Annotated in this window: 56 protein-coding genes (2 of these 56 cut by a window edge); 33 read left to right on the top strand and 23 right to left on the bottom strand. The window is 72.9% G+C overall.

The genetic code is table 11. The features are described 5' to 3' along the window. The 3 genes in view from IE290_RS09030 to IE290_RS09020 are tightly spaced (at most 25 nt apart) and all read left to right on the top strand, a layout consistent with a single transcriptional unit that may run on beyond the window. Positions 1 to 92, top strand: the final stretch of a protein-coding gene (locus IE290_RS09030) for a glycosyltransferase family 9 protein (protein WP_191244103.1). The gene continues 853 nt to the left of window position 1, outside the view; only the last 92 of its 945 coding nucleotides appear in the window; the start codon falls outside the window, past its left edge; it ends in the stop codon at positions 90 to 92. Between the two features lies 1 nt (position 93). Then, positions 94 to 1,359, top strand: coding sequence for a UDP-glucose dehydrogenase family protein (locus tag IE290_RS09025; RefSeq protein WP_191244102.1), 1,266 nt, complete (start codon positions 94 to 96; stop codon positions 1,357 to 1,359). Between the two features lie 25 nt (positions 1,360 to 1,384). Further along, positions 1,385 to 2,176, top strand: coding sequence for a PhzF family phenazine biosynthesis protein (locus tag IE290_RS09020; RefSeq protein WP_191244101.1), 792 nt, complete (start codon positions 1,385 to 1,387; stop codon positions 2,174 to 2,176). Here the strand turns inward: IE290_RS09020 and IE290_RS09015 are convergent. Beyond that, entirely contained in the window at positions 2,161 to 2,535 is a 375-nt protein-coding gene (locus IE290_RS09015) for an STAS domain-containing protein (protein ID WP_191244100.1), read from the bottom strand. The genes IE290_RS09020 and IE290_RS09015 overlap by 16 nt on opposite strands. 320 nt (positions 2,536 to 2,855) lie before the next feature. Continuing rightward, positions 2,856 to 3,236, bottom strand: a complete 381-nt coding sequence (locus tag IE290_RS09010; RefSeq protein WP_191244099.1) for an ATP-binding protein — start codon at positions 3,234 to 3,236, stop codon at positions 2,856 to 2,858. A gap of 106 nt (positions 3,237 to 3,342) precedes the next feature. Here IE290_RS09010 and IE290_RS09005 point away from each other — a divergent pair, with 106 nt between their 5' ends. From IE290_RS09005 to IE290_RS08970, 8 genes are read left to right on the top strand one after another with little or no spacing between them, the layout of a single operon-like run. Continuing rightward, the gene (locus IE290_RS09005) at positions 3,343 to 3,903 is read left to right on the top strand and encodes a nucleotidyltransferase family protein (RefSeq protein ID WP_191244098.1); all 561 of its coding nucleotides are present in this window, start codon (positions 3,343 to 3,345) and stop codon (positions 3,901 to 3,903) included. Continuing rightward, complete coding sequence (locus tag IE290_RS09000; RefSeq protein WP_191244097.1) at positions 3,900 to 4,160, top strand: BON domain-containing protein; 261 nt, start codon at positions 3,900 to 3,902, stop codon at positions 4,158 to 4,160. Before IE290_RS09005 ends, IE290_RS09000 begins: the two co-directional genes overlap by 4 nt. Continuing rightward, a complete protein-coding gene (locus IE290_RS08995; protein ID WP_191244096.1) occupies positions 4,157 to 4,873 on the top strand; it encodes a metallophosphoesterase family protein in 717 nt (238 codons plus the stop codon). Before IE290_RS09000 ends, IE290_RS08995 begins: the two co-directional genes overlap by 4 nt. A gap of 58 nt (positions 4,874 to 4,931) precedes the next feature. Beyond that, positions 4,932 to 6,713, top strand: coding sequence for an aa3-type cytochrome oxidase subunit I (gene ctaD, locus IE290_RS08990; protein WP_191244095.1), 1,782 nt, complete (start codon positions 4,932 to 4,934; stop codon positions 6,711 to 6,713). Between the two features lie 53 nt (positions 6,714 to 6,766). Continuing rightward, a complete protein-coding gene (locus IE290_RS08985; protein ID WP_191244094.1) occupies positions 6,767 to 7,186 on the top strand; it encodes a phage holin family protein in 420 nt (139 codons plus the stop codon). Then, positions 7,183 to 7,401 (top strand): DUF3618 domain-containing protein, encoded by a 219-nt coding sequence (locus IE290_RS08980; RefSeq protein WP_191244093.1) that lies wholly within the window; start codon positions 7,183 to 7,185, stop codon positions 7,399 to 7,401. Before IE290_RS08985 ends, IE290_RS08980 begins: the two co-directional genes overlap by 4 nt. Before the next feature lie 5 nt (positions 7,402 to 7,406). After that, positions 7,407 to 7,748 carry a DUF3140 domain-containing protein gene (locus IE290_RS08975; protein ID WP_191244092.1) on the top strand — a complete coding sequence of 114 codons (342 nt, stop codon included), beginning with the start codon at positions 7,407 to 7,409 and terminating at the stop codon, positions 7,746 to 7,748. Beyond that, positions 7,748 to 7,924 carry a hypothetical protein gene (locus IE290_RS08970; RefSeq protein ID WP_191244091.1) on the top strand — a complete coding sequence of 59 codons (177 nt, stop codon included), beginning with the start codon at positions 7,748 to 7,750 and terminating at the stop codon, positions 7,922 to 7,924. Before IE290_RS08975 ends, IE290_RS08970 begins: the two co-directional genes overlap by 1 nt. 115 nt (positions 7,925 to 8,039) lie before the next feature. Here the strand turns inward: IE290_RS08970 and IE290_RS08965 are convergent, their stop codons facing one another. The 6 genes from IE290_RS08965 to IE290_RS08940 all read right to left on the bottom strand — a co-directional run bounded on the left by IE290_RS08965 (position 8,040) and on the right by IE290_RS08940 (position 15,078). After that, positions 8,040 to 8,672, bottom strand: coding sequence for a pyridoxamine 5'-phosphate oxidase family protein (locus tag IE290_RS08965; protein WP_191244090.1), 633 nt, complete (start codon positions 8,670 to 8,672; stop codon positions 8,040 to 8,042). 16 nt (positions 8,673 to 8,688) lie between these two features. Beyond that, positions 8,689 to 9,786 (bottom strand): flavodoxin-dependent (E)-4-hydroxy-3-methylbut-2-enyl-diphosphate synthase, encoded by a 1,098-nt coding sequence (ispG, locus tag IE290_RS08960; protein ID WP_191244089.1) that lies wholly within the window; start codon positions 9,784 to 9,786, stop codon positions 8,689 to 8,691. Further along, positions 9,783 to 11,060, bottom strand: a complete 1,278-nt coding sequence (locus tag IE290_RS08955; protein WP_191244088.1) for a 4-hydroxy-3-methylbut-2-enyl diphosphate reductase — start codon at positions 11,058 to 11,060, stop codon at positions 9,783 to 9,785. The genes ispG and IE290_RS08955 overlap by 4 nt, the downstream gene beginning before the upstream one ends. 137 nt (positions 11,061 to 11,197) lie before the next feature. Then, a complete protein-coding gene (locus IE290_RS08950) occupies positions 11,198 to 12,229 on the bottom strand; it encodes a family 2 encapsulin nanocompartment cargo protein polyprenyl transferase (protein WP_191244087.1) in 1,032 nt (343 codons plus the stop codon). Beyond that, positions 12,226 to 13,623 (bottom strand): family 2B encapsulin nanocompartment shell protein, encoded by a 1,398-nt coding sequence (locus IE290_RS08945; protein WP_373300422.1) that lies wholly within the window; start codon positions 13,621 to 13,623, stop codon positions 12,226 to 12,228. The genes IE290_RS08950 and IE290_RS08945 overlap by 4 nt, the downstream gene beginning before the upstream one ends. Positions 13,624 to 13,662: 39 nt before the next feature. Further along, complete coding sequence (locus IE290_RS08940; RefSeq protein ID WP_229874348.1) at positions 13,663 to 15,078, bottom strand: family 2B encapsulin nanocompartment shell protein; 1,416 nt, start codon at positions 15,076 to 15,078, stop codon at positions 13,663 to 13,665. Between the two features lie 612 nt (positions 15,079 to 15,690). On the opposite strand from IE290_RS08940, the gene IE290_RS08935 reads away from it, so the two are divergent. Together IE290_RS08935 and IE290_RS08930 are read left to right on the top strand one after the other, a co-directional pair. Further along, positions 15,691 to 16,458: a bestrophin-like domain gene (locus IE290_RS08935; protein WP_191244085.1), complete on the top strand. Its 768-nt coding sequence runs from the start codon at positions 15,691 to 15,693 to the stop codon at positions 16,456 to 16,458. Continuing rightward, positions 16,455 to 17,606 (top strand): DUF6923 family protein, encoded by a 1,152-nt coding sequence (locus IE290_RS08930; protein ID WP_191244084.1) that lies wholly within the window; start codon positions 16,455 to 16,457, stop codon positions 17,604 to 17,606. The genes IE290_RS08935 and IE290_RS08930 overlap by 4 nt, the downstream gene beginning before the upstream one ends. An 86-nt stretch (positions 17,607 to 17,692) precedes the next feature. On the opposite strand, the gene IE290_RS08925 is transcribed toward IE290_RS08930, so the two are convergent. After that, positions 17,693 to 18,448: a class I SAM-dependent methyltransferase gene (locus IE290_RS08925; protein ID WP_229874486.1), complete on the bottom strand. Its 756-nt coding sequence runs from the start codon at positions 18,446 to 18,448 to the stop codon at positions 17,693 to 17,695. 80 nt (positions 18,449 to 18,528) lie between these two features. Here IE290_RS08925 and IE290_RS08920 point away from each other — a divergent pair, with 80 nt between their 5' ends. Then, positions 18,529 to 19,113, top strand: a complete 585-nt coding sequence (locus IE290_RS08920) for a TetR/AcrR family transcriptional regulator (protein ID WP_191244082.1) — start codon at positions 18,529 to 18,531, stop codon at positions 19,111 to 19,113. A 35-nt stretch (positions 19,114 to 19,148) separates the two neighbouring features. On the opposite strand, the gene IE290_RS08915 is transcribed toward IE290_RS08920, so the two are convergent. After that, positions 19,149 to 19,517, bottom strand: a complete 369-nt coding sequence (locus IE290_RS08915; RefSeq protein WP_191244081.1) for a nuclear transport factor 2 family protein — start codon at positions 19,515 to 19,517, stop codon at positions 19,149 to 19,151. 67 nt (positions 19,518 to 19,584) lie between these two features. Between IE290_RS08915 and IE290_RS08910 the strand changes: the two genes are divergently transcribed. The 8 genes from IE290_RS08910 (at position 19,585) to IE290_RS08875 (ending at position 27,928) form a co-directional block, all read left to right on the top strand. Then, the gene (locus IE290_RS08910) at positions 19,585 to 20,322 is read left to right on the top strand and encodes a FadR/GntR family transcriptional regulator (protein ID WP_191244080.1); all 738 of its coding nucleotides are present in this window, start codon (positions 19,585 to 19,587) and stop codon (positions 20,320 to 20,322) included. A 7-nt stretch (positions 20,323 to 20,329) separates the two neighbouring features. After that, on the top strand, positions 20,330 to 21,184 hold the full coding sequence (locus IE290_RS08905) for an SMP-30/gluconolactonase/LRE family protein (RefSeq protein ID WP_191244079.1): 855 nt from the start codon (positions 20,330 to 20,332) through the stop codon (positions 21,182 to 21,184). A gap of 95 nt (positions 21,185 to 21,279) precedes the next feature. Beyond that, the gene (locus IE290_RS08900; protein WP_191244078.1) at positions 21,280 to 22,293 is read left to right on the top strand and encodes an alpha/beta fold hydrolase; all 1,014 of its coding nucleotides are present in this window, start codon (positions 21,280 to 21,282) and stop codon (positions 22,291 to 22,293) included. A 31-nt stretch (positions 22,294 to 22,324) separates the two neighbouring features. Then, on the top strand, positions 22,325 to 24,643 hold the full coding sequence (locus IE290_RS08895; protein ID WP_191244077.1) for an ATP-binding protein: 2,319 nt from the start codon (positions 22,325 to 22,327) through the stop codon (positions 24,641 to 24,643). A gap of 104 nt (positions 24,644 to 24,747) precedes the next feature. Next, the gene (locus IE290_RS08890) at positions 24,748 to 24,918 is read left to right on the top strand and encodes a hypothetical protein (protein WP_191244076.1); all 171 of its coding nucleotides are present in this window, start codon (positions 24,748 to 24,750) and stop codon (positions 24,916 to 24,918) included. A 291-nt stretch (positions 24,919 to 25,209) separates the two neighbouring features. Further along, on the top strand, positions 25,210 to 26,421 hold the full coding sequence (locus IE290_RS08885; RefSeq protein ID WP_191244075.1) for an LCP family protein: 1,212 nt from the start codon (positions 25,210 to 25,212) through the stop codon (positions 26,419 to 26,421). A 98-nt stretch (positions 26,422 to 26,519) separates the two neighbouring features. Continuing rightward, positions 26,520 to 26,693 carry a hypothetical protein gene (locus IE290_RS37760; protein ID WP_229874347.1) on the top strand — a complete coding sequence of 58 codons (174 nt, stop codon included), beginning with the start codon at positions 26,520 to 26,522 and terminating at the stop codon, positions 26,691 to 26,693. Positions 26,694 to 26,812: 119 nt separating this feature from the next. Beyond that, positions 26,813 to 27,928: a S1 family peptidase gene (locus IE290_RS08875; protein WP_191244074.1), complete on the top strand. Its 1,116-nt coding sequence runs from the start codon at positions 26,813 to 26,815 to the stop codon at positions 27,926 to 27,928. A gap of 56 nt (positions 27,929 to 27,984) precedes the next feature. On the opposite strand, the gene IE290_RS08870 is transcribed toward IE290_RS08875, so the two are convergent. Continuing rightward, entirely contained in the window at positions 27,985 to 28,197 is a 213-nt protein-coding gene (locus IE290_RS08870; protein ID WP_191244073.1) for a hypothetical protein, read from the bottom strand. Between the two features lie 155 nt (positions 28,198 to 28,352). On the opposite strand from IE290_RS08870, the gene coaE reads away from it, so the two are divergent. Then, positions 28,353 to 29,534 (top strand): dephospho-CoA kinase, encoded by a 1,182-nt coding sequence (gene coaE / locus IE290_RS08865; RefSeq protein ID WP_191244072.1) that lies wholly within the window; start codon positions 28,353 to 28,355, stop codon positions 29,532 to 29,534. 206 nt (positions 29,535 to 29,740) lie between these two features. Next, complete coding sequence (locus IE290_RS08860; RefSeq protein ID WP_191244071.1) at positions 29,741 to 30,568, top strand: DUF4097 family beta strand repeat-containing protein; 828 nt, start codon at positions 29,741 to 29,743, stop codon at positions 30,566 to 30,568. A gap of 37 nt (positions 30,569 to 30,605) precedes the next feature. Here IE290_RS08860 and IE290_RS08855 read toward each other — a convergent pair whose 3' ends face one another. From IE290_RS08855 to IE290_RS08835, 5 genes are all read right to left on the bottom strand, one after another. Continuing rightward, positions 30,606 to 31,232: a response regulator gene (locus IE290_RS08855; RefSeq protein WP_191244070.1), complete on the bottom strand. Its 627-nt coding sequence runs from the start codon at positions 31,230 to 31,232 to the stop codon at positions 30,606 to 30,608. After that, positions 31,229 to 32,455 carry a sensor histidine kinase gene (locus IE290_RS08850; protein WP_191244069.1) on the bottom strand — a complete coding sequence of 409 codons (1,227 nt, stop codon included), beginning with the start codon at positions 32,453 to 32,455 and terminating at the stop codon, positions 31,229 to 31,231. Before IE290_RS08850 ends, IE290_RS08855 begins: the two co-directional genes overlap by 4 nt. A 172-nt stretch (positions 32,456 to 32,627) precedes the next feature. After that, the gene (locus tag IE290_RS08845; protein ID WP_308431336.1) at positions 32,628 to 33,371 is read right to left on the bottom strand and encodes an ABC transporter permease; all 744 of its coding nucleotides are present in this window, start codon (positions 33,369 to 33,371) and stop codon (positions 32,628 to 32,630) included. Next, positions 33,368 to 34,282, bottom strand: a complete 915-nt coding sequence (locus tag IE290_RS08840) for an ABC transporter ATP-binding protein (RefSeq protein WP_191244068.1) — start codon at positions 34,280 to 34,282, stop codon at positions 33,368 to 33,370. The genes IE290_RS08845 and IE290_RS08840 overlap by 4 nt, the downstream gene beginning before the upstream one ends. A gap of 99 nt (positions 34,283 to 34,381) precedes the next feature. Continuing rightward, positions 34,382 to 34,909: a ribonuclease FAU-1 family protein gene (locus IE290_RS08835; protein WP_191244067.1), complete on the bottom strand. Its 528-nt coding sequence runs from the start codon at positions 34,907 to 34,909 to the stop codon at positions 34,382 to 34,384. 58 nt (positions 34,910 to 34,967) lie between these two features. On the opposite strand from IE290_RS08835, the gene IE290_RS08830 reads away from it, so the two are divergent. The 3 genes from IE290_RS08830 to uvrB all read left to right on the top strand — a co-directional run bounded on the left by IE290_RS08830 (position 34,968) and on the right by uvrB (position 38,832). Continuing rightward, positions 34,968 to 36,221 (top strand): PucR family transcriptional regulator, encoded by a 1,254-nt coding sequence (locus IE290_RS08830; RefSeq protein ID WP_229874346.1) that lies wholly within the window; start codon positions 34,968 to 34,970, stop codon positions 36,219 to 36,221. A 153-nt stretch (positions 36,222 to 36,374) separates the two neighbouring features. Continuing rightward, a complete protein-coding gene (locus IE290_RS08825; protein WP_094006010.1) occupies positions 36,375 to 36,629 on the top strand; it encodes a hypothetical protein in 255 nt (84 codons plus the stop codon). 49 nt (positions 36,630 to 36,678) lie between these two features. Continuing rightward, complete coding sequence (uvrB, locus tag IE290_RS08820) at positions 36,679 to 38,832, top strand: excinuclease ABC subunit UvrB (protein ID WP_308431335.1); 2,154 nt, start codon at positions 36,679 to 36,681, stop codon at positions 38,830 to 38,832. Between the two features lie 331 nt (positions 38,833 to 39,163). Here the strand turns inward: uvrB and IE290_RS08815 are convergent, their stop codons facing one another. From IE290_RS08815 to IE290_RS08800, 4 genes are read right to left on the bottom strand one after another with little or no spacing between them, the layout of a single operon-like run. Continuing rightward, positions 39,164 to 39,544: a VOC family protein gene (locus tag IE290_RS08815; protein WP_191244066.1), complete on the bottom strand. Its 381-nt coding sequence runs from the start codon at positions 39,542 to 39,544 to the stop codon at positions 39,164 to 39,166. Positions 39,545 to 39,579: 35 nt separating this feature from the next. Further along, positions 39,580 to 40,338, bottom strand: coding sequence for an enoyl-CoA hydratase/isomerase family protein (locus IE290_RS08810; RefSeq protein ID WP_191244065.1), 759 nt, complete (start codon positions 40,336 to 40,338; stop codon positions 39,580 to 39,582). Positions 40,339 to 40,358: 20 nt separating this feature from the next. Next, complete coding sequence (locus IE290_RS08805) at positions 40,359 to 41,285, bottom strand: ABC transporter permease (protein WP_191244064.1); 927 nt, start codon at positions 41,283 to 41,285, stop codon at positions 40,359 to 40,361. Then, a complete protein-coding gene (locus tag IE290_RS08800) occupies positions 41,282 to 44,113 on the bottom strand; it encodes an alpha/beta fold hydrolase (RefSeq protein ID WP_191244063.1) in 2,832 nt (943 codons plus the stop codon). The genes IE290_RS08805 and IE290_RS08800 overlap by 4 nt, the downstream gene beginning before the upstream one ends. Positions 44,114 to 44,373: 260 nt before the next feature. Between IE290_RS08800 and IE290_RS08795 the strand changes: the two genes are divergently transcribed. Together IE290_RS08795 and IE290_RS08790 are read left to right on the top strand one after the other, a co-directional pair. Continuing rightward, positions 44,374 to 45,363 carry a TerC family protein gene (locus IE290_RS08795; protein WP_191244062.1) on the top strand — a complete coding sequence of 330 codons (990 nt, stop codon included), beginning with the start codon at positions 44,374 to 44,376 and terminating at the stop codon, positions 45,361 to 45,363. Positions 45,364 to 45,373: 10 nt separating this feature from the next. Beyond that, positions 45,374 to 47,302, top strand: a complete 1,929-nt coding sequence (locus tag IE290_RS08790) for a S9 family peptidase (RefSeq protein WP_191244061.1) — start codon at positions 45,374 to 45,376, stop codon at positions 47,300 to 47,302. Between the two features lie 46 nt (positions 47,303 to 47,348). Here IE290_RS08790 and IE290_RS08785 read toward each other — a convergent pair whose 3' ends face one another. Continuing rightward, entirely contained in the window at positions 47,349 to 48,005 is a 657-nt protein-coding gene (locus tag IE290_RS08785) for an RES family NAD+ phosphorylase (protein WP_191244060.1), read from the bottom strand. A 16-nt stretch (positions 48,006 to 48,021) separates the two neighbouring features. Continuing rightward, positions 48,022 to 48,606 carry a helix-turn-helix domain-containing protein gene (locus IE290_RS08780; protein WP_191244059.1) on the bottom strand — a complete coding sequence of 195 codons (585 nt, stop codon included), beginning with the start codon at positions 48,604 to 48,606 and terminating at the stop codon, positions 48,022 to 48,024. 152 nt (positions 48,607 to 48,758) lie between these two features. Between IE290_RS08780 and IE290_RS08775 the strand changes: the two genes are divergently transcribed. The 3 genes from IE290_RS08775 (at position 48,759) to IE290_RS08765 (ending at position 52,324) form a co-directional block, all read left to right on the top strand. Continuing rightward, a complete protein-coding gene (locus tag IE290_RS08775) occupies positions 48,759 to 50,315 on the top strand; it encodes a sugar ABC transporter ATP-binding protein (protein ID WP_191244058.1) in 1,557 nt (518 codons plus the stop codon). 235 nt (positions 50,316 to 50,550) lie between these two features. Further along, positions 50,551 to 51,312, top strand: coding sequence for an ABC transporter permease (locus IE290_RS08770; RefSeq protein WP_444541886.1), 762 nt, complete (start codon positions 50,551 to 50,553; stop codon positions 51,310 to 51,312). Between the two features lie 16 nt (positions 51,313 to 51,328). Then, the gene (locus IE290_RS08765) at positions 51,329 to 52,324 is read left to right on the top strand and encodes a substrate-binding domain-containing protein (protein WP_191244057.1); all 996 of its coding nucleotides are present in this window, start codon (positions 51,329 to 51,331) and stop codon (positions 52,322 to 52,324) included. Positions 52,325 to 52,542: 218 nt separating this feature from the next. Here the strand turns inward: IE290_RS08765 and IE290_RS08760 are convergent, their stop codons facing one another. Continuing rightward, positions 52,543 to 53,523: a LacI family DNA-binding transcriptional regulator gene (locus IE290_RS08760; protein ID WP_191244056.1), complete on the bottom strand. Its 981-nt coding sequence runs from the start codon at positions 53,521 to 53,523 to the stop codon at positions 52,543 to 52,545. Positions 53,524 to 53,633: 110 nt separating this feature from the next. Between IE290_RS08760 and IE290_RS08755 the strand changes: the two genes are divergently transcribed. Next, positions 53,634 to 54,854: the 5' portion of an L-fucose/L-arabinose isomerase family protein gene (locus IE290_RS08755; protein ID WP_191244055.1), read on the top strand. It continues 195 nt past the right edge of the window; the window shows 1,221 of its 1,416 coding nt (coding positions 1–1,221); its start codon is at positions 53,634 to 53,636; its stop codon lies off the right edge, out of view.

Below are 54,854 nucleotides of genomic sequence, written 5' to 3'. Positions count from 1 at the left end.
CGGACGAGCCGGCGCCCGGGCTGCTGCGGATCACCGTCGACGAGGTCGTCGCCGCGGGCCGGATGGCGCTGCGGCCGGCGGTGGGGGCCTGACATGGCGGCGGTCGGGGTCGCCGGGGCCGGCTACGTCGGCCTGACCACCGCGGCCTGCCTCGCCGCGCTGGGCCACGACGTGGTGTGCGCCGAGGTGGACGAGTCCAAGGTGGCCCGGCTGTCCCGGGGCGAGGTGGCGCTGGGGGAGCCGGAGCTGGCGCCGCTGGTGCGCGAGGGCTTGGCCGCCGGCCGGCTGCTTTTCACCACGGACGTGGCCGCGCTGGACGGGCGGGAGTTCGTGTTCGCCTGCGTGCCCACGCCGACCGGCCCGGACGGCAGCGCCGATCTCAGCGCCGTCGAAGCGGTGCTCGCGGCGTTGCGCCCGGCGCCGCACACGGTGCTGGTCGTCAAGTCGACCGTGCCGGTGGGCACCTGCGCGCGCATCGCGGCGACCGCCGGGATCGCGGTGGTGAGCAACCCGGAGTTCCTGCGCGAGGGCCACGCGGTGCACGACTTCCGCCACCCGGACCGGATCGTGCTCGGTGGTGACTCCTCGGCGGTGGAGCGGGTCGCCGCGCTGTACGAGGGGCTGGACGCGCCGGTGGTGCGCACCGACCACGCCAGCGCCGAGCTGGGCAAGTACGCGAGCAACGCGTTCCTGGCGCTGAAACTGTCGTACGTGAACCTGCTGGCGCGGCTGTGCGAGCGCACCGGCGCCGACATCGACGCCGTCACCCGGACGATGAGCTTCGACGAGCGGATCGGGCCGCACTTCCTGCACCCCGGTCCCGGCTGGGGCGGGTCGTGCCTGCCGAAGGACACCCGGGCGCTGGTGGCCTCGGGCGCCGCGGCGGGGGTGGACCTGGCGGTGCTGCGGTCGGCGATCGAGGCGAACGACCGGCAGTACGACCACGTGGTCGCCCGGGTGCGGGAGGCCGCGGGCGGGCGGCTGGACGGGGTGCGGATCGGGGTGTTCGGGTTGACGTTCAAGGCGGGCACCCACGACCTGCGGGACTCGCCGGCGCTGGCCGTGGCCGACCGGCTGGCGGCCGCGGGCGCGGTGCTGACCGGCTACGACCCAGGCGTCAGCGATGCGGACCAGGCGGGGCCCGTCCAGCGCGTGGACGACCCGGTGCTGGCCGCCAAGGGCGCCCGGGTGCTGGTGGTGCTGACCGAGTGGCCCGAGTTCACGCGCCTCGACTGGCCCCAGCTGGCGGCCGTCGCCGAGGGCGACGTGGTGATCGACACGCGGGGCGTGCTGGACCCGGCGGCGTTGCGGGGCAGCGGCCTGCGCTGCGTCCGGCTCGGCCACCCCGCGGACGGGTGATCTCGCCGGAGTAGCTTCGAGCGGCGTGAACCCGCAGTTGTTCCTGGTCGACGCCTTCACTGACCGCGAGTTCGGTGGCAACCCGGCGGCGGTGTGCGTGCTGGACGAGCCGGTGGGCGAGGCGTGGATGCGCCGCGTCGCGGCCGAGCTGAACCAGCCCGCCACGGCGTTCCTGCACGAGCGGCGGTTGCGCTGGTTCACGCCGGTCACCGAGCTCCCGCTGTGCGGTCACGCCACCCTCGCCGCGGCGCACGTCCTGTACGAGACCGGGCGCGTGCCGCGAGGCGAGCGGCTGGTCTTCCAGACCGGCGCCGGCCCGCTGCCGGTGTCGAATGCGGGCGGCCTGATCCGGCTCGAGTTCGCGCCGGTCGACGTTCCCGAGACGGCGGACGCCGGGCCGGTGCTGGACGCGCTCGGACTGACCGAGGCGGTCTGGGTGGGCGGCAACGGCACCGAATTCGTGGTCGTGGTCGGCTCGCGCGGCCAGGTCGAAGCGGTGCGCCCCGACCTGGGGCGGATCCGCGACCTGCCGGTCGGCCGGGTGCTGGTGACCGCCGCGGGCGGGGACCGGGCGGACTTCACCTCCCGCAACTTCGCGCCCGCGCTCGGCCTGGGCGAGGACCACGTCACCGGCTCGGCACACGCCGTCCTCGGGCCGCTGTGGGCGCGGCGGCTGGGACGCGACCGGCTCACCGCTGTCCAAGCCTCCGCGCGCCGCGGCCGCCTCGAGGTGGAGGTCCGGGACGAGGCGGTCCGCGTCGGCGGACGGGCCGTGACCGTGGTCGCCGGGCGGTGGGTGCCTCAGCCGGCCACGTGAGCGGCTTCGGCGAGGTGCCGGGCCGCCACGGTGACGCTCGGGTAGAGCGGCAACTGGTCCTGCAGGCCGGTGACCTCCAGCGGGCGGACGACCACCCGGTGGCTGCCGGCCAGCGCCCACCGCACGTCGCGCTCCGTGGCGGCCTCGTTGGCGTCGACCAGGGCCTGCAGGCCGGCCGAGCCGAGGAAGGTGACCGCCTCGAGGTCGAGGATGAACGTCCGGCCGTCGTCGAGGCAGCCGGTCAGGAAGTCGCGCAGCGCGGGCGCGGCGACGAGGTCGAGTTCACCGGTGAGACGGGCCAGCCGGATGCCGTCGCCGAGGTCGGTGAGGTCGATGCGCAGTTCGTGAGCTTCGTACACGGGTGGTCTCCCCGGGTTGTGGTGAGCACAGCGGGGACGGTCACACACTCGCGTCCAAGATCCGAAACGGCGCACCATTCGAAAGCTCAAAGCCGGGTGTGTCCGTTCCCGGCACGGCTGGTCCCTCAACCGCTCACCACCGACGGTACGGACCTGTCGCGGCCGTTGGCAACCCGGGTCATCCGGTTGGCGACGATCGTGCCGGGTATCCGGTCCGGGCCGGCGCGGCACGGCTTCCGCCCGCGGTCGCCGCCTGGGCCGGCCGTGGTGGGTGCACCGGCGGTGCGGGACAGCGGTGGTCCCGCACCGCCGGCCGCCGCTCACCGCACGGTCGCCCACACCGTCTTGCCGCCGGTGGGCTCCCGGCGGCATCCCCACTGCTCCGACGTCTGCGCCACCAGCAGCAACCCCAGCCCGGGCGGGTAGCCGCTTTCCCGGATGACCGCCTCGCGCGGGTCGTCGTCGGTGACCTTCACCGTCAGCTCGTTCCCGTGCAGGTTGTCCCGGTGCAGCTCCAGTTCGAGCCGGGGCGCCGCGCCGGTGTGCCGCAGCGTGTTCTCCACCAGCTCGGTGACGATCACGGCCGCGTCCGGCGCCAGCCCGGGCACCCGCCACTTCGCGCACACCTCGGCGGTGAACCGGCGCGCCCGGCGGGCCGCGTCCAGTGTCCGCGGCAGCCTCAGCTCGGTACTGCGGCGCATCGCCCCGATCGCTCCCAACGTCGGCGAACGGGACGGGACATACCCGGCCACCCGGACGTGAAACGCCCGCCGTTTGCCCCGGTGGGGCCCGGGTACCCGGCGGGGCATGGACGAGCAGTCGTTGCTGCGCACGCTGACCAAGGTGGTCACCACGCTGACGGCTCGGGAAATCCCGTTCACGGTGGCCGGCGGCTGCGCCGTCTACGCCCGGGGTGGTCCGCCCTCCGACCACGACGTGGACGTGTTCCTCAAGGAGAAGGACGTCCCCGCGGCCGCTGCCGCCCTGGTCGAGGAGGGCATGCGCGCGGAGGACCCGCCGGAGGACTGGCTGAGCAAGGTCTGGGACGGCGACGTGCTGGTCGACCTGATCTTCCGGCCCAACTACCGCCCGGTCACCGACGAGACGCTGAGCCGCTCCGACGTGATGCGCATCGGCCCGACCATCGCGCCGGTGCTCAACGGCAGCGACATCATGATCGACAAGCTGCTCGTCCTCGACGCGCACCGCTGCGATTTCGCCCCGCTCCTGCACATCGCCCGCGACCTGCGGGAGCAGGTGGACTGGGAGCGGGTGGCGAAGGAGACCGCCGAGTCCCCGTACGCGCAGGCGTTCCTGACGCTGCTGGACTCGCTGGACGTCGTCGAGGTCGAAGGAACCGCGTCATGACCCCCGAGCACGAGACACCCCAATACCGCGCGGCCCACCTGCGCCGCGCGCTGGCCGAGGACCCCCGGACGGCCGAGATGGGCGTCCGGGTCAACGTCCGCGGCGACGACGTGCACCTGTCCGGGGAGGTGACCTGCGACCAGCGGCGCACCGAGCTGGAGACCGTGCTGCACGAGGTCGCGCCCGGCGTGCGGGTGCACAACGACGTGCGGGTGGCCGACACCCGCGAACCGGCCCGGAGGGAGGACCTGCGGTGATCCGCGTGGCGGCCGTCGGGGACGTGCACCTCGGCGAGGACGCGCGGGGCCTGCTGCGCCCCGCCCTGGAGCACCTGGCCGACCTGGCCGACGTGCTGCTGCTGGCCGGCGACCTGACCCGGCACGGCGCGCTGGAGGAGGCCGAGGTGGTGGCCGACGAGTTCGGCGGCCTGGACCGGCCCGTGGTGGCCGTGCTGGGCAACCACGACTACCACAGCGACCGGCAGGACGAGATCACCAAGCTGCTGTCCGACCACGGCATCCAGGTGCTGGAGGGCGCCTCCACGCGGCTGGAGATCGACGGCCAGACCCTGGGCGTGGCCGGCGTGAAGGGCTTCGGCGGCGGGTTCGCCGGCAAGTGCGCCAGCGCGTTCGGCGAGCGCGAGATGAAGGCGTTCGTCGAGCACAGCATCGACCGGTCGGACGCGCTGCGCGCCGCGATGATGGAACTCGACGACGTCGACCACCGGATCGCGCTGACCCACTATTCACCCATTCCGGAGACCCTGCGCGGGGAGCCGCCGGAGATCTACCCGTTCCTCGGGTCCTACCAGCTCGGTGAGGTGATCGACGAATGCGGCGCCGACCTGGCGATCCACGGCCACGCGCACTTCGGCTGCGAACAGGGGGTGACCCCGGGCGGGGTGCGGGTGCGCAACGTCGCCCAGCCGGTCATCCGCAGCGCCTATGCCACTTACGGGCTCGGGACTTGATTCCCCGGTGTGATCGGGAGCACTCTGGGTTCGTCCACTCGGCACCCGGGGAGGGCGCATGACGGAGCTGAAGGCACGCCCCATCGTCCTGGGCAACCGGTACGAGCTGCCGGCCAGGCACCGCAAGGGCAGCCTGCTGGTGAAGATGGCGAAGACGACCGATCACAAGCTGATCGGCCAGATGTACCTGTACACCTCGCTGGGCTTCTTCGTCATCGGCGGGGCGCTCGCGCTGCTCATGCGGGCCGAGCTGGCGCGGCCCGGCATGCAGTTCCTGTCGCCGGAGCAGTACAACCAGCTGTTCACCATGCACGGCGCGATCATGCTGCTGCTCTACGCGACGCCCAACGTGTTCGCGTTCGCCAACCTGATCCTGCCGTTGCAGATCGGCTCGCCGGACGTGGCGTTCCCGCGGTTGAACGCCTTTTCCTACTGGCTGTTCCTGTTCGGCGGGACGATGGTGCTGTCCTCGTTCCTCACCCCGGGCGGCGCCGCCGACTTCGGCTGGACCGCCTACGCGCCGCTGTCCGACGCGATGCACTCGCCCGGCATCGGCGGCAACCTGTGGATCATGGGCCTGATCGTGTCCGGTCTGGGCACGATCCTCGGCGCGGTGAACATGCTGACCACGATCGTCACCCTGCGCTGCCCGGGCATGACCATGTGGCGGATGCCGATCTTCACCTGGAACATCCTGTTCACCAGCGTGCTGGTACTCGCGGTGTTCCCGATCCTGACCGCGGCGCTGTTCGGGCTGCTGGCCGACCGGCTGATCGGTGCCCACGCGTTCGACCCCGCGAACGGGGGCGCGATCCTGTGGCAGCACCTGTTCTGGTTCTTCGGCCACCCCGAGGTCTACATCATCGCGCTGCCCTACTTCGGGATCATCACCGAGATCGTCCCGGTGTTCAGCCGGAAACCCCTGTTCGGCTACCGGCTGATGGTGTTCGCGACGATGGGCATCACGGCGTTGTCGTTCGTGGTGTGGGCGCACCACATGTTCGCCACCGGCGCGGTGCTGCTGCCGTTCTTCTCGATCATGACGTTCTTCATCGCGGTCCCGACCGGCATCAAGTTCTTCAACTGGATCGGCACGATGTGGAAGGGGCAGCTCACCTTCGAGACCCCGATGCTGTGGTCGGTCGGGTTCATGGTCACGTTCCTGCTGGGCGGGCTGACGGGGGTCATCCTGGCCTCACCGCCGCTGGACTTCCACATCACCGACAGCTACTTCGTGGTGGCGCACTTCCACTACGTGCTGTTCGGCACGATCGTGTTCGCGACCTTCGCCGGGATCTACTTCTGGTATCCCAAGATGACCGGGCGGATGCTCGACGAGAGACTCGGCAAGCTGCACTTCTGGACGACGTTCGTCGGGTTCCACACCACGTTCCTGGTGCAGCACTGGCTGGGTGACGAGGGCATGCCGCGCCGCTACGCCGACTACCTGGACAGCGACGGGTTCACCGTGCTGAACACGATCTCCACGATCGGCGCGTTCATCCTGGGCGCCTCGATGCTGCCGTTCATCTACAACGTGGTGCGCAGCTACCGGTTCGGGGATCCGGTTGAAGTGGACGATCCGTGGGGCTACGGCAACTCGCTGGAGTGGGCCACGTCGTGCCCGCCGCCGCGGCACAACTTCACCGAGCTGCCGCGGATCCGGTCCGAGCGGCCGGCGTTCGAGCTGCACTACCCGCACCTGGTGGAGAGGCTGCACGACGAAGGGCACATCACCCTCACCGGCAAGACCATCCCGCATTCGGAGGCCACGAAGACGCCGTCGGAGAAGGCCACCGAGCAGATCACCGAGGGCGGCTCGCCGACCGCGCACGATTAGCGCTTCCCGCCCGGGGGTAGCCGGACTACGAGCTACCCCGAGGGAGGCGAGGCATGACTGAGAGCACGGGCCGCGGGTCCACCGCGGTCGACGACCGGTCGATCGGTCAGCTCGTCCAGGACATGTCGCAGCAGGTCCAGCGGCTGGTCCGGGACGAGATGCGGCTGGCCGCCGAGGAGCTGCGGCGCAAGGGCAAGCGGGCCGGCACCGGCGCGGGCCTGGCCGGCGCGGCCGGGGTCCTCGCGGTGTTCGGGGCGGCGACGTTGATCGCCGCGGCCGTGCTGGCGCTGGCCCTGGTGATGCCGGCGTGGGCCGCGGCGCTGATCATCGGTGGCGCGCTGCTGGTGATCGGTGGCCTGGCCGGGCTGATCGGCAAGAAGCAGCTGTCGGGGGCCGTGCCGCCGGTGCCGCAGGAGGCGGTGTCCGGGGTGCCCAAGGACGTGGCCGCGCTGCGGGAGGGTATGCGCCGATGACGACGAAGAAGGACACTTTCCCGCACGACGCCGAACAGGCGCGGCTCGATCTGGAGCTGACGCGCCAGGAGCTGGGCGAGACCGCCGAGGCCCTGGCCGCGAAGGTCAAGGAGACCGCGCACACGACGCAACGGATCGCGCTCGGCGCCGGTGCCGGGTTCGGGATCCTGCTGCTGGTCTTCGTGATCGTGCGAAGGCTTTCCGCCCGGAGGTGACACGAATGGCGACGCGGTCGCATGTGGACGAAGCACTGTGGGACGAGTTCCACCGCGTGGTGAACATGACCTCGCGTGAGCTGGGGGACTGGCTGCGGGTCCGCTCGGCGGGGACGGACAGCGAGGAGCTGCCGGACCAGGCCGGCACGAAGACCGGGCAGCACGTCCTGGAGATCCTCGGCAAGCGCCGGACGGACCTCACCGAGGACGACGAGCGCGTCATGCGCAAGGTGGTGGAGAAGGTGCACGCCGAACGGCGGGACGACCTCGAGCCGACGGCCGGCCAGGAGAACTGGCGCCACCGCCTGATGACGATCGGGCACGACCCGCTGAAAGGGGCCGGCTGATGGAACGCGGCAGTGAGAAGCACAACCCCCGCGAGGACGACGCACTGAAGGCCGAACTGCGTGGCACGTTGCAGGGCAACCGCTCCAGCCGCGCCGAGGAGTGGCGCGACCCGGAGCCCCCCGCGGACGACGACCCGGACGTCCCCTTGGCCGGCGGCCGGCCCGAGGGGCAGTAGTTCTCGGGCGGCTCGTGGTGTCACCCGTGGGGCGGCGCCACGGGCCGTCTCGCGCGCGAGACCCCGGAGTGACCAACGCGGGGAGCGGCGAACACGCCGGACGAACTCGCGCCGCTCAGGTGTAGAGCTTCTTCGCGTACTCCTGGCCGTCGTAGTAGCGCTCCAGCTCCGCCAGCGACGCGTCCTTCCGCTCCAGCGTCTTGGCGATCACCGCGCGCGGCGCCATCTCCCCGGGCGCCCACGTCTCCGCCTGCCACAGCTTCGACCGCAGGAACGCCTTGGAGCAGTGGTGGAACACCTCCTCGATCTCCACCACGATCGCCAGCCGCGGCCGGTGCCCCCGCACCACCATCCGGTCGAAGAACGGCGCGTCCCGCACCAGCCGCGCGCGGCCGTTGATCCGCAGCGTGTCCCCGCGCCCCGGGATGAAGTACAGCAGCCCGACGTGCGGGTTGGCGAGGATGTTGCGGAACCCGTCGGCCCGCCGGTTGCCCGGCCGCTCCGGCACCGCGATCGTGCGGTCGTCCAGGACCAGCGTGAACCCGGCCGGGTCGCCCTTGGGGGACACGTCGCAGCGGCCGTCCGCGCCGGCCGTCGCGATCAGGCAGAACGGCGACAGCGCCAGCCACTGCCGGTCCAGCTCGTGCAGCGCCGCCCGCTGTTTGTGCACCGCCGCCGGCAGCGGGTGCCCGGTCAGCTCGCGCAGCTCGTCCTCGTCGGCCACCTCGGTCACCCCGGTGACTTCCATGCCCGCAGGCTAGCGCTCACCCCGGGAACCGCTCGAGCGCCACGTCCAGCAGCGTCTCCACGATCCGGCTCTCCGGCACCGTCGTCACGACCTCGCCCTGGACGAAGATCTGCCCCTTCCCGTTCCCGGAGGACACCCCGATGTCGGCCTCCCGCGCCTCGCCCGGCCCGTTCACCACGCACCCCATCACCGCGACGCGCAGCGGCACCGGGAACCCCTCGAACGCGGCGGTCACCCGTTCCGCGAGCCGGTAGACGTCCACCTGCGCCCGGCCGCACGAGGGGCACGACACGATCTCCAGCCGCCGCGGCCGCAGCCCCAGCGACTCCAGGATCTGCGTGCCGACCTTGACTTCTTCGACCGGTGGCGCGGACAGCGACACGCGGATCGTGTCGCCGATGCCCTCGTGCAGCAGCACCCCGAACGCGACCGCGGACTTGATCGTGCCCTGGAACGCCGGCCCGGCCTCGGTGACGCCCAGGTGCAGCGGGTAGTCGCAGCGCCGCGCGAGCCGCCGGTAGGCCTCGATCATCACCAGCGGGTCGTGGTGCTTCACCGAGATCTTCAGGTCGGTGAACCCGTGCTCCTCGAAGAGCGAGCACTCCCACAGCGCCGATTCGACCAGCGCCTCCGGGGTCGCCTTGCCGTGCTTGTCCAGCAGCCGCGGGTCCAGGGAGCCGGCGTTGACCCCGATGCGGATCGGGATGTCGCGGTCGGCGGCGGCGCGGGCGATCTCGCCGACCTTGTCGTCGAACTTACGGATGTTGCCCGGGTTGACGCGCACCGCGGCGCACCCGGCGTCGATCGCGGCGAAGACGTACTTCGGCTGGAAGTGGATGTCCGCCACCACCGGGATCGCCGATTTCGCCGCGATCCGGGGCAGCGCCTCGGCGTCGTCGGAGCTGGGCACCGCGACCCGGACGATCTGACAGCCGGCCGCGGTCAGCTCGGCGATCTGGCGCAGGGTGGCGTCGACGTCGGCGGTGACCGTGGTGGTCATCGACTGCACCGACACCGGCGCCCCGCCGCCCACCGGCACGTCGCCGACGTGCACCTGCCGGGATTTCCGGCGCGGCGCGGGCACTTCCGGCACGCCCAGCGCCACCGCGGTCACGACTGCCTCCGCACCGCGGCGGGGAGGGTGAAGTGGATCGACTCGCGGGTGGTCTCCCGTTCGCCCACGGTGAGAGGGCCGAGGCCGCCGAGCGCGGCGACCACCGAGTCGACCAGCCCCGGCGGCGCTGACGCGCCCGCGGTCAGCCCGATCCGTTCCACCCCGGACAGCCACTCCGGCCGGATGTCGCGCGCGTCGTCGATCAGGTGCGCGGGGGTGCCCGTGCGTTCGGCCAGCTCGACCAGGCGCAGCGAGTTCGACGAGTTCCGCGACCCCACCACCAGCACCACGTCGGTGTCCCGGGCGATGGAGCGCAGCGCGTCCTGCCGGTTGGTGGTGGCGTAGCAGATGTCGTCGGAGGCCGGGCCGCGCAGCGCGGGGAAGCGGTTGCGCAGCTCGGTGATCACCTCGGCGGTCTCGTCGACGCTGAGGGTGGTCTGGGTCAGGTAGGTGACGCGGCCGGGGTCGGGCACGCGCACCCGGCGGGCCTCCTCGACCGACTGCACCAGGATGGTGCGCTCGGGCGCCTCGCCGAGGGTGCCCTCGACCTCCTCGTGCCCGGCGTGGCCGATGAGCAGGACGGTGTCGCCCTGCCCGGCGAAGCGGCGTGCTTCGGCGTGGACCTTGGTGACCAGGGGGCAGGTGGCGTCGACGACCTTGAGCCGCCGCCGGTCCGCCTCGGCGCGCACGGCGGGGGAGACGCCGTGCGCGGAGAACACGACGGTCGCTCCCCGCGGCACGGCGTCCAGCTCGTCGACGAAGACCGCGCCCCGCGCGCGGAGGCCGTCGACGACGTGCCGGTTGTGGACGATCTCCTTGCGCACGTAGATCGGCCCGCCGCGCTGGGCGAGCAGGCGTTCGACGATCTCGATGGCCCGTTCGACGCCCGCGCAGAACGACCGCGGCGCGGCGAGCAGCACCGACCGCGGCCGCCCCGCGACGGCGAGCACGGCGGCCATGGCTGCGCTGACGGCGGCCGCGGTCGTGGAGGACGCCTGCCCGGTGGCCGCGACGCCCAGACCGGCCGGCCCGCGGGCGGCGGGAAGCACGGCCCGCAGGGCGACCGCGGCGGCGTGGTCGGTGTCGACGTAGAGGGGCCCACGGGCGGTGGCGACCCCGCGGCGGCGTAGCTCGCCCTCGAGCAGGCCCCCGCCGGGACACCGGATCGACGGACGGTCCGCCCAGAGCAACTCGTCGGCCACGAGAACCTCCCCAGGCCCCGGCCGGCCACGATGATGCGCGGCGAGGATGCTCTGCGCTGCGGTGAAGGACATGGTTTCTCCGTTCGAGGGGTTCTGGGGGTGAGGTGGGGCGGTTTGGGCACCGCCGCTACGCCGCCGCACGGCCGCGGTACCGTCGCGCCGCCACGGCACCGCCGTACGCCCGGGCCGCCACGGCAGCGCCTCCGCCGTCAGCGGTCCCGGTCCGTGAGCAGCGCCGCCAGGGCCTCCAGCTCCGCCGCGCCCCTCGGGTCCGGCACCGCCGCGTGCAGGTGGGTCAGGGCCCGCTCCCGCAGCGCCGCCGCCTCGGTGCGGGTCCACTCGCGGCCGCCGGCCTGGTCGACCAGCCGCGCGGCCCGCACCAGGTCGGCGCCGGCCAGCTCGCCGGGTCTCGCGTACAGCGACGCCAGCTCCCGGCCCGCCTCGGTGCCCGACGTCAGCGCCGCCACCACCGGCAGCGACTTCTTGCGGTTGCGCAGGTCCGAGAACACCGGCTTCCCGGTCGCCGCCGGGTCGCCCCAGATGCCGAGCAGGTCGTCGGCCATCTGGAACGCCAGCCCGGCCGCCTCCCCGAACCGCCGCAGGTGCGCGACCTGCTCGGGCGTACCCCCGCCGAGCAACGCGCCCAGTGCGCACGCGCACCCGAGCAGCGCCCCGGTCTTGCCCTCGGCCATCGTCCGGCACTCGGCCAGCCCGACGTCGGAGCGCTGCTCGAACGCCAGGTCCGCGCTCTGGCCCTCGATCAGGTCCTGCACCGCCGCGCCCAGGATCCGCAACGCCTCCCGCGCCGCCGGGTGCCCGCTCGCGGCCAGCGCCTCCGACGCCGCCGCCAGCAGGCTGTCCCCGGCCAGGATCGCCGCCCCCGTGCCGAACAGCTTCCACACCGTCGGCCGGTGCCGTCGCGTCTCGTCGCCGTCCATGACGTCGTCGTGCAGCAGCGAGAAGTTGTGCACCAGCTCGACCGCCACCGCACAGGGCAGCGCCGGCCCCCACTCGCCGACCGCCCGCGCCGACAACAGCACCAGCGCCGGCCGCACCGCCTTGCCGCTGCCCGCCGAGGCCGGCGCGCCCGTCTCGTCCGCCCACCCGAAGTGGTAGGCCGCCAGCGGGCGCATCGACTCCGGCAGCTGCGCCACCGCCGCGCGCAACGCCGGATCCACGCATCCCCGGCTCCACGCCAGGACCTCGCGCGCGGTCCGCGATCCGGCCACCGTCTCCGTCATCGCCCGACCTCCACGTGCTCCAGCACGCCGAGCGCGTCCGGCACCAGCACCGCCACCGAGAAGTAGGCGGTGACCAGGTAGGACACGATGGCGCGCGCGTCGATCCCCATGAACCGCACGGTCACCCCGGGCTCGGCCTCGTCCGGCAGACCGGTCTGGCGCAGCCCGATCACGCCCTGGCTGTCCAGGCCGGTGCGCATCGCCAGGATCGACGTCGTCCCGGTCGGCGACACCGGGATCTTGTCGCTCGGGAAGATCGGCACCCCGCGCCAGGTGGTGACCACGTGACCGTCCACTTCGGTGCTCTCCGGCGCGAGCCCGCGCGCCGAGCACTGGCGCCCGAACGCCGCGATCGCCTTCGGGTGGGCCAGGAACAGCTTCGTCTTGCGCCGGCGGCACAACAGCTCGTCCAGGTCGTCCGGTGTCGGCGGCCCGGTGCGCGTGTGCAGGCGCTGGCTCAGGTCCGCGTTGTGCAGCAGGCCGAACTCGGGGTTGTTCAGCAGTTCGGACTCCTGCCGTTCGCGCAGCGCCTCCAGCGTCACCCGCAGCTGCTGCCGCGTCTGGTCCATCGGCTGGTTGTAGAGGTCGGCCACGCGGGTGTGCACCCGCAGGATCGTCTGCGCCACCCCGAGTTCGTACTCGCGCGGACGCAGGTCGTAGTCGACGAACGTGGCCGGCAGCACCGGTTCCCCGGTGTGCCCGGAGGCCAGCTCGATGTTCGCCTCCCCGTGCTTGTTCTGCGCCAGCTGGGAACCCCGCCGCAGTTCGTCCACATGGGACCGCAGCTCCGGCGAGGTGTCCAGCAGCGCCAGCACGTCCCGCTGCGGCAGGGCGAGCACGGTCACCGGCGTCTCGGCCCGGACGCTGTAGGCCCACGGCTCCGGCGAGGCGGCGAGCACCTGCTGCCCGAGGTAGTCGCCGTCGGCGAGCACCCCGAGCGTGACCGGGTCGCCGTAGTCGCCGCGGCCGAGCTTGCTCACCTTGCCGTGCGCGACGAGCAGCGCCTCCTCGGTCGGCGCGCCCGCGGTGACGATCATCTCCCCGGCCCGGTACTCGCGCTGCTCGAGCCGGCCGGCCAGCGCGGTGAGCACGAGGTGGTCGTCGAAACCGCGGAACAGCGGCAGTTCGGTGAGGCTGGCCGGCACCACCCGGATCCGGCCCGCCTCCACGGTGAACGCCACCCGGCCCTGCCCGGCGACGCACGTCAGGCGCCGGTTGACCCGGTAGGTGCCGGCCTCGGTCTCCTCCCACGGCAGCAGGCTCAGCAGCCACCGGCTGGTGACGGCCTGGTTCTGCGGGACGGACTTGGTGGTGGTGGCCAGCTTGCGGGCCGCCGCCGTGCCCAGGCTCAGCCGGGTCTCGGTGTGCTGGAAGGTCTGCAGGGTTACGGTCAACGGACCCAACCACCCCTCGTTCGCTCGCGGGTCTCCTGGTCAGCTCTCCCGGCCGATCTCCACCTTCTCCAGCACGGCCAGCGCGTCCGGCACCAGCACCGCCGCCGAGAAGTACGCCGACACCAGGTAGGAGATGATCGCCTTCTCGTTGATGCCCATGAACCGCACCGACAGCCCGGGCTCGACCTCGTCCGGCAGCCCGGTCTGGTGCAGCCCGATCACGCCCTGGTTCTGCTCGCCCACCCGCATCAGCAGGATCGAGCTGGTGCGCGTCTCCGACACCGGGATCTTGTTGGACGGCAGGATCGGCACGCCGCGCCAGGACGGCACGTGGTGGCCGTTGAACTCCACGCCGGCCGGGTAGATGCCGCGGGTGTTGCACTCGCGCCCGAACGCCGCGATCGCCTTGGGGTGGGCCAGGAAGAACGCCGGCTCCTTCCACACCGCGCCGAGCAGCTCGTCCATGTCGTCGGGGGTGGGCGGGCCGGTGCGGGTGTGCAGCCGCTGCTTGACGTCGGCGTTGTGCAGCAGCCCGAACTCCTTGTTGTTCAGCAGTTCGGATTCCTGCCGCTCGCGCAGCGCCTCGATGGTCAGCCGCAGCTGCTGCTCGGTCTGGTTCATCGGCTGGTTGTAGAGGTCGGCGACCCGGCTGTGCACGCGCAGGACGGTCTGGGCGACGCTGAGCTCGTACTCGCGCGGGGACAGCTCGTAGTCGACGAAGGTGCCGGGCAGCTCCGGCTCACCGCTGTGCCCGGAGGACAGTTCGATGCTGGCTTCGCCGTATTCGTTGCCGTCGGCCAGTTTCCGGGCGCGGAACAGCTCGATCTGCTCGCGCAGCGCCTCGGACTGTTCCAGCAGCTCGTCGAAGCCGCGCTGTTCGAGTACCAGCACGGTGCAGGAGGTGACGGCCTTGACCGTGTACTCCCAGATGCTCGAGTCGTCCAGGAGCGAGTCGTCGCCGAAGTGGTCGCCGTTGGCGAGCACGCCGAGGTTGGTGAAGTCGCCGTACTCGCCGGGGCCGACCTTGCTTACCTTGCCGTGGGCGATGAGGAAGGCCTGGTCGGAGGCACTGCCGAACTCGACGATCACGTCGCCGGGCTCGTACTCGCGCTGCTCGAACCGGCTCGCCAGCGCGGCGAGCACCTCCTGGTCGGTGAAGCCGCGCAGGATCGGCAGCTCGCCGAGTTCGGCCGGGATCACCTCGATGTTCCCGGCGGTCGTCACGAAGGTCACGCGGCCGTCGCCGACGGCGTAGGACAGCCGGCGGTTGACCCGGTAGGCGCCACCGGAGGCCTCCACCCACGGCAGCAGGCGCAGCAGCCACCGCGAGGTGATGGCCTGCATCTGCGGGACGGATTTGGTCGTGGTCGCCAGGTTCCGCGCGGCCTGGGTGCTCAGGCTCTGTCGCGGGCTGCCGTTGTCCAGATCGGGCACGGCGGGGTCGGTCACAGTCACGGCAAATACCACCAATCGTCGAAAAGCCGATTCGCGAATTGGGAATGATGATCCGGCGAACTGGCGCCTTTTTTCTCGGCCGGCGGGAGCGACGTTAGCACCGGGTTCGCGGAGCCGTACAGTCACTCGTCCGTGGCGCGCCGTGATGACAATTCCTGGACAACCACACGTTCGGCGGTTCCGGAAAACTCACGGTAGAGCGGGTTGAACGGTGATCACCCGGGCTGCCCAATGTGGCCGGTCCCGACGGTGTGAACCGCTCGTCAGCCCGCTTCCGCCTCTTCGCCGCACTGCTCCGAACGGGCCCAATCTTCCCGTCATCCGGACACCCATGGCCTTGCACGCCAAGGAAATCCGCCTCCGGTCCGGCGTGGAGTGACCACCGGTGACCGGAACTCGCCCGGTCGGCCCAGTGCGCCGCCCGGGCGCGCGTTGGCCCGCCGGCAACAGGGTCGCGATTTCCGGAAAATGCGGCCCGGCTGCTCCGAACAAGTGACCGGGAATAATCCGTCCTATTCCGTCGGGCTGAAAGAACGGAACCGATCTTGCCGCCCGCATCGGGCGGCGCCTAGCGTGGGCGCACGTTCTTTTCCCGTTCGGGAGGCACAACCGATGAATGTCTACGTGGCCGGTTCGCTGTGGGTGGTGGGCGCCGTCGGGCTCGGCGCGCTCATCGCCTACCTGGTGCGCCGTTACGGTCTGGACGAAGGCCGACCGGACAACAACGACGCGGCCGGCCAGGCGTTCACGATCGTCGGCGGCCTGCACGCCGCGGTGATCGCGTTCGTGCTGATCTCGTTGTTCGACGCGGCGAGCACCGTGCGGGACGGGTCGTACTCCGAGGCGCAGAGCCTGGTCGCCGCGTCGTGGGCGGCCGACGCGCTGCCCGAGCCGGCGCGCACCGAGATCCGCGAGCTGGCCGCGGGCTACGCGGACACCGTGGTGAACCGGGAGTGGCCGCGCATGCGCGACGGCGGGCCGCTGCCCGAGGAGGGCTGGGACCAGCTGGACCGGATGCGCGCGGTGGTCGACGGCGCCGAGGTCCCCGGCGACGACGACTGGCTGACCAACCGCAAGACCGAGGTCGCCGACTCACTGCTGGACGTGTTCAAGGAGCGGCAGGCCCGGCTCAACGCCGTGCAGGACAACAACGTCGGCATGGTGGTGTGGTTCGTGCTGATCGGCGGCAGCGTGATCTTCGTGTTGCTGCCCAACCTCTTCGGGGGCACGAAGTCGCTGACGCACATCGTGATCGTGTCCACCCTCGCGGCGGCGACGACCCTGCTGCTGTTCGCGATCTTCCAGATGCAGAACCCGTTCGCGGGCGGGTCGAAGGTCGGGCCGGACGCGTTCAGCCAGGCGATCGAGCGGCTGCGGTGAAGCTGTGGCGGACGGCCCGGGTGCTGGCGGCCGCGGCCGTGCTGGCGGTGTCGTTGCCGGTCACGCCGGCCGCCGCGGCCCCGGCTCCCGCCTGCACGGTCCTGCGGGTCGTCAACACCACGCCGGGCGGACCCTCCACAGTGGAACTGGTGCGGCTGCCCTCCGGCGCGGTGGAGAGCCGGACCGCGCTCGAGGTGCAGGTCAACGCGCTCGGCTACGCGCGGGGCCAGGACAAGGTCTACGGCCTCACGCGCGACGGCACGGCGGTCACCGTGGGCCGGGACGGCGAGCTGACCCCGCTCGGCCCGGTCCGCACGACGGACCGCCGCGGCCTGGACCGCGCCACCGCCGGCGCGGTGTTCGGAAACCGTTGGTACGTCAAGCGGGACGAGGACCTGTACGTGATCGACGTGGACCCGGCCAGCGACGGGTACCTGTCGGCGGTGCGCGGTGTCGAGTTGTGGCCGGAGCCGTTCACCTCCGGGATCGACGACTTCGACTTCGCCGAAGGCCGGCTCTACGCGGTGACCAGCACCTGGCCGTTCACCGGACGGGTCGTCCGGATCGACCCGCTGTCCGGGTTCACGCACCCGGTGCCCGGGCCGGTGCTGCCCGCGGCAACGGCCTACGGCTCGGTCGTGGCGGCGGGGGAGACCCTGTACGTGACGGCGAACCGCAGCGGCGGCCGCAGCCGCACGTTCCGGGTGGACCGGGACGGCCCGGCCGTGCAGGTGTCCTCCGGTGCGCCACTGTCCGGATCGGACGCCGCGGGATGCCTGCGGGCCCCGGCGCCACCACCGCCCCCGCCACCACCTCCGGCGCCGTCGCCGACCCCGGTGCCGCCACCACCGCCACCACCGGTCCCCGCTCCGGCCGCGGCCGTGCCGCCACCCCCGCCATCCCCGGTGCCGCCCCCGCCACCGGTGCCGAGCCCGCCGCCGCGGCCGGTGACGACACCGGAACCGCCGCCTGAGAAGGTCACCCCGCCACCGCCGTCCACCACCGGCCCCCGGCGCCCGGTGACCACGAAGAAGCCGGTGGAGCAGGTGTCCACCCGGGAGCGCACCGAGGAGAAGCGCGGGTGGTCGTTCACCGTGCTGGTGCTGATCCTCGGCGCGGGGATCGCGGTGCGGCGGCTGAGCCGGTGAGCGCTACAACACTCAACGCCGCCACAACGAACTCGGCGGGCACCCACCCGCCGGCCGCCTGCCACCAACCTGACGGCCAAGTACACCTAGGTCCGCACGGCGGCCACCGCCAGCGTGGTGAACGTCTTCGTGAACGCGCCGCCGGACTCGTCGATCGCGGCGCCGACCGCGGTCAGGATCTCCGCCTGGCTCGCGGCCGGGAGGCGGGTCAGGCCGCCGGTGGTGGGCAGCAGGTCCAGCCACTCGTCCCGGGTGTAGGTCCGCTCCCAGTCGAACCGCCAGTGCAGCGGTTCGGCGAACGTCCCCGCCGCGCGGATGCTCTCGGCGAACCGTTCGAAGCCGGCCCGGTGCATCTCGACCGCGTCGCGCACCGGCTGCCCGGCGAACGGCGAGTCGGGCACCACCCGGCGGAAGACCTCGGCGAAGACCTCCGCCACCGCGGGCGGCGGGTCGAAGACGTGCGCGAACACCGCCAGCAGCCCGCCCGGGCGCAGCACCTGCCCCGCCTTGACCGCGCCCGCGTCCGGGTCCACCCAGTGCCACGCCTGCCCCGCGACCACCGCGTCGAACTGGCGGCCGGCCGGGTCCCACGCCTCGAACGTGGCCACCTCGACCTCGACGCCGGTGCGCCGCGCGAACTCCGCCATCCGCGCGTCCGGGTCGACGCCGAGCACCCGGCAGCCGGCCGCCTGGAACTGGCGGGCCTCGATACCGGTGCCGCAGCCCACGTCGAGCACCGCCGGCCCGGGACTGGTGGCGACGACGCGGTCGATCAGCGCGGCGGGATACGACGGCCGGGCGCGGTCGTAGCGCTCGGCGTCGACCCCGAACGACTCGGCCATCTCACGGGCCTGGTGCGAAGTGGGCATGCGCCCACCTTAGTGGGCAAGCGCCCACAACGGCAACGGGGACAATGGTCGCCATGCCAACCGGGGTGCACATCCGCGACGCGCGCCAGCAGCTGTTCGACGCCGCCGAGCGCGTCCTGCTCCGCGACGGGGCGAGCGCGCTCACCAGCCGCGCGGTCACCGCCGAGGCGGGTGTCGCCAAGGGCGTGCTGCACCGGCACTTCGCCGACTTCGACGCCTTCCTCGCCGAACTCGTCCAGGACCGGATCAAGCGCGTCGAGGACCAGAGCGTGACCCTGCGCGCGTCGGCCGGCACCGGCACCGTGACCGGCAACCTCACCGCGGCCCTGACCGAGCTGTTCGACCCGGTCGCCGTCGCGATCGTCGGCCTGGTGATCTTCCGCGACGAGCTGCGCGCCCGGCTCGGGCGCGGCATCCCGGTCCTCGCCGAGGCGACCGCCATGCTCGCCGGCTACCTCACCGAGGAGCGCGCGCAGGGTCGCATCGCCGCCGACGCCGATGTGGACTCACTCGCGCTCGCGCTGATCGGCTCCGGGCACCTGCTCTTCGCCGACCGCGCGGGTCGCCCGGCTCGCGGTGACGTCGGCCGCGTGGTGGAAACCGTCATCGCGGACGTCGTGCAGCGGCGCCTGCTCTGACTCGAGCCAGAGTGATGCAGGTCTTCACGTCACCACTAGGCGGTGGCGCCGGCCGGGTTGTCGTCGTCGCCGAGGTAGGTGCCGTGTCCCTCGCGGACCAGCGGGCCGTCGAAGTGCAGCACCTCGCTGACCAGGCCGCCCTTCTGGTTGCGGTAGTTGATGACCAGGGTGTCCACACCGGAGTAGACGCCGACCACCTCGAACCGCAGATCGGGGATCCGCCGCAGGCCTTCGCTCCAGTACGCGCGCAGGGCGTCCTTGCCGCGGATCACCGCGGAGCCGGTCAGCTGCGCCGCCACCGGCGAGGTGAACACCACGTCCTCGGTGAAGTGCGACAGCAGGGCGTCCAGGTCGTGGGCGTTCCAGGCGGTGACCCAGGCTTCGGTGAACTCGCGCGCATCCATGATCGGACACCCTATCCGGTCCGCCGGGCGCGTTGACTTTATGGATCAATGATTCGAGGATTGCTCCGTGAGCAGGAGTCAGGCCGGGCCGCTGGGGCGCCACCGCACCCTCCACGGCCAGGTCGTCGAGTGGCTGGGGCGGCGCATCGTGTCGGGCGAACTCGGCCACGGTAGCCAGCTGCCCAACGAAGCCGACCTGGCGGCCCAGCTGAACGTGAGCCGCGGCGGGGTGCGTGAGGCGGTCAAGGCGCTGGCCGCCAAGGGGCTGGTCGAACCGCGGCCCCGGCTGGGCACCCGGGTGCTGCCGCGCGAGCAGTGGAACCTGATGGACCGCGAGGTGATCAGCTGGCACGGCCAGCTCTCCGACGCGGCGTTCCTGCGCGACCTGCTCGAGCTGCGGCTCATGGTCGAGCCCGGCGCGGCGCGGCTGGCCGCCGAGCGCGCGACCGAGGAGCAGCTCGCCGTGCTGGAGGACGCCTGCGCCCGGATGGCCGAGGAGGCCGGCCGGGACGACGCGGACGCCGACGCCTTCGTCGAGGCCGACCTCACCTTCCACCTGACCCTGCTGCGCGCGAGCGGCAACCAGCTCGTCGAGCAGCTGGGCCGGCTGCTGGAGGCGAGCCTGCACCACGGACTGGCCGCCAGCTCGCACGCGCCGGGCGGGGTGGCCGCGACGCTGCCCCTGCACCAGGCGGTGCTCGTCGCGGTGCGCGCCCGCCGCCCCACCGCGGCCGCGCGGGCGATGCGGCGGCTGATCGAGACCACCACCGACGCCGTGGGGCGGATGCGGACCGAGGGGGACTGACCCAGTGGTGTCCACTCCTGACCAGGTGACCGGGCCGGTGGCCGCGCACGGCGAAGGGCCGGTGTGGGCGCCGGAGTGGCCGGGCGTGCGGTGGGTCGACATGCTCGCCGGGGACGTGCTGGAACTGGACGGCGGTGAGGTCCGCCGCCACCACGTCGGCGCGGTCGCGGCGGCCCTGCGGCCCGGCGCCGCCGGCGGAGTGGTCCTCGCGCTGGAGCGCGGGTTCGCCCTCGCTGACGCCGCGCTCACCGAGGTGCGTCCGCTGGGGGAGGTGTGGACCGATCCCGGGATCCGGATGAACGACGGCGGCTGCGATCCCGACGGCCGGTTCTACTGCGGTTCGATGGCCTACGCCGAGACCCCGGGCGCCGGCGCCCTGTACCGGCTGGACCCGGACGGCTCGGTCACCACGGTGCTCACCGGCGTCACCATCTCCAACGGCCTGGCCTGGAGCCCGGACGGGGGCACCGCCTACTACGTCGACACCCCCACCGGCCGGATCGACGCCTTCGACTACACCGCCGCGGCCGGGCTCACCCACCGCCGCCCGGTGGTCACGATCCCGGCCGAGGCGGGCTCGCCGGACGGCCTCACCGTCGACGCCGAGGGCAACTTCTGGGTCGCGCTGTGGGGCGGCGGCGCCGTGCACTGCTACACCCCGGACGGCGAGCAGGTGGCCCGCGCGCGGTTCCCGGTCACCCAGGTCACCGCGTGCGCCTTCGGCGGACCGGACTTGGCCGAGCTGTACGTGACGACCTCCCGGCAGGGCGTCGAAGAGGGCACCCAGCCCGAGGCGGGGTCGCTGTTCCGGCTGCGGCCCGGGGTGCGCGGGCTGCCCGCCCACCGCTATTCCGGCTGCTGACATCTCGGTACTGGCGTACGTACTTTCCCGGTGCCCGGGTCCGGCCACGACCGGGCAAGGTCATCGTGTCGTGGTTTGCCTACTGGAGGAGTGACATGCGCGCGGTGAAGGCGGTGGAGCTGGGCCTGACGGCCGGGCTCGTGCTGACCCGGACCGCGCTGCGCGCCGCCACCGGGGGACTGGCCGGCCCCGCGGCCCGCACCGTCCCGGTCACCCACGACCGCGGCGAGCCCCGGACTGTCGTCGCCGACGACGGCGTCCAACTGCACGCCGAGGTCTTCGGTGATCCGCACGCCCCGGTCACCGTCGTGCTGTGCCACGGCTACGCCCTGTCCAGCGCGAGCTGGTGCTTCCAGGTCCGTGAGCTCGCCCGTCACGCCCGGGTGGTGATCTGGGACCAGCGCGGGCACGGGCGCTCCCGGCGCGGCCCGGCCGCCCACGCGACCGTCGACCAGCTCGGCCGCGACCTGCGCGCGGTGCTCGACCAGACCGCGTCCCGCGGTCCGGTGATCCTGGTCGGCCACTCGATGGGCGGCATGACGATCATGGCGCTGGCCGAGCAGGAGCCGGAGCTGTTCGGCACCCGCGTCGCCGCCGCCGCGCTGCTCGCCACCAGCGCCGAGCCGGTGCTCGGCGACCTCGGCCTGCCCCGCCACGGGATGCGCGCGCTGCACTGGGTCACCCCGTGGGCGCTGGCGCTGCTGCGGCGGGCCCGCGTCCTGTCCGGCCCGGTGCGCGAGCTGACCGGCGCGGTCGTGCCCCGGCACGCGTTCGCCTCCGAGGTCCCGCCGCACGTGGCCGAGTTCCTGGTCGAGCAGATCGGGCAGACGCCGCTGGAGGTCCTGGCCGACTTCTTCCCCCAGTTCCGCGTGCACGACAAGACCGCCGCGCTGGCCGCGCTGGACCGCGTCGACTGCCTCGTGCTGGCCGGGTCGGACGACGTGGTCACGCCGCCGTCGAACAGCGAGGCGATCGCGCGGGCGGTCCCCGGCGCCGAACTGGTGGTCCTGCCCGACGCCGGGCACGCCTTCCCGCTGGAGCACCCCGAGCAGGTCAACGCCCACCTGGTGGGCCTGCTGCGGCGGCACGGCCGCCGTCGCATCGCCTGATCAGGGAGGAACCGAGGCATAGAATCGGGTGATGCCCGACGTGTCGCGGGGCGCCGGCAACCTTCCCAGCGAGCTGACCAGTTTCGTGGGACGGCGCCGCGAGCTCGCCGAAACCCGCCGCCTGCTGGCCTCGGCCCGGCTGGTGACGCTGACCGGGGTGGGTGGCGTCGGCAAGACCCGGCTGGCCCTGCGCGCGGCCGCCGACCTGCGGCGGGCGTTCCCGGACGGCGTGTGGTTCGTGCCGCTGGCCGAGCTGCGCGATCCCGCCCTGCTGGCCCACACGATCGCCACCACGCTCGGCCTGACCGACGAGGCGGGCGCCCAGGTGGGCGGGCTCGCCGAGTTCCTGGAGAACCAGCGCGTGCTGCTGGTGCTGGACAACTGCGAGCACGTGCTGGACGCGTGCGCGGTGCTGATCGCCAAGCTGCTCTCGGCCACCTCGTCGGTGCGGGTGCTGGCCACCAGCCGGCAACTGCTGCGCGCCGACGGGGAGCAGGTGCTGGTCGTGCCGCCGCTGCCGGTGCCGTCGGAGGGGGAGCCCGCGGTCGAGGCGGTGACGCTGTTCGCCGAGCGCGCCGCCGCCGTGGTGCCCGGGTTCACCGTGGACGCGTCCAACCGGGACACGGTGATCCGCATCTGCCGCCGCCTGGACGGCATCCCGCTCGCGCTGGAGCTGGCCGCGGTGCGGCTGCGGGTGCTCTCGCTCGAGCAGCTGCTGCAGCGCCTGGACGACCGGTTCCGGCTGCTCACCGACGGCAGCCGCACCGCGCCGGACCGCCAGCAGACGCTGGAAGCGGCGATCGGGTGGAGCTACGACCTGTGCAGCCGCGCCGAGCAGGCGGTGTGGTCGGCGGTGTCGGTGTTCGCCGGCGGCTTCGACCTGGAAGCCGCCGAGGCGGTGTGCGCCGCGGTCGGCATCGGCTCGGACGAGGTGCTCGACCTGATCGCCGGCATGGTGGACAAGTCGATCGTGGTCCGCCGGGACGGCACCTTCGGGCGGGCGGCGTGGTACGGGATGCTGGAGACGGTCCGCGAGTACGGGCACGTCAAGCTCGTGCTGTCCGGCCGCGCGGACGTGGTGCGGGCGCGCCTGGTGGACTACTGCGTCCGGCTGGCCCGGCGCTACCGGAACGAGAGCTTCGGCCCGCGCCAGCTGGACTGGGTCGACCGGATGCGGCGCGAGCAGCCGAACATCCGCGTCGCGCTGGAACACTGCGTCGGCGGCGGCCCGGAGGGCACCTGCCGCGCCGCCGAGATCACCGGGCCGCTGTGGGACTACTGGTTCGCCGGCGGCTACGTGCGCGAGGGCTACCGCTGGCTGCGGGCGTCGCTGGCCCAGGACACCGCGCGCGACACCCCGGCCCACGCCCGCGCGCTCCAGGGCGCGGCGTTCGTGGCGGCTCAGATCGGCGACGAGGAGCCGGCTCGCGCGATGCTCGCCGAGCTGCGCGAGCTGGCCGAGGCCTTGGACGACGACACCCTGCGCGCCGGCTGGGCCCAGTGCGCGGGGATGGGCTCGATGTTCCTCGGCGACCTGGTGCGCGGCCGCGAGCTGCTGGAACAGGCCCTGGACGGGTTCCTGCGCACCGGTGACGAGCCGCAGGCGTGCAACACGCGGATCCTGCTGGCCGCGGCGCTGTTCTTCCTGGACGACCCCGAGGGCCTGACGGTGGCCGAAGCCGCGCTGGCGCAGTGCGAGGAACGGCAGGCCGACTGGTCCAAGGCCTACGCGTTGTGGGCGGTGGCGATCAACACCTGGCGCCGGGGCGACCACCGCCGCGCGTCGGCGCTGCTGCGCGAGGCCATCGCGATGCGCCAGACCGACCGCACCCAGCTGGCGTTCACGCTGACCGCGCTGGCCTGGTGCGCGGGCGCGGCGGGGGAGCACGAACGGGCCGCCGGGCTGCTCGGCGCGTCCCGCGCGATCTGGCGGATCAGCGGCGCCGGGGTCGCCGACACCGGGCCGTACCGGCAGTTCGAAGAGGAGTGCGAGGCGCGGGCCCGGGAGGCGCTCGGCGACGCCGGCTACACCGCGGCGTTCGGCGCGACCAGCGGGTTCGGCGTCGACGAGGCGATCGCGTACGCGCTGGCGGAGAAGCCGGGCGGACCGCGCGCGCCGCGGCGGGGCCGGGAGAGCCTGCCCGGCGGGCTGACCCGCCGCGAGCGCGAGATCGCCGAACTGGTCGCCGAGGGGCTGAGCAACAAGCAGATCGCCGCCCGGCTGGTCATCGCGCAGCGCACCGCCGAGACGCACGTGGAGAACATCCTGACCAAGCTGGGGTTCACCTCGCGCGCCCAGATCGCGGCCTGGCTGACCGAGCAGCGCGCCGGCTCCGGGGACGGTACGTAGCCCGGTCTACGTACCCAGATGCGTAGGACTCCCGGTTCCCCGGCCCCCGATCCGAGGCACTCTGGTATTCGCGACCGGAGCCGAGAACACCGGAAGGGGTGGTCATGAAGGTCGATTCGCCGCCGCAGCCCTGCCCGCGGTGCCACCGCCAGGTGGTGCTCGCCGGATACAGCTGGGGACGGCAGTGGGTGCACCTGGGCACCTGGCGGCCGCAGTGCGGTCCGCCGTCCTGGGCGCTCGCGCAGTCGGCCGGGGCCACCTCGACGGCTTCCTGACCCCCGGTCCCACCACAGTCCAGCCGTCCGGCGCCGCCCTCCCCCTCGCGTGCCGGCCGGTCGAGCGCGGCGGGTCGTGCCCAGCCTGCCCGCAAACTCCGGCACCCCGCCGCGCTCACTCCAACTCCACGCGAAAGCCGCCCCGCACGCCGGGGCGGCTTTTGTCGTGGCCAGAAGTTCACCGGCCGCGGCCGGTGATTTCACAGCAAACTGTCAGATTTCTCGTGGATCCTGGTGTTAGCTGGATCGAGTGAAATCCGAAGGGAAACCGGGGTGCTGCGCAGACGGGGAGTGACCACCGCCCCCGCGCGGGGTCAACGCTGGCGCCCCGTGGCGTACACCGCGGTGGGACTGGCGTCGCTGCTCGTGCTCGGCGGCACCGGCTACGCCTGGACCCAGCTGTCCCGGCTGGACACCGGACTCGCCACCGCGGACGTGATCGCGCCGTCCGCCCAGGTGCCCAGCGGCCGGGCCAGCCTGTCGGTGGACCAGAACATCCTGCTGGTCGGCCTCGACTCGCGCACCGACGTGCAGGGCAACCCGCTGCCGCAGAACGTGCTCGACCAGTTGCACGCCGGGGACGCCGAGGACGGCGGCGACACCACCGACACGATGATCGTGGTGCACATCCAGGCCGGCGGCGGGTCCGCGACGGCCATCTCGATCCCGCGCGACTCCTACGTCCAGATCGCCGGCGGCCACGGCAAGCACAAGATCAACTCGGCGTACACCTACGGCAAGCAGGCGGCGCTGGACACGCTGCGCGAGCAGGGCCTGACCGGGGCCGCGCTGGAGCGCGCGGCGTCGGCGGCGGGCGCGCGGACGGCGATAGAGACGGTCGAGGACTTCACCGGCCTGACGATCAACCACTACGCGGCGGTGAACCTGGCCGGGTTCTTCGCGCTCAGCAACGCCGTCGGCGGGGTGCCGGTGTGCCTGAAGGAGCCGGTGCACGACAGCTACTCGGGCGCGAACTTCCCGGCGGGGGAGCAGACCCTGTCCGGGGCGCAGGCGCTGGCGTTCGTGCGGCAGCGGCACGGCCTGCCGGACGGCGACCTGGGCCGGATCGCGCGCCAGCAGGCGTTCTTGTCCGGGATGGCCCAGGTGGTGCTCGGCGCCGGGACGCTCGCCAACCCGGTCAGGCTGTCCGCGCTCATCGACGCGGTGCAGCAGTCGGTGGTGATCGACCAGGGCTGGGACGTGCTGACCTTCGCCGAGCAGATGCACAGCCTGAGCGCGGGGGCGATCACGTTCGCCACGATCCCGGTGCAGAGCCTGAGCCTGGCGACCCCCTACGACGGCGACGCGGTCAAGGTCGACCCGGTGCAGGTGCGCGACTTCATCGACGCCCTGCTCGGCCGCTCGGCGCCGTCCACCAGCACCTCGTCGACACCGACGAGCGCGGCGAAGCAGGCCGCGGAGACGGCGGGCGCCCCCACCAGGAACCCGTCGGCCACCGTGTCGCAGACGCCCAGCACGGACCTGTCTGGCTGCGTGAACTGACGCGATGGCCGCCCCGCACATCCACGTCGAACGGGGCGTCGCGCACGCCGGCCCCCGCGCAGCGCGGCCTGGTCGCCTCGGCGCGCGTGCCCCGCGCGATGACCTCCACCCGCCCGGAAAGTGTCCCCTGCCTGCCCTGCCGCGAGCACGCCCACCGCGAACACCGGCGCCTCGCCGAGCAGATCGAGCACCTCGGCGACGCGGCCGGCGCGCCGATGTCCGGCCAGGCCGCGCACCGGCTCCGGGACCTGGCGCGGCGGTATTCCGGCTAGTCCGGTCGAACTGGCCCACCAGGGGGAGAAAATTCCCAACCCTACTTCCGGCGGGTGTGAAGTGTCCGGACGGGCAGCAGACTGCGCGTGTCCCCTCCGGTAGCGAAGGAAGGCACCCCATGAAGCGATCACCCCTCCGGACGCTCGGCCTCACCGCGCTGGCCGTCGGCTCCGTGCTCGCCGGCACGATGCCCGTCGCCGCGGCCGCGCCCGCCTCGCCGCTGCTCGGGGCGATGCAGCGCGACCTCGGGCTCACCGCCGAGCAGGCCGGCACCCGGCTGACCCAGGAGGCCACCGCCGCGAGCATCGCCCCCGCCGCGCGGGCCGCGGCCGGCCCGGCGTTCGGCGGCGCCTGGTACGACGCCGCTTCCGGCAGGCTGGTCGTCGGCATCACCGACGCCGCCCGCGCGGACGCCGTCGAGGCCACCGGCGCCGACACCGCCCTGGTCGCCCACACCGAGTCGGCGCTGGACGCCACCAAGGCGAGCCTCGACAGGCTCACCGCGCCGCGCGAGGTGACCGGCTGGTACGTCGACGAGCGGGCCAACCGCGTGGTGGTGACCGTGGTGCGCGGCGCCCAGAGCCCCGAGGTGTCGGGCTTCCTCGACCGCGCCCGCGCCGCCGGCCCGGTGCAGGTCGAGGAGACCACCAGCGTGCCGCGGCTGTTCGCCGGGGACATCGTCGGCGGCGACGCCTACTACATCAACGGTTCCGCCCGCTGCTCCATCGGGTTCTCGGTGCGGGGCGGGTTCGTCTCGGCCGGGCACTGCGGCGGCGCGGGCGACTCGGTGAGCGCGCCGGACGGCTCGGCGATGGGCGCGTTCCAGGGCTCGTCGTTCCCCGGCAACGACTACAGCTACGTCCGCACCACCTCGTCCTGGACGCCTTCGCCCATTGTGGACGGTTACGGCAACGGGGACGTCACGGTCACCGGGCACACCGCGGCCCCGGTCGGCTCGTCGGTGTGCCGCTCCGGGTCGACGACCGGCTGGCACTGCGGCACCATCCAGGCCACCAACCAGACCGTCAACTACGCCGAGGGTTCGGTGTCCGGCCTGACCAAGACCAGCGCGTGCGCCGAGCCGGGCGACTCGGGCGGCTCGTGGGTCAGCGGCAGCCAGGCGCAGGGCGTGACCTCCGGCGGGTCCGGCGACTGCCGCAGCGGCGGGACCACCTATTTCCAGCCGGTGAACGAGATCCTGTCCGCCTACGGGCTCACGCTGGTCACCGGCTGACCGGCACGACGACCGGCCCCCGTCGCCTCCGGGCGGGGGCCTCGTGGTGTCCGGGGTCAGGTGGTCGCGGGCGCCCAGGCGCGTTCGAGGGCGGCCGTGCGGGCGCGGCGCTTGAGGCCGGCGAGGCTGTGCTTGGCCGGGACCAGCAGGGCGGTCAGCCAGGTGCGCCGGTACTCCTCCAGCGCCAGTGCCACGGGGCGATGCATGACGCAGTGCACCAGACCCGGCGTGCCGAGCCGGTGCCTTCCGGTGTGCTTGCTCCGCGGCATCGTTCCTCCGTGTGGGCGACCTTCCCGCCGCGCACCGTACGCAACGAGAGGCCCGAAGCGTAGTAGCGACGCGGCGTGTCACCCATCTCGTTCCGATTACAGACCGATCAGGGAGTAAAGACCACCCGATCGTGGCGTCTGGTCTAATGCCAACCATGCTGCGGGTGGGGTTGTCCGGAGGAATCGGGGCGGGGAAGTCGACCGTCGCGGCGCGGCTCGTGGAGCACGGCGCGGTGCACATCGACGCCGACGCGATCGCGCGCGAGGTGGTCGAACCGGGCACCGAGGGGCTGGCGAAGGTGGTCGAGGCCTTCGGCGCCGACGTCCTGGGCGAGGACGGCGGGCTGAACCGGCCGGCGCTGGCGGCGAAGGCGTTCGCGGACGAGGACTCCCGCCGACGGCTGAACGGGATCCTGCACCCGTTGATCGGCGCGCGCACCGCCGAGCGGATGGCGCGGGTGCCCGCGGACGGGATCGTGCTGCACGACGTGCCGCTGCTGGTCGAGGGCGGGTACGCGCCGAGCTACCACCTGGTGGTGATCGTGGACGCGCCGGTGGAGACGCGCGTGCGGCGGCTGACGGAGCTGCGCGGGATGTCCGAGGAGGACGCGCGCGCCCGGATCAAGGCGCAGGCCAGTGACGAGCAGCGCCGCGCGGTGGCGGATGTCTGGCTGGACAACTCCGGTCCGGCCGAGGCCGTGTTGTCCGAGGTGGACCGGTTGTGGCGGGAGCGGCTGGTGCCGTTCGAGGAGAACGTGCGGCTGCGCCGGTCGCGTCCGCCGATGCCGCCGGAGCTGGTGCCCTACGACGAGACGTGGCCGGCCCAGGCGGCGCGGGCGCTGGCCCGGCTGCGGTTGCTGACCGCGGGGCGGGCGTTGCGGGTGGACCACATCGGCTCGACGTCGGTGCCCGGGCTGCCCGCGAAGGACGTGCTGGACCTGCAGGTGACCGTCTCGACGCTCGAGCAGGCCGACGAGTTCGCCGACGCGCTGTCCGACGCCGGGTTCGTCCGCGCGGAGGGCGAGTGGTGGGACGACGGTGGGAGCGGTGACCGGTGGGCCAAGCGCTTCCACTACGGAGCCGACCCGGGCCGGGCGGTGAACGTGCACGTGCGCAGCACGGCCACCCCGGCCTGGCGGCTGGCGCTGTTGTTCGCCGCGTGGCTGCGGGCGAACCCCGACGAGCGCGACGCGTACGCCACGGTGAAGGCCAAGCTGGCTGACCACCACGCGACGGACCCTTCGGTGGAGGCCTACACGGGGGAGAAGCAGCACTGGGTGAACGCGGCCTTCCAGCGAGCCGAGCAGTGGGCGGAGCGCACGGGTTGGTCCACCTGAGGGAGCGCCCTGGGTTGGGGCCTCGTTGGGGCTGCGTTGCCCACTCGGGCTCGGGCGTGTGCTTGATCGCCGCCCCACCCTGACGGGTTCACTCGGCGCCGGCGCCCGCCCAGGCTGGTTCACCTCGCGGCGTGTCAGGGGCGTGACAGCCCGGTGTCAGTCCCGGCGGCGAAGGTCATCACAACGAACCGCACGAGGAGCCCCCGATGACCACCTTCGCCACCCCCGCCCCCATCACCGCCGGCCTGATCACCGCCGGCGCCCGCATCCGGATCACCACCAGCGAACAGCCGCACACTGTGGTCCGCGTCGAGCCACTCGACCCCACGAACAAGGCCCACGTCAAGGTCGCCGAGCGCACCGAAGTCGCCTTTGCCGACGGCGAACTGTCCGTCAAGACCCGCAAGCCCGGCGACAAGGACGGCTCGGTCGCCATCACCGTCGAGCTGCCCGCCGGCTCCCGCCTCGTCCTGCACACCACCTGGACCGACGTGCACACCGAGGGCCGGTTCGGCGACTGCGAACTGAACCTGGGCTCGGGGCACGTCCAGCTCGACCACGTCGCCGCCCTGCGCGGCAACCTCGCCGCCGGCTCGGTCGCCGTCGGGCACATCGCCGGACCGGCCGACATCGACGGCGGCTCGGCCGCCCTGCGCATCGGCGAAGCCGGCGGCGCCGTCCGCTACCAGGGCTCGACCGGCACGGTGTGGATCGGCCACGCCCGCTCCGACGTCGACCTCGGCAGCGCCCGCGGCAGTTTCGACATCGACCGCGCCGACGGCAGCGTCGTCGCGAAGGCGGGCGACTGCCCGATCCGGATCGGCCGCCTGACCCGCGGCGTCGCCGAGCTGGCGAACGCCTCCGGCGGAATCGAGGTCGGCATCGGCGAGCGCACCGCAGCCTTGATCGACGCCGAGAGCACGAAGGGCGCGGTGCGCAGCTCCCTGCCGCGGCAGGACGACTTCGACGACCAGGTCAGCGTCCACGCGCGCACCCGGCTCGACGACATCGTCATCCACCGGGCGGCCGCCTGACGACCTGGGGCCGCGGTGGCGCGCCCGCCACCGCGGCTCAGTCGAGGTCGATGAGCCCCCGCCGCAACGCGAGCGCCACCGCGGCGGCCCGGTCCTTCACCCCGAGCTTCGCGTACGCGTGCAGCAGGTGCGTCTTCACCGTCGCCTCGCTGATGAACAGCTTGGCGGCGGCGTCCTTGTTCGTGCCGCCGCGGGCGACGAGCGCCAGCACCTCGATCTCGCGCTGGCTCAGCTCCTCCCGCGCCGGCGCGCGCATCTGCCCCATCAGCCGGGTCGCCACGGCGGGGGAGAGCACCGCCTCGCCGCGCGCCGCCGCCCGCACCGCCCGGAACAGCTCCTCCCGCGGCGCGTCCTTGAGCAGGTAGCCGGTCGCGCCGGCCTCGATCGCCGGCAGCACGTCCGAATCGGTGTCGTAGGTGGTGAGCACGAGCACCCGCGCCGGGTTGCCCAGCCGCGCCAGCTCGCCGATCGCGTGCACCCCGTCGGTGCCCGGCATCCGCAGGTCCATCAGCACGACGTCCGGCCGCACGCGTTCGGCGAGCGCCACCACCTCCGCGCCGTCCCCGGCCTCGCCGAGCACCTCGAACCCGTGCTCGGCGGTGAAGATCCCGCGCAGCCCGTCCCGCACCACCGGGTGGTCGTCGGCCAGCACCAGGGTGATCATGCGGCCCCGATCGCGGGCAGGCTGGCCGAGATGGCCGTCCCGCCGCCGGGTTCGGACTCCACCGCGAGCGTCCCGGCCAGGCGCTGCACCCGCCGCAGCATCCCGGGCAGCCCGAACCCGTCCCCCCGCCGCGCCGGGTCGAACCCGGACCCGTCGTCCCGCACGTCGAGCGTCACCTGATCCTCCATGTAGGACAACGTGAGGCCGACCCGCCGCGCTCGGGCGTGCTTGGCCACATTGGACAGTGCCTCCTGGGCGACGCGCAGCAGCGTCGCCTCGATCTCCGGGTGCATCGGGCGCGCCGTGCCGGTCGCGGTGAACTCGACCGCCACCTCGGACCGCTGCGCCCACCGCTCCGCCACCGCCTTCAGGGCCTCGGGCAGCCGGGCCTCGTCGAGCGGGCCCGGCCGCAGCGCGTTCACCGACCGGCGCGCCTCGGCGAGGTTCTCCCGCGCCAGCGCGGTGGCCGTGGCCATGCGCCGCCGCCACTGGGCGGGGTCCTGCTCGGCGGCCTCGAGCTGGGTGATGATGCCGGTGAAGCCCTGCGCGAGCGTGTCGTGGATCTCCAGGCTGAGCCGCTGCCGCTCCTCCAGCGCCCCGGCCTCGCGGGCCTGGGCCAGCAGCTGCCGGTGCAGACCCGCGTTCTCCGCCAGCGCCGCCTCCAGCTTGTCCAGCGCCGCGCGCCGCGCCTCGTTCTGCTCGCTGAGCTTCCGCCCGACCAGGGTGCCGCCGCAGATCGCCCCGGTCTGCACGGCGACGATGGTCAGCCACAGCACCGGCTCGTCGGCCAGCGCCCGCAGCGGCCCGCCGGAGCCGATCGTGTTGATCATCAGCGAGGTCGCGGCCAGCGCCAGCACGCCCAGCGGCGCCGGCTTCAGCTTCAGCGCGCTGAAGAAACAGCTGATCATGAACAGCAGGAACAGGGTCTCGCGGAACATCAGCAGCGAGGCCAGCGTCAGCGTCCCGGCGAACGAGACGGCCAGCACGGCCCCGTGCGCCCGCCACCGCCGGGGCACCGCGAAACCGGTCACCAGCAGCCAGGCCAGGGCCGCGCCGGCCAGCGGCAGGACGTCGGCCCGGTGGCTGATCAGGGTCGCCAGCGCCAGCAGCACGTAGGCCAGGCGGTGCTCCACCCAGCGGTCCCACGCCTGCGGCAACGGCCCGCCCGGCCCGATGGCGAAGTCGAGCGAGGAGGACCAGAAGCGGCGGTTCACGCCAGGCATTATCCGGCGCTCCGCCCGGTCCGGGGCAACAATGGTGGCTGGTCGGCATACCCCCAAGCAGAATGCCGACCAGCCACCAGGATCAGCCCGCCGCCGTGGACACGAACGCGAGCGAGCTTCGCCTCTGTGACGCGGCCCGCGCCGGATCGGTTGCCCATGGCGGTCGACTTCTTCAGCTCCACCGGAACACCCGCGCCGCCACCACCGCGCAGACCAGCGCGAACACCGCCAGCGCGGCCAGCTGCAGGGGTTGCGGCGAACCCCCGGTCCAGGTCTCGCGCAGGGCGTTCAGCGTCGCGCCCAGCGGGAGCACGTCGGCCAGGCCCTGCAGCACCGGCGGCAGGTCCTCCTTCGGCACCCACACCCCGCCGAGTGCGAGCATCGGGAAGAACACCGCCGAGCCGACGCCGCCGGCGGTGCGCGCGGTCGGGGCGAGGGCGGCGATCAGCAGGCCGACGCCGAACAACGCGAGCGTGCCCAGCACCAGCACGAGCACGAACCCGCCAGCGTTGGCGGGCAGCGCGACCCCGAGCGCGAGGTGGCCGCCGGCCACGATCACGAGCACGACCACCAGCGCGGCCGCCAGGTTGACCAGCAGCTGCGCGACGAGCAGCCGGGACGGTGGCACCGGACTGGCCGACAGCCGCCGCAGCACCCCCTTCTCCCGGTGAGCGGCCATGACGGCCGGGAACAGGGTCAGCGCCAGCATCCCGAGCAGGATCGCGACCGACATCGGCGCGATGAACGCCGACAGCGGGACCTGCCCGCCGAACTCGTCGCTGGGCTGGTTCATGCCCGGCATCAGCCCGAACACCAGCAGCAGCGCGACCGGGATGCCGAGCACCGTCACCGGTGCGGCCGGATCGCGCAGGAACAGTTTCGCCTCGACGGCGGTGAGCCTGGACAGCATCGTCATTCTCCGGTTTCCATCGCGCGGCCGGTCAGCGCGACGAACGCGTCGTCCAGCCCGGCCTGTTCCACCCGCAACTCCAGCGCGACCACCCGCGCCCGCGCCAGCACCGAGGTCACGGCCTGCAGCACGGTGCCGTCCCCGGTGATCACGATCCGGCCCCCGTGCCGCTCCACGCGCCGCACCTCGGGCAGCGCGGTGAACAGCTCGTCGTCCACCGGGGACGACGGGCGGAACCGGACGCGCTGCTCGTCGGTCACCCGCGCGACGAGCCCGGCCGGGGTGTCGACCGCGACCACCCGGCCGCGGTCGATCACCGCGAGCCGGTCGCACAGCCGTTCCGCCTCCGCCATGAAGTGGGTGACCAGCAGGATCGTCACCCCGCGCGCCCGGATCCCCTCGATGACCTCCCAGGTGTCGCGCCGCGCCTGCGGGTCCAGCCCGGTGGTCAGCTCGTCGAGCACCGCCACCTCGGGCTTGCCGATCAGCGCGAGCGCGATCGACACGCGCTGCTTCTGCCCGCCGGAGAGCTTCCGGTACGCCGAGTCGCGCACCCCGGTCAGGCCCAGCTCCGCCATCAGGGCCTCCGGATCGGCGGGGTCCGGGTAGAACGACGCGTACAGCTCGAGGGCCTCACCGACCCGCAGCCGGTCCGGCAGCTCGGTCTCCTGCAGCTGCACGCCCAGGCGCCGGCGCAGTTCCGCGGTGTCCCGCCGCGGGTCCAGCCCCAGCACGCGGACCGTGCCGCCGTCCGGTCGCCGCAGCCCTTCCAGGCACTCCACCGTCGTGGTCTTCCCGGCGCCGTTCGGCCCGAGAATCCCGAAGATCTCGCCCTTCTCGACGGTGAAGGACACGTCCTCCACCGCCACCTTGGCGCCGTAGCGCTTGTGGAGGTGTTCCACCTCGATGATCCCCATGGCACCAGCATTCGCCGGAACCGGGCGGACCGGATCGACCCGGCGGCGGGACCTGGGATCAGCCGCCCGGTGCCCGGGCATCCACCGATCGGTGGAGGGTCAGTGGCGGCGCCAGGTCAGGTGGATGTCGTGGGTGGCCAGCCAGCGCCCGACGCGGTAGCCGTGCGCGGCGAGACCGTTCACCGTGTCGAAGGCGATCTCCAGGGCGCGTTCGGCCTCGCCCGCGGTGAGCAGCCCGGCGCCGGCGGCGGCGAGCAGCTCGTCGGTGTCGACCACGTCGACCCGCTCGCCCTCGCGCACCACCAGGTCCAGGTACCAGTCGGTGGTGCGCCAGGTGGCGCCGTCCCGCTCGACGGACACCACGTCGAGGTAGAAGTCCTGGTCGCGTTCGTGGCCGGGGCGGAACCAGTAGTCGGTCAGCCGCAGGCCGAGCCCGGGCAGCAGCCAGGACTCGAGGTAGTGGAACTGCGTGCGGCCCGGGGTGGGCCGGGCGAGGTAGAGGCCGAACGGCTCGACGCGGTACTCCTCGACCGCGCGGGCGATGCCCTTGGGATCGGTGTTGGTCCGGTTCGCGACGTCGAAGGTCTCGATCTTCGGGGGATGGATCGTCCCGGCGTGCGCGGTCATGGCTCCATTCTGCTGGTTTACACGAGGTTGGGAACTGTCACGACGGTAGGGTGATCACGTGGCGGACGAGGCAGACACGATGCGGGCCGTGGCGCGGGTGGCCGCCGCGCTCGCCGAACGGGCGAGCGAGCTCACCGTGAAGCTGGTGGAGTTGTACGCCCGCGAGCTGCCGCACCTGGTCAACGACGACGAGAGCGTCGTCAGCCTGATGTCGGCGAGCGTCCAGCAGAACTTGGACACCGCGCTGCGGATCTTCCAGCACGGCATCGACCCGCGCCGGGTGGAGGCCCCGGCCGCCGCGATGGAGTACGCGCGACGGCTCGCCCAGCGCGGCACCCCGGTCGTCGACCTGATCCGCGCCTACTACCTGGGCCAGACCGCGCTGCTCGATTATTCCCTGCGCGAGGCGGTCAAGTTCGTGTCCGATCCGGACCTGCTCGGCCGCCTGATGGGGCACGCGCTGACCGGCGCGTTCGCCTTCATCGACCGGGTCACGCAGCAGGCCGTGTCGGCCTACCAGGAGGAACGCGACCGCTGGCTGGTCAACCGCAGTGCGGTGCGCGCCGCCCGGGTGCGGGCCCTGCTGGAGGGCGGGGCCACCGACACCAGCGAGACCAGCCTGGGCTACCGGCTGCGCGGCACCCACCTGGCGATGATCGTGTGGCAGGCCCCGGTCCCGGCCGCCGGGCACGTGCTGAGCGGGCTGGAAGCGGTCGCGACCGAGCTCGCCGGCGGGCTGCCCAGCACGGGCGCGCCGCTGTTCGTGCCCAACGACGAGGTCTGCGCCTGGGTGTGGTTCCCGCTGGAGCGCCCGGCGATGCCGGACGAGGAGCGGGTCCGGAAGGTGCTGGACAAGGCCGAACCGGGCATCCGGTTCGTGCTGGGCGATCCGGGGGAGGGGCTGGACGGGTTCCGGCGCAGCCACCGGCAGGCGCAGCGGGTGTACAACCTGGCCTTCGCCGCGGGCGAGCACTGCGACCGGGTCCTGACCTTCCGCGAGGTCGGGGCGATGGCGCTGATGGCGGGCGACATGGCGGCCGCGCGCGGGTGGGTCGCGGACACGCTGCGCGACCTCGCCACCGACGACGAGCAGCACGCCCGGCTGCGCGAGACGCTGCGGGTGTTCCTGGCCGCGGGCGGCAGCTACACCGCGGCGGCCACGCAGCTGACGATGCACAAGAACTCGGTGCAGTACCGGGTGCGCAAGGCGGAGGAGATGCTGGGCCGGCCGGTGTCGGAGAACCGCCTGGACGTCGAACTCGCGCTGCGGCTGTGCCACCGCCTCGGGGCGGCCGTGCTGACCGCGCCGTAGCGGCACGCGGTCCGGTTTGTCTCTTTCGGGTGTTTCCTTGGCGCCCGCTTCAGTCCGCGGTCCTGCGCTTTCGTCCTTCAGGACCAGTCCTGGCCCCCAGGATTGGGCCGACGGCACGAAGATTCCACGATTATTCCGGTTTACGCTTCGCCCATGGGGAACGTCGTCCACGCCGAGCCGACCGGAGTGATGGCCCTCGTGCGCCTGCGCCGGGGCGTCGCGGGCGAACGCGACCGGGTGTGTCATCTCGTCCCCATTCCCGAGACCGGCCCCATCCCGGAGGTGCTCGTCGCCCGGTGCGGCGCGCCGATCGCGTGCGGGAGCGCCGAGCTGCTGGAGCGGATCTGCGGCATGCCGTGCGAGGCGTGCTTGGCCCGCGCCGCCCGCGACCGGCGTCTGGCCTGCTAGAACCCCCGCCGCGCGGAAACTGTCGGTGGGTCGGCCTACTCTGGTTTCCGTGGCTTTCGCAACCGAACACCCCGTGCTCGCCCAGTCCGAGTTCCGGCCCGTCTCCGAGATCCCGCGCGCGGGCGGCCGGTTCCAGGTCGTCAGCGAGTACCAGCCCGCCGGTGACCAGCCGGCGGCCATCGACGAGCTCGCCAAGCGGCTCGAGCGGGGCGAGAAGGACGTCGTGCTGCTGGGCGCCACCGGCACCGGCAAGTCGGCGACCACCGCCTGGCTGATCGAGCGGGTGCAGCGGCCGACGCTGGTCATGGCGCCCAACAAGACGCTGGCCGCGCAGCTGGCCAACGAGCTGCGCGAACTGTTCCCGCACAACGCGGTCGAGTACTTCGTCAGCTACTACGATTATTACCAGCCGGAAGCCTACGTCCCGCAGACCGACACCTACATCGAGAAGGACTCGTCGATCAACGACGACGTGGAGCGGCTGCGGCACTCGGCGACGATGAACCTGCTGTCCCGGCGAGACGTGATCGTGGTCGCGTCGGTGTCCTGCATCTACGGCCTGGGCACGCCGCAGTCCTACCTCGACCGGTCGTCCAAGCTCGAGGTCGGCATGGAGGTCGAGCGCGACACGTTCCTGCGCGCGCTGGTCGACGTCCAGTACACCCGCAACGACCTGGCGTTCTCGCGCGGCACGTTCCGGGTGCGCGGCGACACGGTCGAGATCATCCCGGCGTACGAGGAGCTGGCCGTGCGGGTCGAGTTCTTCGGCGACGAGGTGGACAAGCTGTACTACCTGCACCCGCTCACCGGCGAGATCGTGCGCGAGGTCGACGAGGTGCGCATCTTCCCGGCCACCCACTACGTGGCCGGGCCGGAGCGCATGGAGAAGGCGATCCGCGGCATCGAGGCGGAGCTGGCCGAGCAGCTGGAGCGGCTGGAGAAGCAGGGCAAGCTGCTGGAGGCGCAGCGGCTGCGCATGCGCACCAGCTACGACATCGAGATGATGCGCCAGGTCGGGTTCTGCTCCGGCATCGAGAACTACTCGCGGCACATCGACGACCGCCCGGCCGGTTCGGCGCCGGCGACGCTGATCGATTATTTCCCGGAGGACTTCCTCCTGGTCATCGACGAGTCGCACGTGACGGTGCCGCAGATCGGCGGCATGTACGAGGGTGACGCGTCGCGGAAGCGGACCCTGGTCGAGCACGGCTTCCGGCTGCCCAGCGCGCTGGACAACCGGCCGCTGACGTGGGAGGAGTTCACCGACCGCATCGGCCAGACGGTGTACCTGTCGGCGACGCCGGGCCCGTACGAGCTGGGCCAGACCGGCGGGGAGTTCGTCGAGCAGGTGATCCGCCCGACCGGCTTGATCGACCCGCAGGTGGTGGTCAAGCCGACCGAGGGCCAGATCGACGACCTGGTGCACGAGATCCGGGTGCGCGCCGAGCGGGACGAGCGGGTCCTGGTGACCACGCTGACCAAGAAGATGGCCGAGGACCTCACCGACTACCTGCTGGAGCTGGGCATCCGGGTGCGGTACCTGCACTCCGAAGTGGACACCCTGCGCCGGGTGGAGCTGCTGCGGCAGCTGCGGTCGGGTGATTTCGACGTGCTGGTCGGCATCAACCTGCTGCGCGAGGGCCTGGACCTGCCCGAGGTGTCGCTGGTGGCGATCCTGGACGCGGACAAGGAGGGTTTCCTGCGCAGCGGCACGTCGCTGATCCAGACGATCGGCCGCGCGGCGCGCAACGTCTCCGGTGAGGTCCACATGTACGCGGACAAGATCACCGATTCCATGCGCTACGCGATCGACGAGACGAACCGCCGCCGCGAGAAGCAGAAGGCCTACAACGAGGAGCGGGGCATCGACCCGCAGCCGCTGCGCAAGAAGATCGCGGACATCCTGGACCGGGTCTACACCGAGGCGGAGGATTCGGAGCAGGCGGTGCAGGTGGGCGGCTCGGGCCGCAACGCATCGCGCGGCAAGAAGCCCGAGCAGGGCGGACGCAGCTCCGGGGTGCTGGTGGACCGCGACGTGGCGGGCATGCCACGCGCCGAGCTGGCCGACCTGATCCAGCAGATGACGGACCAGATGATGCAAGCCGCGCGCGACCTGCAGTTCGAGCTGGCGGCCCGCCTCCGCGACGAAATCGCGGAGCTGAAGAAGGAACTGCGAGGCATGGACGCGGCGGGCGTTAAGTAAGACGCTCGCCCGGTGGCCAGGCTGTTGGACGGCCAGGCTGTTGGGCGGCCGGGCTGTTGGACGGCCGGGCGGCTGGGCCGTAGGCAGCCGGGCTTCCTGCGGCTTCCCGCGCTCGCTCCTGAGCTAGCTCCGCTCAGGAGCGGCGCAAGCCGGGCTCCCCGCAGCTGCCTCCTCCCGGACAGGGAGGCCGCCCGGACTTCGCGCGCCGCGCGCCCGCGCGCTCCCGCGCGCCCGCGCGCTCCCGCGCGCCCGCGCGCTCGCGCCTCGCGCGCTCTCGCGCTCCCCGCGCGCACTCGGCGCGCCTCGCGCTCCCCACCCCCACCCACTCCCGTCACTCGGCGTCGTGGGCGGGCTCCAGCATTCCGAAGATGTTCCCCTCCGTATCGACGCAGTACGCCAGCCATCCGATGCCCGGGATCGCGCTGCGGGGGACCGTCACGGCGCCGCCGGCCTGTTCCACCCGCCGCGTCGCCGCGTCCAGGTCGTCTACCTCCACCGTCAGCGGGAAGGCGTTCACCGGCGCGTCCGCGGCCGGCGCGGGGCCCTGCCGCGGCACCAGCGCGCCGTCGATGCCCGGTCCGTCGCCGGTGCTGATCAGCCAGTACGGGTTGCTGCCCCACCGCTCGAACGACCATTCGAACACCGTCGCGTAGAACGTCACGGCTCGTTCCGGGTCGGTCGCGTGGATCTCGAAGTGCACCGGACGCGGCATGGGCGGCCTCCGAGAGAGCTGGGGAAGCGGGAATCCTACCCGCCCAGCGTGGTGCGCACGTACTCCTGGATCGCCGCCAGCGACGACGGCGCCGACCACACCCGCTCGACGTGCACGTCGTCCCCGGCGCGCTGCTCGCCGATCCGCTCGTCGAACGGCCGGTGGATCTGCGCCTTCGTGTGCCGGAACGCCTCCGCCGGCACCGCCGCCAGCCGCGTCGCCACCTCGATCGCCCTGGGCAGGACCTCTTCCGGCGCGGCCAGCTCGTCCACCAGGCCCCGGGCAAGCGCTTCGGCCCCGGCGTAGGTCTCCCCGAGGAACGTCAAACCCGGCAACCGCTCCGTCCCGTACGCGCAGCGCAGGATCTCCAGCGCCACCAACGGGAACGGCACTCCGACGAGCAATTCGGTGACCCCGACCCGGCCTCGCTCCGCGTTCAGGATCCGCCGGTCGCACGCCGCCGCCAGCACCGCCCCGCCGGCGATCGCGTGCCCGGTCACCGCCGCGACCACCGGGCCGGGGAACCCGAACACGGCCAGGAACGCGTCCGACAGCGCGGGCAGGAACTCCCGGACGTACCCCGCCCCGCCGGCGGAGACCCGCTTGAGGTCCACCCCGGCGGAGAACATCCCGTCCCGCCCGGTCAGCACCACGGCCTTCGCCCCGCCGAGCTCGGCCTCCTCCAGCCGCGCCACCAGTTCCCGGCACAGCTCGGTGTCCAGCGCGTTCGCCTTGCCGTGCGCCAGTTTCAGCACGGCCACGTCGCCGGCCTTGTCCACCTCGATCGTCGTCATCGCCCCACCGTAGTGGGAAATCAGCTCGTGATGTCCTTCGTGCCGAACCGGCGCGCGGCCAGCAGCGCGAACGCGGTCGCGTAGATCACCGCGGACAGCACCCCGGCGGCCATGTTCGTCCAGTCGATGTCGGTGGCGATGAGGTCCATCCACCCGTAGGAGTAGTGCGTCGGCAGGTAGTTGCGCAGCGTGCCCAGCGCGGTGATCTGGTCGAGGATCTGTGACAGGATCGCCGCCAGCACCGCCCCGCCGACCGCGCCCAGCGGCGCGTCGGTGAGCACGGACAGCAGCAGCGCCAGCCCCGCCACCCACGCCAGCTGGATCACCACGTAGACCGCGGACAGCCCGATCGCGATCAGGCTCTGCCCGAACGGGATCGCGTCCCCGGTCGGGCTCACCGCGTCCCCGGCGCCGTAGAAGATCAGCCCCGCCACCAGCGACACCAGCGGCAGCAGCACCAGCGCCACCACCGACAGCAGCCCGGACGCGATCGCCTTCTGCCGCAGCAGCCGGTGCCGCGGCACCGGGATCGCCAGCAGGTACTTCAGGCTCGACCAGGACGCTTCGCTGGCGATCGTGTCGCCGAAGAACAACGCCACGATCGTGGGCAGCAGGAACGTCCCGGACACGAACAGCGCCAGCACCACGAAGTTCGGCGCGCTCGCGGTCGCCAGGTCGACGAACCCGCCGGAGCGCCGGTTCGGGCTGGACTCGCCGATCTCGAACGCCAGCACCAGGATGAACGGCAGCAGCACGACGAACCCGAGCACCAGCTGGGTGCGCCGCCGGCGCAGCTGGCGCCGCAGTTCGACGCCCAGCCGCAGCGTGCGGCGCGCCCGGTAGCCCTCGACCGCGCCGTCCGCGCCCACCCCGGAATGGGTGTGCGAAGCGGCGTCGGTCAGCTCGTCCAGGGCCGCGGGATCGGTGTGGACCCCGTTCTCGCTCATGACGTTTCCTCTCCCACGAGCTGGAGGAACGCGTCCTCCAGCCGTCGCCGCGGCCCGGCCTGCTCGACCGCGACCCCGGCCCGGACCAGCGCCGCGACCGCTTCGGCGCGCGGCATGCCGTCCAGGTCGGCGTGCACGAGACTGCCCTCGACGTCCACACCGGACACGCCGGGCACCCCGCGCAGGGCGTCGGCCGCCGCCTCGGGCCGGTCGACCCGGAAGGTGGCCTCGCCGCCGGCGGCCACGATGTCGCCGACCTCGCCCGCGGCCACCAGCCGGCCGCGGTGCATCACTACCACGTGCGTGCAGGTCTGCTCCACCTCGGCCAGCAGGTGGCTGGAGACCACCACGGTGCGGCCGGTCGCGGCGTAGCGCTGCAGCACCTCGCGCATCTGGTGGATCTGCGGCGGGTCGAGCCCGTTGGTCGGCTCGTCGAGCACGAGCAGCTCCGGCAGCCCGAGCATGGCCTGCGCGATCGCCAGCCGCTGCCGCATGCCCTGGCTGTAGGTGCGGACCTTGCGGTGCACGGCGTTGCCGAGCCCGGCGATCTCCAGCGCCTGCTCCAGGTGCGCCTGCTCGATGGGACGGCCGGTGGCGTCCCAGTACAGGCGCAGGTTCGCGGTGCCGGACAGGTGCGGCAGGAACCCGGAGCCCTCGACGAACGACCCGATCCGCGACAGCACCGGCGCGCCCGGCGTGACCCGGTGGCCGAACACCCTGATCTCCCCGGCGGTGGGGGTGATCAGGCCCATCAGCATGCGCAGGGTCGTGGTCTTGCCCGCGCCGTTCGGCCCGAGCAGGCCGAGCACCTGGCCCGGTTCGACGCGGAAGGACAGGTCGTTGACCGCGGTGAGCCCGCCCGGGTAGGCCTTGGTCAGCCCGTCGATCACCAACGGCACCCCGGCCAGCTCCGGATCGGCCTGGTGGGACCGCCGCCGGCGCACCGCGGCCAGCGCCGCGACCGCCGCGGCGATCGCGAGCGTGACGGCGATGCCGATGAGCGTGCCGACCGGCCACCCGCCGCCGACCGCCTTGCCCGGCACGACCGGCACCGACACCGCCGGGTCGGCCAGCGCCACCCGGTACGCGGCCGGCGTCACCGGGGTCGCGTACGCCTGGTCGGTGGTCGTGACCACCAGCTGCAGCGCGTGCCCGGCCTCGACCGGCCGCACGACCCCGGGCAGTGTCACGGTCACCTCGGCGGTGCCGGAGGCGGGGATCGCGACCCGGATCGGCGCGATCGCGTTCGCCGGCAGCGTGCGGGTGCCGTCCGGGTTGAGGTCGTAGAGCTTGACGAACAGCACCGCCTCACCGGTGCCGGACACCCGCAGCCGGACCGTGGACGAGCCGGTGATCAGCAGCTGGGAGTCGACGGGCGCGCTGGTGAAGCGCGCGGACTGGCCGGGCGGGTCGATGCTGAACAGCCCGGACAACCGGGACGAGCCGCTGACCAGGCCGTTCAGCCCGGGGATGCCGCTGACCGCGGCCGGTGTGCCGCCGGGCGGGTTGACGATGGTCTGCTCGTCGCCGGTGAGCGGCAGCGTGCGGCGCGGCGCCTGCGCCGGGTACTCGCCGGCGTCGACCGTGCGCACCGACGGCGAGCCGGACGCGCGCAGCGAGCCCTGCACGTCGTAGGAGAAGCCGCTGAACGGGTTGCCGCCCTCGCCGGTGAGCTGGAACCACAGCCAGTCGCCGATCTTGGCGCGCAGCTGCGGGCCGGGGCGGCCGCCGTCGTGCCCGCCGGTGAACCAGACCTGCTGCACCTGCCCGCCCGCCGCGGTGATCTGCCGGGCGGTGGCGTCGGACTGGTCGAGCCCGAACAGCGTGTCGGCCTCACCCTGCACCAGCAGCGTCGGGGCGGTGATCTGCCCGGTGACGGCCGCGGGGGACAGCCGCTGCAGCAAAGCCGCGACCGGCGGGCTCACCGTGCCGGTGGTGGCCAGGTCGGCGTAGGCCCGGCAGATCTCGGCGGTGAAGCGGCCGCAGGTCGTCGCGCCGAGCTGCTGCGGCGCCTGCTGGGGGAGCTGCGCGGCGGCGGCCGAACCGCCCCCGCCGGTGCTCCCGGCGGTCTGGGTGTCGTCGGTCTCCTGGCCGGGCTCGGGCGCCTCAGTGCCCAGACCACCCGCGCCGGACGAGGAAGTGCCCGCCGAGAACAGCAACCCGGCCCACGACTTCTTGAACACCCCGCCGGGGGAGAACGCGCCCGCCGCGGGCGTGCCGGCCGGAGGTGCGGCCGCCGCCGCGTTGGGCGTCAGCCCCTGGGCCAGGTCGTTGTAGGTGATCATCGGCGTGATCGCGTCGACCCGCTTGTCCCGCCCGGCCAGCTGCAGCGCGAGCGCCCCGCCGTAGGAGGCGCCCAGGACGCCCACCCGCGGGTCGCCGGGGCCGTCCAGGCGCACCTCCGGGCGGGTGGCGAGCCAGTCGACCAGCCGCGCGGCGTCGGCGACCTCGAAGTCCGGGTCGTTCAGCCCGATCTCACCGGTGCTGCGGCCGAAGCCGCGCGCCGAGTAGGTGAGCACCACGAACCCGCGCCGCGCCAGCTCCTGCGCGTCCCCGGCGATGCTGTTCTTGTCGCCGCCGAACCCGTGTGGCAGCAGGATCGCCGGGGCGGGCGAGCGCTGCGGCAGGTACAGCGTGGTGTCCAGGCTCACCGTCGCCGTCGAGCCGGGCGCGGCGGGCACGTCGAGCACGGCCTCCCGCGTCGGCACCGCGGCGGGCTCGCCCGACGAGCGGGTCCAGACGAGCACGGCGGCGGCCACGACCAGGACGACGACCGCGAGGGTGATCGTCCGGGACCGGCGGGTGTGCGGGAGCGGGATTCGGGGCACACCGAAACCGTATGGGAGCTTTCCTGAGAACGTGCCGGCGCGGGTCCTGATCTTGGGAACCCGGGGTGATAAGGGTTACCTAAGGTGGTGTTCGCCCGGTTGATCAGGAAAGATGGATACGACGTGGAGGGGAGTATTCCTTCGCGGCGGTGTCGTCAGCACGGCGGTCCTTCGGGGCACCCGGCACCGTCGGCCGGATCCACCGGCGGAAGAGACCTCCGGCTAGCTGCTGCTGCGCGCTAACCGGAGGTAATGCGTAGATGAATGTCCCCGTGTGGCTGTGGGCCGCCACGGTCGCAGGCCTGCTCCTGCTGATCGCGATCGACCTGGTGATCGTCGACCGGAAGCCACATGAAGTCACCACCAAGGAAGCGGCCAAGTGGGTCGTCTTCTACGTCAGTTGCGCCGTGTTGTTCGGCATCGGCGTCTGGGTACTCGCCGGCCACGACTACGGCGTCCAGTTCTTCACCGGGTACATCACCGAGTACTCGCTCTCGGTGGACAACCTGTTCATCTTCATGGTCATCATGGCCTCGTTCAAGGTGCCGGCGATCCACCAGCACCGCGTGCTGCTGATCGGCATCCTGCTCGCGCTCGCCATGCGCAGCGTGTTCATCGCCGTCGGCGCCGCGCTCATCGCCCAGTTCGTGTGGGTGTTCTTCCTGTTCGGCGCGGTCCTGGTGTGGACGGCCATCAGCATGGTGCGCGGCAACGACCACGACGACGAGTACCACGAGAACGCCGTGGTGCGGTGGATCCGCAAGGTCTACCCGGTCACCGAGGACTTCCACGGCCACAAGATGACCCTCAAGCGCGACGGCAAGCGCTGGCTCACCCCGATGTTCGTGGTGATCGTGGCCATCGGCAGCGCCGACCTGCTGTTCGCGGTCGACTCGATCCCGGCGATCTTCGGCATCACCCAGGAGGCCTTCCTGGTGTTCACCGCCAACGCGTTCGCGCTGATGGGCCTGCGGCAGCTGTACTTCCTGCTCGGCGGGCTGGTGAACAAGCTGGTCTACCTGTCCTATGGGCTGGCGGTGATCCTCGGCTTCATCGGCGCCAAGCTGGTCCTGCACGCGCTGCACGAGTACCACGCGGTGCCGGACTGGCTGGACATCAACAACTGGGTTTCGCTGGGTGTGATCGTGGTCGTCCTGACCATCACCACCCTGCTCAGCCTGGCCAAGGCCAAGCGCGACGAGAAGAAGTCCGAGCCGCAGGCTCTTAGCGAGGCTAACGAAATCCGGTAGGTTCGGGGGCATGCGTCCCTCGGATCTCGAACTCCTCGCCGTGCCCGGCACTCCGGCGCTGCACGGCACCCTGCTGCTGACCGCGGTCACCACCCCCGACCTCGGCGGCAACACCTATCGCGGTTCGCTGTGGCGGGCCGCCCCGGACGGCGGGGCGGCCCGCCAGTGGACCCACGGCGAGCGGGACACCGATCCCGCGATCTCCCCGGACGGCCGCTGGGTGGCCTTCCTGCGAGCGAGCGGCGACAAGCCGCAGCTGCACGTGATGCCCGCCGACGGTGGCGACGCCCGCCGCCTCACCGACCTGCCGCTCGGCGCCGGCGCCCCGGTGTGGGCGCCGGACTCCCGCCGCATCGCCTTCACCGCGCGCCTGCCCGAACCGGGCCGCTACGGCACGCCGGTCGAGGACGGCGAGGTCCTCGACCCGGACGCGGAGGCGCCGCGCCGGATCACCCGGTACGACTACCGGCTCGACAACGTCGGCTTCCTGCGGGACCGCCCGCGGCGGCTGTTCGTCGTCGACGCCACCGATCCGGGGGAGCCGGAGCCGCTGACCGACGACCAGGCCGACGTGTCCGACCCGGCGTGGCTGCCGGACGGCTCGGCCCTGCTGGTCGTCGCGCCCCGCGAATGGGGCGGCACCGACACCGAGGAGAGCGACCTCTACCTGGTGCCGGCCGAGGGCGGCGAGCCGGTGCTCGCGGTGCGGACCGCGGGCAGCGCCGCCAAGCCGGCCGTGTTCGCCGACGGCACCGTCTGCTTCTACGGCCCGGAGTTCACCTGGCCGCACATCGTGGCGCGCAACGTCGGCCTGTGGTCGGCGGAGCTGCCCGCCGACGGCGAGCCGGCCAAGCCGCGGCGCCTCACCGACCCGGAGTCGGTGTACTGCATGACCGACGTGCCGCCCGCGCCGTTCCGCGACGAGATCCTGGTGACCGTGCTCAACCGGGGCGCCGTCGAGCTGCGGGCGGTTCCCCGGGACGCCGACCGGGCGCCGCTGGACAGCCTGGACCGGCTGCTCGGCGACCGCAGCGCGGTGCGGTCGTTCGCGGTGCACGAGGAGCGGATCGCGGCGGTCGTGGCGCGGCCGGACAGCTCCGGTGAGGTCGTGCTGCTGGACGGGCGGTCCGAGCTGGTGCTCACGGACTTCGCGAAGCCGGTGCGGGAGTCGGGGCTGCGCCCGGTCGAGGAGCTGACCACCACCGCGCCGGACGGGTACCCGGTGCACGGCTGGCTGGTGCTGCCCGAGGGCGAGGGGCCGCACCCGGTGCTGCTCGTGGTGCACGGCGGCCCGTTCGCGGCCTACGACTGGGGCCTGTTCGACGAGGCGCAGGTGTACGCCTCGGCCGGGTACGCGGTGGTGATGGGCAACCCGCGCGGGTCGGCCGGCTACGGCGAGAGCCACGGGCAGGCGATCGTGCACGGCATGGGCACGGTGGACGTCGATGACGTGCTGGCGCTGCTGGACGCGGCCCTCGAGCGCGACGACCTGGACTCCTCGCGGGTCGGCGTGATGGGCGGCTCGTACGGCGGTTTCATGACGACGTGGCTGGCGGCCCACCACGGCTCGCGGTTCCGCGCCGCGTGGAGCGAGCGGGCCGTCAACGCGTGGGACTCGTTCACCGGCAGCTCCGACATCGGCTGGTTCTTCACCGAGGCGTACGTGGGCGCGGACCCGGCGGTGCAGCGCGAGCGGAGCCCGCTCACCTACGCGTCGCAGATCCGCATCCCGTTCGCGGTGGTGCACTCCGAGCACGACTGGCGGTGCCCGGTCGAACAGGCGCAGCGGCTCTTCGTGGAGCTCAAGCGGAACGGCACGGAGGTGGAGATGCTGCTCTTCCCGGGCGAGGGCCACGAACTGAGCCGCTCCGGCAAGCCGCGCCACCGGAGGCAACGCTTCGAGGCGATCCTGGAGTGGTGGTCGCGCCACCTGGGCTGAGGTGCCGGGCGGGCCCGCTCCACCGGGCGGGCCCGCTGGGCGCGCTTCAGTTCAGCAGCACGTAGTTCAGCTCCTCGCAGACCCGGCCCAGCGGCACGTCCAGCCCGGGGTGGTCCAGCGGCAGCAGCACGTCCGGCGCCAGCGGCAGCGCCTCGCCCGCCGGGGGGTCCCACAGGCACAGCGCGGGGTGCCCGCCGTCCATCGACGAGCGGTACCACAGCCCGTCCAGCTCGGGGAACGCCGCGCGGATCGCCCGCGCCCAGGCCTGCGTGATCTTCTTCGGCCCGCTCGAGATCTCCTGCGACGCGCCGACCCGCGTCGGCCACAGGCCGGTCAGGTCGAGCAGCCTCAGCGACCGCGTCGGGCGCACCACGACCAACCGCGGCACCCGCGTCTTGCGGTCGACCAGCGACGTCGTCTGGAACACCTCGGCTACGCTCGTCCGCACGGTCAGCCCGAAGTACAGCACTCCGTGCCCCGGATCGGTGACCGCGCTCCCGTCCCGCCCGGGCGGCTGCGGGTCGAACCGGCCGTGCGGCAGCGGTCCGGTGTAACGGAACGTGTTCCACCGCTGCGGGTGGTTGCCGCCGGCGCTGAAGATCCGGACCAGGCGCCGCGTCGGCGGCACGCTCACGATGTCGGCGTCCGGGCGCAGGGCAGCGAGGAGTTCGGCCCGCGACGGCGGGAGGGGCAGACGTGCCATGAGTGGTGGGGCGGCCTCAGAACGGGGTGCCGAGCGTGGCGGCGAGCGCGGCGACCGGCGCCGGGTCGCCCCCGGCCAGCAGCCACTGCCGCGGGGTGACGGGGCGTCCGCCGATCTCCAAATCGGCCTGCGCGGTGTTCATGAACGCGGCCACGACCAGCGCGGGCTGGTCGTCCGGCACCGCGGCCAGCACGACCTCCAGCCCGGGCAGCGCCCCCCGCTCGCCGAACTGCCACGACGGCAACCGCCAGCCGCCCTGGTCCTTCCAGCCGGTCAGGCGCCGGTCGGCCAGCTTGTGCCGGATCCGGCTCGGGTCCACGCCCAGCAGGCGCGCGGCTTCGGCGACCGTGAGGGCGGACTCGGCCAGAACCGCGTGCGCGGCGACCGACGGCGCGCGGCTGTCCGGCTCGTCGTCGCGCCGGGGTGACAGATCGAGCCCGGCCTCGGTGAGCGCGGCCCGCTGCCCTTCGGAGAAGAAGGACGACGGATCCGGGTTCGGCGGGGCGAGGCGGCGCGCGGCGTCCTCGACCAGCGAGAGGAAATCCGCGGCGTCGATCCGGAGGCCTGCCTTGGCGAGGACGTTCTCCAGCGCGACCGTCATGGGCCTCAGCATAGCTGTCGGCGTGCGGGTTCGTGCGCTCTGGGGGAAACTGTCCGCAGAGGACACGACATCGTCCACTCTTGACATGTGTGCCCGGTCACTCTAGGTTCGGCCGAGTAATCGATTTCTCGCAGCGTGGCGAGGGGGGCCAGATGGACGCGGACCCGCGGTCAGCCCTGGTCGAGCTGGCCGGGGTGAGCAAGTCCTACGGCGGGGTCCGCGCGGTGCGTGACGTCGATTTCACCGTCCGTGCCGGAGAAGTGCACGCGCTGCTCGGGGAGAACGGCGCGGGCAAGTCCACCCTGATGAAGGTCCTCTCCGGCGAGGTGGGTGGCTACCGCGGCGAGATCCGCATCGACGGCGCGCCGGTGAAGTTCGTCAAACCGGCCGACGCGCAGCGCGCCGGGGTCGCGATGATCCACCAGGAACTCGACCTGGTCCCGGCCCTGTCGCTCGCCGAGAACGTGTTCCTGGGGCGGGAGCCGCGCACCCGCCTGGGCACGATCGACCGTCGCCGGATGGTGCGCGAGACCGCGCGGCTGCTGGACCGGATCGGCATCGCCCTCGACCCGCGCCGCCCGGTGGAGCAGCTTCGCACCGGGGAGCAGCAGCTCGTCACCATCGCCAAGGCGCTGTCGCTGGACGCGCGGATCATCGTGATGGACGAGCCGACCTCCGCGTTGTCCGCGCCGGAGATCGACCGGCTGTTCGCCGTCATCGCCGAACTGCGCCGCGCCGGCGCCGGGATCGTCTACATCTCGCACCGGATGGACGAGATCGGCCGCGTCGCCGACCGGGCGACCGTGCTGCGCAACGGCGAGGTCGTCGCGGAGTTCGACGCGCGGGCGATGACCGCGCAGCAGGCGTCCGAGGCGATGGTCGGCAGGCCGGTCGAGTCGATGTTCCGCACCGGCGACGGCACGGCGGCGGGGGAGGAGCTGCTGCGCGTCGAGGACCTGGTCGTGCCGTCCCGGCGGCCCGGGCGGCGCGATCCGGCCGGGATCGGCCTGACGGTCGGCCGCGGCGAGATCGTCGGCGTGGCCGGGCTGCTCGGCGCCGGCCGCACGGAGCTGCTCGAGACGATCTACGGCGTCGGGGGACGCTGGTCCGGGCGGATCCTGTTGCGCGGCCGGGAGATCCGCCCGCGGGGCCCGCGCGCGGCCCTGCGGCTGGGCATCGCGTTCGTGCCGGAGGACCGGCGCATCGCCGGGCTGGCGCTGGATCACTCGGTGCTCGCCAACACGGTGCTGTCCATTGTGGACCGCATCGCGCGGGCGGGTGTGGTGCCCCGGCGGCGGGAACGCGGCGCGGCGAAGGAGATCGTCGACCGCCTCGGCGTCAAGCTCTCCTCCCTGCGCGATCCGGTGGGGTCGCTGTCCGGCGGCAACCAGCAGAAGGTCGTGCTGGGGCGCGGCCTGCTCACCGATCCGGCGCTGCTGCTGCTGGACGAGCCGACGCGCGGGGTGGACGTCGGGGCGAAGGCCGAGATCTACCGGCTGCTCGGGGAAGCGGCGAGCAGGGGCGTGGGGGTCCTGCTCGCGTCCTCGGAACCGGCCGAGCTGATCGGCGTCTGCCACCGCGTGGTCGTGCTGCGGGACGGGCGGAGCGTGCGGGAACTGGACACGGCGAGCACTACCGAAGCGGAGCTGCTGGCGTTCTCGATGGGCGAGGGGGCCGTCGAGGACCTGGTGGCGGAAGGGACGTCATGACCAAGGTGGAGGCGCTGCCGGACCTGGCCCGCCCGAGCGGCGGCCTGCTGGCGACGCTGTTCCGGTTCCAGAGCCTGTTCGGCCTGGTGCTGGTGTTCATCGCGGCGGTGGTGTACTCGCCGAGCAAGAACGGCGAGCTGGTGTTCCTGGACTCGGGCAACCTGTTCAACGTCGTGCGCTCGATGTCGGAGATCGGGATCCTCGCCTCGGCGGCATCGACCTGTCCGTCGGGTCGGTGCTGGGCCTGGCGAGCGTGGGCGTGGCGGTCCTGCTCACCGAGAACGACCTCGGGCTGGTGCCCGCGGTCGCGCTGGTGCTCGCGATCGGGCTCGGGTTCGGGCTGCTGCAGGGGTTCGCGATCACCTCGTTCGGCATCCAGGCGTTCATCGTGACCCTGGCCGGCATGCAGATCGCGCGCGGGCTGGCGCGGATCTGGTCCGGCGGGCAGGGCGTGTCCATCACCTACGGCGGCGGGCCGGGGCAGGCGCCCGAGACGTTCTCGCTGCTGGGGGAGCGCACGTTCAACGGCCTGGTGCCGATCCCCGCGCTGATCTTCCTGGTTGTCGCCGCGCTGGCCGTGGTGCTGCTGCGGGTCAGCGCGTTCTCCCGGCACGTCTACGCCATCGGCGGCAACGAGAAGGCCGCGCGCCTGTCCGGCGTGCCGGTCAAACGGGTCAAGATCATCGTGTTCGGCCTGTGCGGGCTGCTGGCCGCGCTGGCCGGGATCGTGCACGCCGGGCAGCTCAACTTCGGCGGCCCCAACGACGGCGCGATGTACGAACTGGACGCCATCGCCGCCGTGGTCATCGGCGGCACCAGCCTGATGGGCGGGCGCGGCTCGGTGGTCGGCACGGTGGCCGGCGCGCTGCTGGTGGGCGTGCTGCGCAACATCCTGGGCCTGAACAACGTGGACTCCAACGTCCAGCTGCTCGTGATCGGCCTGGTCATCGTGCTCGCCGCGGGGCTGCAGCGGCTGCGCCCGGCATCGGTTTCCTGACGAGAGGGGAAGAATCATGCGGAAGTCCCGTGGCCTGGCGGCGGTGGGCGCGTGCCTGCTGCTCGCGGCCTGCGGCACCACGAACGAGAACTCGGGCAACGGCGGGGGCGCGCAGGGCGCGCCGGAGCGGTGCGGCGCCGACGGGCAGTACACGATCGGGATGAGCCAGGCCAACGTCGCCGAGCCCTACCGGCAGCGGATGGACGACGACATCCGCGCGGCGGCCGCCTCGGTGCCGCAGTTCACCGTCAACTTCGCCGACGCCGCGCAGGACAACTCCAAGCAGGTCGAGCAGGTCGACAACTTCATCACCCAGCAGATCGACCTGCTCATCATCAGCCCCAACGAGGCGACGCCGCTGACCGCGCCGGTGAAACGCGCCTTCGACAAGGGGATCCCGGTGCTGGTGCTGGACCGCAAGGTCGACGGGGACGCCTACACGTCGTTCATCGGCGCGGACAACGTCGACATCGGACGGCAGGCCGGCGAGTACTTCAAGAACGTGCTGCTGCCCGACGGTGGGAAGATCGGTGAGCTGCGCGGTCTGGCCGGGTCGACGCCGGCGCGGGAGCGGCACGACGGGTTCGTGCAGGGCATCCAGGGCTCGAAGATCGAGATCGTGGCCGCGCAGGACGGCGACTGGCTGCGGGACAAGGGCCAGCAGCAGGCCGACGCGATCCTCAAGGCCAACCCGGACATCCAGGCGATCTATTCGCACAACGACCCGATGGGGGAGGGCGCGCGGATCGCCGCGGCGAACGCCGGACGGCCCGACCTGCCGATCACCGGGATCGACGGCCTGCCGATCGAATCGGGCGGCCTGAAGGCGGTCGAGGCGGGCCGCCTGTCGGCGACGTTCATCTACCCGACGGGCGGCAAGGAGGCGATCGCCGCGGCGAAGACCATCCTGGTGGACTGCGGGCAGGTGCCCAAGACGCAGACGCTGCCGACGAAACTGGTGACGAAGGAGAACGCGGCGGCCACGTACGCGGAGCTGAACGCGGGCTCCTGACTGTGCCACGCGGCCGTCCCGCCGCCACCCGGCCGCGGGACGGCCGCTCCGCGCCCCCGGCGCCGTGTTGGCCGCCCCTGGCGGGGACCCGCCGCGGGCGGGTGTGACGGGCGCTTGGGCCCTCCCGTCCGAGCTGCGCTCGGCGGGGCAGGGGCTCGGCGTTCCGAGTGGGGCCACCGCCGCGGCACCGGCACCGTGCGGCCGGCGTCCCGGCCGTCTCACGCGCGGTGGCTGCTGCCTCGCTCGATGAGCTGCGCCTCCAGCGTCGTCGCGGTGGGCGGGAGCGAGCCGTCGGCGATGCGGGCCAGCAGCAACCTCGCCGCCTCCGCCCCGATCTCGTACGCCGGCTGCGCCACCACCGTCAGCGGCGGGTCGATGAGCGTCGCCCACGGGACGTCGTCGAAGGCCACCACCCCGACGTCCCGCCCCAGCCGCAGCCCCTCCGCCCGCAGCGCCTCCAGCACGCCGATCGCCATCGCGCTGTTGGCGACCAGCAGCGCGTCCGGCGGCTCCGCGCCGGCCAGCAGCGCCCGCGTCGCCGCCTCGCCGCCGGCCGCCCGGTACTCCGCCCGCCGTTCGCGCCGCTTGCGCCGCCCGAGCGCGTCCCGGTATCCGGCGAGCCGGTCGTCCGCCGTGCGCACCCCCTCCGGCCCGGTCACGCACCCGACGCGCTGGTAACCGGCCGCCAGCAGGTGCTCGGTCGCCGCCCGCGCCGCCGCCCGGCTGTCCACCAGCACCTGGTCGCCGGTGCCCGCCCGCAACGGCCGGTCCACCGCCACCACCGGCGTACCGCGCCCCAGCAGCATCTCCACCCCGGCCCACTCGTCGGTCGGCGAGATGACCACCCCGGCCACCCGCTCCTGCAGCGCCACGTCGATGTAGCGGCGTTCCTTCTCGGCGCTCTCGTCGGAGTTGCACAGCACCACCGAGTAACCGGCCGTTTGCGCCACGTCCTCGACGCCGCGGGCGATCGCGGTGAAGAACGGGTTCTCCACATCGGAGATGATGAGCGCGAGCACCGCGGTCTCCTGGCGGCGCAGGTTCCGCGCGAGCCCGTTGGGCTGGTAGCCCAGCTCCTCGGCGGCGGCGCGCACCCGGGCGACCAGCGCCGGATCCACTGTGGACACGCCGTTCAGCGCCCGCGACACGGTGGCCGTGGACACCCCGGCGCGCCGCGCCACATCGCTGATGGTCGCCACCGCGACCTCCCGTCTCCCGTGCCGCTCACGCGGGACCGGTGGTGGTATTGACACCGTCCGGGGTCCAGAATAGCGTCTTGAGTAATCGATTACCCGCCCGAGGAGGCAGCGTGGCCCGCATCGGTGTGATCAGCATTTCCGACGGGCGTGACCATGTGCACGCGCGCAACGCCCGGTTCATCCAGTCCAAACAGGACGCGCTCGTGCGGTCGCTCACCGAGGCCGGGCACGAGGTGGTCGCGGGCAGTGACCTGGTCGCCACCAACACGCTGGCCACGTCGGTGGCGCGCGAGGTCGCAGCCGCCGGGGTGGACGTCACCATCTTCTACTACGCGGTGTGGAGCTTCCCGCACTTCACGATACTGGCCGCGGACGCCACGCGCAGCCCGCTGATCCTGGTCGCGAGCACCGATCCCACCGAGCCGGGCCTGGTCGGCATGCTTGCCGCCGGCGGCGCCCTGGACCAGATCGGCCGCGCCCACACCCGGTTGTGGGGCGCGCCGGACGACGCGGACCTGGCCACGCAGGTGGGCGCGCACGCCCGGGCCGCCGCCGCGGTCGCGTCGCTGCGCGGGTCGACCTTCGGCCGCTTCGGCGGCCGCCCGATGGGCATGAACACCGCGGTCGCCAACACCGACCAGTGGATGCGCCAGTTCGGCATCGACGTCGAGGAGATCGACCAGTACGAGCTGGTGCTGCGCGCGGAGAAGGCCGACGTGGGCGAGGCGGCCAAGGCCCGCCGGTGGATCGAGGAGCACGCGGGCGGGGTGCACTACGACGGGCAGAAGCTCACGCCCGAGCTGTTGGAGCGGCAGATCCGGTCGTACCTGGCGATCCGGGACATCATCGGCGAGCGCGAGCTCGACTTCTCCGGCATCAAGGGCCAGCCGGAGCTGACCGAGCACTTCGCCACGATGGACGTCACCGAGGCCTTCCTCAACGACCCCTACGACTGGAACGGCCCCAAGCCGGTGCACGTCACCGCCACCGAGGCGGACATGGACGGCGCGCTGACCATGCAGCTGATGCACAAGATCTCCGGCGACCCGGTGCTGTTCGCCGACGTGCGCCACTACCACGCCGACCGCGACATCTGGGACCTGTGCAACTCCGGCCAGCACGCCACCTGGTACGCCGCGCGCAGCGACGACCCGGCGGAGAACCTGCGCAAGGTCCACTTCTACCCGGAGGTGTTCTTCTTCCCGGCCGGCGGCGCGTCCGTGCAGCACATCGCCGCGCCCGGGCAGATGACACTGGGACGCCTCACCCGGAAGGCGGGGGAGTACCGTCTGCAGCTGATGCTGGGCGAGTTCGAGAACTACGACGACGAG

Source organism: Amycolatopsis deserti (assembly GCF_014653945.1).
Taxonomy (GTDB): Bacteria; Actinomycetota; Actinomycetes; order Mycobacteriales; family Pseudonocardiaceae; genus Amycolatopsis_E; species Amycolatopsis_E deserti.
The sequence above is the reverse complement of the archived record's forward strand: the minus strand, read 5'-3'. Positions and strand labels throughout refer to the sequence as shown.

What these genes read in the sequence shown, in the direction of transcription:
- IE290_RS09025 (WP_191244102.1), top strand. Translation starts at nt 94, where the DNA reads ATGGCGGCGGTCGGGGTCGCCGGGGCCGGCTACGTCGGCCTGACCACC.
- IE290_RS09010 (WP_191244099.1), bottom strand. Translation starts at nt 3,236, where the DNA reads ATGCGCCGCAGTACCGAGCTGAGGCTGCCGCGGACACTGGACGCGGCC.
- IE290_RS09005 (WP_191244098.1), top strand. Translation starts at nt 3,343, where the DNA reads ATGGACGAGCAGTCGTTGCTGCGCACGCTGACCAAGGTGGTCACCACG.
- IE290_RS09000 (WP_191244097.1), top strand. Translation starts at nt 3,900, where the DNA reads ATGACCCCCGAGCACGAGACACCCCAATACCGCGCGGCCCACCTGCGC.
- ctaD (WP_191244095.1), top strand. Translation starts at nt 4,932, where the DNA reads ATGACGGAGCTGAAGGCACGCCCCATCGTCCTGGGCAACCGGTACGAG.
- IE290_RS08985 (WP_191244094.1), top strand. Translation starts at nt 6,767, where the DNA reads ATGACTGAGAGCACGGGCCGCGGGTCCACCGCGGTCGACGACCGGTCG.
- IE290_RS08980 (WP_191244093.1), top strand. Translation starts at nt 7,183, where the DNA reads ATGACGACGAAGAAGGACACTTTCCCGCACGACGCCGAACAGGCGCGG.
- IE290_RS08975 (WP_191244092.1), top strand. Translation starts at nt 7,407, where the DNA reads ATGGCGACGCGGTCGCATGTGGACGAAGCACTGTGGGACGAGTTCCAC.
- IE290_RS08970 (WP_191244091.1), top strand. Translation starts at nt 7,748, where the DNA reads ATGGAACGCGGCAGTGAGAAGCACAACCCCCGCGAGGACGACGCACTG.
- IE290_RS08965 (WP_191244090.1), bottom strand. Translation starts at nt 8,672, where the DNA reads ATGGAAGTCACCGGGGTGACCGAGGTGGCCGACGAGGACGAGCTGCGC.
- IE290_RS08955 (WP_191244088.1), bottom strand. Translation starts at nt 11,060, where the DNA reads ATGTCCTTCACCGCAGCGCAGAGCATCCTCGCCGCGCATCATCGTGGC.
- IE290_RS08950 (WP_191244087.1), bottom strand. Translation starts at nt 12,229, where the DNA reads ATGACGGAGACGGTGGCCGGATCGCGGACCGCGCGCGAGGTCCTGGCG.
- IE290_RS08935 (WP_191244085.1), top strand. Translation starts at nt 15,691, where the DNA reads ATGAATGTCTACGTGGCCGGTTCGCTGTGGGTGGTGGGCGCCGTCGGG.
- IE290_RS08925 (WP_229874486.1), bottom strand. Translation starts at nt 18,448, where the DNA reads ATGGCCGAGTCGTTCGGGGTCGACGCCGAGCGCTACGACCGCGCCCGG.
- IE290_RS08920 (WP_191244082.1), top strand. Translation starts at nt 18,529, where the DNA reads ATGCCAACCGGGGTGCACATCCGCGACGCGCGCCAGCAGCTGTTCGAC.
- IE290_RS08915 (WP_191244081.1), bottom strand. Translation starts at nt 19,517, where the DNA reads ATGGATGCGCGCGAGTTCACCGAAGCCTGGGTCACCGCCTGGAACGCC.
- IE290_RS08900 (WP_191244078.1), top strand. Translation starts at nt 21,280, where the DNA reads ATGCGCGCGGTGAAGGCGGTGGAGCTGGGCCTGACGGCCGGGCTCGTG.
- IE290_RS08895 (WP_191244077.1), top strand. Translation starts at nt 22,325, where the DNA reads ATGCCCGACGTGTCGCGGGGCGCCGGCAACCTTCCCAGCGAGCTGACC.
- IE290_RS08890 (WP_191244076.1), top strand. Translation starts at nt 24,748, where the DNA reads ATGAAGGTCGATTCGCCGCCGCAGCCCTGCCCGCGGTGCCACCGCCAG.
- IE290_RS37760 (WP_229874347.1), top strand. Translation starts at nt 26,520, where the DNA reads ATGACCTCCACCCGCCCGGAAAGTGTCCCCTGCCTGCCCTGCCGCGAG.
- IE290_RS08875 (WP_191244074.1), top strand. Translation starts at nt 26,813, where the DNA reads ATGAAGCGATCACCCCTCCGGACGCTCGGCCTCACCGCGCTGGCCGTC.
- IE290_RS08870 (WP_191244073.1), bottom strand. Translation starts at nt 28,197, where the DNA reads ATGCCGCGGAGCAAGCACACCGGAAGGCACCGGCTCGGCACGCCGGGT.
- coaE (WP_191244072.1), top strand. Translation starts at nt 28,353, where the DNA reads ATGCTGCGGGTGGGGTTGTCCGGAGGAATCGGGGCGGGGAAGTCGACC.
- IE290_RS08860 (WP_191244071.1), top strand. Translation starts at nt 29,741, where the DNA reads ATGACCACCTTCGCCACCCCCGCCCCCATCACCGCCGGCCTGATCACC.
- IE290_RS08855 (WP_191244070.1), bottom strand. Translation starts at nt 31,232, where the DNA reads ATGATCACCCTGGTGCTGGCCGACGACCACCCGGTGGTGCGGGACGGG.
- IE290_RS08850 (WP_191244069.1), bottom strand. Translation starts at nt 32,455, where the DNA reads ATGCCTGGCGTGAACCGCCGCTTCTGGTCCTCCTCGCTCGACTTCGCC.
- IE290_RS08845 (WP_308431336.1), bottom strand. Translation starts at nt 33,371, where the DNA reads ATGACGATGCTGTCCAGGCTCACCGCCGTCGAGGCGAAACTGTTCCTG.
- IE290_RS08840 (WP_191244068.1), bottom strand. Translation starts at nt 34,282, where the DNA reads ATGGGGATCATCGAGGTGGAACACCTCCACAAGCGCTACGGCGCCAAG.
- IE290_RS08835 (WP_191244067.1), bottom strand. Translation starts at nt 34,909, where the DNA reads ATGACCGCGCACGCCGGGACGATCCATCCCCCGAAGATCGAGACCTTC.
- IE290_RS08825 (WP_094006010.1), top strand. Translation starts at nt 36,375, where the DNA reads ATGGGGAACGTCGTCCACGCCGAGCCGACCGGAGTGATGGCCCTCGTG.
- IE290_RS08815 (WP_191244066.1), bottom strand. Translation starts at nt 39,544, where the DNA reads ATGCCGCGTCCGGTGCACTTCGAGATCCACGCGACCGACCCGGAACGA.
- IE290_RS08810 (WP_191244065.1), bottom strand. Translation starts at nt 40,338, where the DNA reads ATGACGACGATCGAGGTGGACAAGGCCGGCGACGTGGCCGTGCTGAAA.
- IE290_RS08805 (WP_191244064.1), bottom strand. Translation starts at nt 41,285, where the DNA reads ATGAGCGAGAACGGGGTCCACACCGATCCCGCGGCCCTGGACGAGCTG.
- IE290_RS08795 (WP_191244062.1), top strand. Translation starts at nt 44,374, where the DNA reads ATGAATGTCCCCGTGTGGCTGTGGGCCGCCACGGTCGCAGGCCTGCTC.
- IE290_RS08790 (WP_191244061.1), top strand. Translation starts at nt 45,374, where the DNA reads ATGCGTCCCTCGGATCTCGAACTCCTCGCCGTGCCCGGCACTCCGGCG.
- IE290_RS08785 (WP_191244060.1), bottom strand. Translation starts at nt 48,005, where the DNA reads ATGGCACGTCTGCCCCTCCCGCCGTCGCGGGCCGAACTCCTCGCTGCC.
- IE290_RS08780 (WP_191244059.1), bottom strand. Translation starts at nt 48,606, where the DNA reads ATGACGGTCGCGCTGGAGAACGTCCTCGCCAAGGCAGGCCTCCGGATC.
- IE290_RS08775 (WP_191244058.1), top strand. Translation starts at nt 48,759, where the DNA reads ATGGACGCGGACCCGCGGTCAGCCCTGGTCGAGCTGGCCGGGGTGAGC.
- IE290_RS08765 (WP_191244057.1), top strand. Translation starts at nt 51,329, where the DNA reads ATGCGGAAGTCCCGTGGCCTGGCGGCGGTGGGCGCGTGCCTGCTGCTC.